General features: G+C 66.7%; 47 protein-coding genes (2 of these 47 running past the window's edge). 25 read left to right on the forward strand and 22 right to left on the reverse strand.

Annotation, left to right across the window (positions count from 1 at the left end; genetic code table 11):
- Window positions 1–344, reverse strand: partial view of a Crp/Fnr family transcriptional regulator gene (locus LSQ66_RS24305; RefSeq protein WP_231767724.1) — the 5' portion only. The gene continues 268 nt to the left of window position 1, outside the view; the window shows 344 of its 612 coding nt (coding positions 1–344); it begins with the start codon at window positions 342–344; its stop codon lies off the left edge, out of view.
- 16 nt (window positions 345–360) lie between these two features.
- Window positions 361–777, reverse strand: coding sequence for an ester cyclase (locus LSQ66_RS24310; RefSeq protein WP_231767725.1), 417 nt, complete (start codon window positions 775–777; stop codon window positions 361–363).
- A gap of 184 nt (window positions 778–961) precedes the next feature.
- On the opposite strand from LSQ66_RS24310, the gene LSQ66_RS24315 reads away from it, so the two are divergent.
- The gene (locus LSQ66_RS24315; protein ID WP_231767726.1) at window positions 962–2458 is read left to right on the forward strand and encodes a tetratricopeptide repeat protein; all 1497 of its coding nucleotides are present in this window, start codon (window positions 962–964) and stop codon (window positions 2456–2458) included.
- On the opposite strand, the gene LSQ66_RS24870 is transcribed toward LSQ66_RS24315, so the two are convergent.
- A complete protein-coding gene (locus tag LSQ66_RS24870; protein ID WP_231767727.1) occupies window positions 2450–5755 on the reverse strand; it encodes an ATP-binding protein in 3306 nt (1101 codons plus the stop codon). The two genes, LSQ66_RS24315 and LSQ66_RS24870, sit on opposite strands and share 9 nt — an antisense overlap.
- Window positions 5756–5799: 44 nt before the next feature.
- Window positions 5800–6843, reverse strand: coding sequence for a hypothetical protein (locus LSQ66_RS24325; RefSeq protein ID WP_231767728.1), 1044 nt, complete (start codon window positions 6841–6843; stop codon window positions 5800–5802).
- Between the two features lie 122 nt (window positions 6844–6965).
- Between LSQ66_RS24325 and pnuC the strand changes: the two genes are divergently transcribed.
- Entirely contained in the window at window positions 6966–7535 is a 570-nt protein-coding gene (gene pnuC / locus LSQ66_RS24330; RefSeq protein ID WP_231767729.1) for a nicotinamide riboside transporter PnuC, read from the forward strand.
- On the opposite strand, the gene LSQ66_RS24335 is transcribed toward pnuC, so the two are convergent.
- The 5 genes from LSQ66_RS24335 to LSQ66_RS24355 form a co-directional block, all read right to left on the reverse strand.
- Window positions 7522–8232, reverse strand: coding sequence for an SIMPL domain-containing protein (locus LSQ66_RS24335; protein ID WP_231767730.1), 711 nt, complete (start codon window positions 8230–8232; stop codon window positions 7522–7524). The two genes, pnuC and LSQ66_RS24335, sit on opposite strands and share 14 nt — an antisense overlap.
- A gap of 13 nt (window positions 8233–8245) precedes the next feature.
- Complete coding sequence (locus tag LSQ66_RS24340; RefSeq protein ID WP_231767731.1) at window positions 8246–10354, reverse strand: TonB-dependent receptor plug domain-containing protein; 2109 nt, start codon at window positions 10352–10354, stop codon at window positions 8246–8248.
- A gap of 54 nt (window positions 10355–10408) precedes the next feature.
- Complete coding sequence (locus LSQ66_RS24345) at window positions 10409–11653, reverse strand: M56 family metallopeptidase (protein ID WP_231767732.1); 1245 nt, start codon at window positions 11651–11653, stop codon at window positions 10409–10411.
- Window positions 11650–12027, reverse strand: a complete 378-nt coding sequence (locus LSQ66_RS24350) for a BlaI/MecI/CopY family transcriptional regulator (RefSeq protein WP_231767733.1) — start codon at window positions 12025–12027, stop codon at window positions 11650–11652. The genes LSQ66_RS24345 and LSQ66_RS24350 overlap by 4 nt, the downstream gene beginning before the upstream one ends.
- A gap of 109 nt (window positions 12028–12136) precedes the next feature.
- Window positions 12137–12538, reverse strand: a complete 402-nt coding sequence (locus LSQ66_RS24355) for a response regulator (RefSeq protein WP_231767734.1) — start codon at window positions 12536–12538, stop codon at window positions 12137–12139.
- Window positions 12539–12796: 258 nt separating this feature from the next.
- Between LSQ66_RS24355 and LSQ66_RS24360 the strand changes: the two genes are divergently transcribed.
- Window positions 12797–13294, forward strand: coding sequence for a winged helix-turn-helix transcriptional regulator (locus LSQ66_RS24360; protein WP_231767735.1), 498 nt, complete (start codon window positions 12797–12799; stop codon window positions 13292–13294).
- 1 nt (window position 13295) lies between these two features.
- On the opposite strand, the gene LSQ66_RS24365 is transcribed toward LSQ66_RS24360, so the two are convergent.
- Genes LSQ66_RS24365 through LSQ66_RS24375 form a run of 3 tightly spaced genes read right to left on the reverse strand, consistent with a single transcriptional unit; the run spans window position 13296 to window position 14934 of the window.
- On the reverse strand, window positions 13296–14075 hold the full coding sequence (locus tag LSQ66_RS24365; RefSeq protein ID WP_231767736.1) for an anti-sigma factor family protein: 780 nt from the start codon (window positions 14073–14075) through the stop codon (window positions 13296–13298).
- Complete coding sequence (locus tag LSQ66_RS24370; RefSeq protein WP_231767737.1) at window positions 14072–14569, reverse strand: RNA polymerase sigma factor; 498 nt, start codon at window positions 14567–14569, stop codon at window positions 14072–14074. Before LSQ66_RS24370 ends, LSQ66_RS24365 begins: the two co-directional genes overlap by 4 nt.
- Window positions 14570–14574: 5 nt before the next feature.
- Window positions 14575–14934, reverse strand: coding sequence for a COG4315 family predicted lipoprotein (locus LSQ66_RS24375; protein ID WP_407659549.1), 360 nt, complete (start codon window positions 14932–14934; stop codon window positions 14575–14577).
- 157 nt (window positions 14935–15091) lie between these two features.
- Between LSQ66_RS24375 and LSQ66_RS24380 the strand changes: the two genes are divergently transcribed.
- Complete coding sequence (locus LSQ66_RS24380) at window positions 15092–15934, forward strand: DUF4142 domain-containing protein (RefSeq protein ID WP_231767738.1); 843 nt, start codon at window positions 15092–15094, stop codon at window positions 15932–15934.
- 153 nt (window positions 15935–16087) lie between these two features.
- Complete coding sequence (locus LSQ66_RS24385; protein ID WP_231767739.1) at window positions 16088–18913, forward strand: sensor domain-containing diguanylate cyclase; 2826 nt, start codon at window positions 16088–16090, stop codon at window positions 18911–18913.
- On the opposite strand, the gene LSQ66_RS24390 is transcribed toward LSQ66_RS24385, so the two are convergent.
- Complete coding sequence (locus LSQ66_RS24390; RefSeq protein ID WP_231767740.1) at window positions 18910–19377, reverse strand: OsmC family protein; 468 nt, start codon at window positions 19375–19377, stop codon at window positions 18910–18912. The two genes, LSQ66_RS24385 and LSQ66_RS24390, sit on opposite strands and share 4 nt — an antisense overlap.
- Before the next feature lie 56 nt (window positions 19378–19433).
- Between LSQ66_RS24390 and LSQ66_RS24395 the strand changes: the two genes are divergently transcribed.
- The 4 genes from LSQ66_RS24395 to LSQ66_RS24410 all read left to right on the forward strand — a co-directional run bounded on the left by LSQ66_RS24395 (window position 19434) and on the right by LSQ66_RS24410 (window position 24106).
- Window positions 19434–20012 (forward strand): DNA-3-methyladenine glycosylase I, encoded by a 579-nt coding sequence (locus tag LSQ66_RS24395; RefSeq protein ID WP_231767741.1) that lies wholly within the window; start codon window positions 19434–19436, stop codon window positions 20010–20012.
- Window positions 19987–21660: an FAD-dependent 5-carboxymethylaminomethyl-2-thiouridine(34) oxidoreductase MnmC gene (mnmC, locus tag LSQ66_RS24400; RefSeq protein ID WP_231767742.1), complete on the forward strand. Its 1674-nt coding sequence runs from the start codon at window positions 19987–19989 to the stop codon at window positions 21658–21660. Before LSQ66_RS24395 ends, mnmC begins: the two co-directional genes overlap by 26 nt.
- A gap of 71 nt (window positions 21661–21731) precedes the next feature.
- The gene (locus LSQ66_RS24405; protein WP_231767743.1) at window positions 21732–22433 is read left to right on the forward strand and encodes a sensor histidine kinase; all 702 of its coding nucleotides are present in this window, start codon (window positions 21732–21734) and stop codon (window positions 22431–22433) included.
- On the forward strand, window positions 22430–24106 hold the full coding sequence (locus LSQ66_RS24410; protein ID WP_231767744.1) for a tetratricopeptide repeat-containing response regulator: 1677 nt from the start codon (window positions 22430–22432) through the stop codon (window positions 24104–24106). The genes LSQ66_RS24405 and LSQ66_RS24410 overlap by 4 nt, the downstream gene beginning before the upstream one ends.
- A gap of 3 nt (window positions 24107–24109) precedes the next feature.
- On the opposite strand, the gene LSQ66_RS24415 is transcribed toward LSQ66_RS24410, so the two are convergent.
- Entirely contained in the window at window positions 24110–24706 is a 597-nt protein-coding gene (locus tag LSQ66_RS24415) for a PhaM family polyhydroxyalkanoate granule multifunctional regulatory protein (RefSeq protein WP_231767745.1), read from the reverse strand.
- Between the two features lie 63 nt (window positions 24707–24769).
- Between LSQ66_RS24415 and LSQ66_RS24420 the strand changes: the two genes are divergently transcribed.
- The 6 genes from LSQ66_RS24420 (at window position 24770) to LSQ66_RS24445 (ending at window position 32666) form a co-directional block, all read left to right on the forward strand.
- On the forward strand, window positions 24770–25918 hold the full coding sequence (locus LSQ66_RS24420) for a DUF3108 domain-containing protein (protein WP_231767746.1): 1149 nt from the start codon (window positions 24770–24772) through the stop codon (window positions 25916–25918).
- Between the two features lie 11 nt (window positions 25919–25929).
- Entirely contained in the window at window positions 25930–26655 is a 726-nt protein-coding gene (locus tag LSQ66_RS24425; RefSeq protein ID WP_231767747.1) for a DUF3108 domain-containing protein, read from the forward strand.
- 116 nt (window positions 26656–26771) lie between these two features.
- Window positions 26772–28127 carry a hypothetical protein gene (locus LSQ66_RS24430; protein WP_231770195.1) on the forward strand — a complete coding sequence of 452 codons (1356 nt, stop codon included), beginning with the start codon at window positions 26772–26774 and terminating at the stop codon, window positions 28125–28127.
- Window positions 28120–28851 carry a hypothetical protein gene (locus tag LSQ66_RS24435; protein WP_231767748.1) on the forward strand — a complete coding sequence of 244 codons (732 nt, stop codon included), beginning with the start codon at window positions 28120–28122 and terminating at the stop codon, window positions 28849–28851. The genes LSQ66_RS24430 and LSQ66_RS24435 overlap by 8 nt, the downstream gene beginning before the upstream one ends.
- Window positions 28852–28854: 3 nt before the next feature.
- Window positions 28855–31674 carry an ATP-binding protein gene (locus LSQ66_RS24440; RefSeq protein WP_231767749.1) on the forward strand — a complete coding sequence of 940 codons (2820 nt, stop codon included), beginning with the start codon at window positions 28855–28857 and terminating at the stop codon, window positions 31672–31674.
- Window positions 31675–31727: 53 nt separating this feature from the next.
- Window positions 31728–32666, forward strand: coding sequence for a TIGR01777 family oxidoreductase (locus LSQ66_RS24445; protein ID WP_231767750.1), 939 nt, complete (start codon window positions 31728–31730; stop codon window positions 32664–32666).
- On the opposite strand, the gene LSQ66_RS24450 is transcribed toward LSQ66_RS24445, so the two are convergent.
- A complete protein-coding gene (locus LSQ66_RS24450; protein ID WP_231767751.1) occupies window positions 32667–33191 on the reverse strand; it encodes a hypothetical protein in 525 nt (174 codons plus the stop codon). It abuts the gene before it with no gap.
- Between the two features lie 90 nt (window positions 33192–33281).
- Here LSQ66_RS24450 and LSQ66_RS24455 point away from each other — a divergent pair, with 90 nt between their 5' ends.
- Window positions 33282–33458, forward strand: a complete 177-nt coding sequence (locus LSQ66_RS24455; protein ID WP_231767752.1) for a hypothetical protein — start codon at window positions 33282–33284, stop codon at window positions 33456–33458.
- Here the strand turns inward: LSQ66_RS24455 and LSQ66_RS24460 are convergent.
- Both LSQ66_RS24460 and LSQ66_RS24465 read right to left on the reverse strand, forming a co-directional pair.
- Complete coding sequence (locus tag LSQ66_RS24460; protein WP_231767753.1) at window positions 33437–37834, reverse strand: translocation/assembly module TamB domain-containing protein; 4398 nt, start codon at window positions 37832–37834, stop codon at window positions 33437–33439. The genes LSQ66_RS24455 and LSQ66_RS24460 overlap by 22 nt on opposite strands.
- Window positions 37834–39606 carry an autotransporter assembly complex protein TamA gene (locus tag LSQ66_RS24465; RefSeq protein ID WP_231767754.1) on the reverse strand — a complete coding sequence of 591 codons (1773 nt, stop codon included), beginning with the start codon at window positions 39604–39606 and terminating at the stop codon, window positions 37834–37836. The genes LSQ66_RS24460 and LSQ66_RS24465 overlap by 1 nt, the downstream gene beginning before the upstream one ends.
- Before the next feature lie 140 nt (window positions 39607–39746).
- Here LSQ66_RS24465 and queC point away from each other — a divergent pair, with 140 nt between their 5' ends.
- Window positions 39747–40460, forward strand: a complete 714-nt coding sequence (gene queC, locus LSQ66_RS24470) for a 7-cyano-7-deazaguanine synthase QueC (protein ID WP_231767755.1) — start codon at window positions 39747–39749, stop codon at window positions 40458–40460.
- 61 nt (window positions 40461–40521) lie between these two features.
- On the forward strand, window positions 40522–43497 hold the full coding sequence (locus LSQ66_RS24475; protein WP_231767756.1) for a CHASE domain-containing protein: 2976 nt from the start codon (window positions 40522–40524) through the stop codon (window positions 43495–43497).
- Between the two features lie 8 nt (window positions 43498–43505).
- Here the strand turns inward: LSQ66_RS24475 and LSQ66_RS24480 are convergent, their stop codons facing one another.
- Entirely contained in the window at window positions 43506–43883 is a 378-nt protein-coding gene (locus LSQ66_RS24480) for a hypothetical protein (protein ID WP_231767757.1), read from the reverse strand.
- 513 nt (window positions 43884–44396) lie between these two features.
- Here LSQ66_RS24480 and LSQ66_RS24485 point away from each other — a divergent pair.
- The 5 genes from LSQ66_RS24485 to LSQ66_RS24505 all read left to right on the forward strand — a co-directional run bounded on the left by LSQ66_RS24485 (window position 44397) and on the right by LSQ66_RS24505 (window position 50295).
- Window positions 44397–45164, forward strand: coding sequence for an isocitrate lyase/PEP mutase family protein (locus tag LSQ66_RS24485; RefSeq protein ID WP_231767758.1), 768 nt, complete (start codon window positions 44397–44399; stop codon window positions 45162–45164).
- A gap of 81 nt (window positions 45165–45245) precedes the next feature.
- A complete protein-coding gene (locus tag LSQ66_RS24490) occupies window positions 45246–46055 on the forward strand; it encodes a helix-turn-helix transcriptional regulator (RefSeq protein ID WP_231767759.1) in 810 nt (269 codons plus the stop codon).
- 68 nt (window positions 46056–46123) lie between these two features.
- Entirely contained in the window at window positions 46124–47371 is a 1248-nt protein-coding gene (locus tag LSQ66_RS24495; RefSeq protein ID WP_231767760.1) for a DUF4331 family protein, read from the forward strand.
- 1 nt (window position 47372) lies between these two features.
- Entirely contained in the window at window positions 47373–48173 is an 801-nt protein-coding gene (locus LSQ66_RS24500; RefSeq protein WP_231767761.1) for a DUF4198 domain-containing protein, read from the forward strand.
- 172 nt (window positions 48174–48345) lie between these two features.
- On the forward strand, window positions 48346–50295 hold the full coding sequence (locus LSQ66_RS24505; RefSeq protein WP_231767762.1) for a GAF domain-containing sensor histidine kinase: 1950 nt from the start codon (window positions 48346–48348) through the stop codon (window positions 50293–50295).
- 97 nt (window positions 50296–50392) lie between these two features.
- Here the strand turns inward: LSQ66_RS24505 and LSQ66_RS24510 are convergent, their stop codons facing one another.
- Both LSQ66_RS24510 and LSQ66_RS24515 read right to left on the reverse strand, forming a co-directional pair.
- Window positions 50393–51892 carry an HD domain-containing phosphohydrolase gene (locus tag LSQ66_RS24510; RefSeq protein WP_231767763.1) on the reverse strand — a complete coding sequence of 500 codons (1500 nt, stop codon included), beginning with the start codon at window positions 51890–51892 and terminating at the stop codon, window positions 50393–50395.
- A gap of 110 nt (window positions 51893–52002) precedes the next feature.
- Window positions 52003–52758, reverse strand: a complete 756-nt coding sequence (locus LSQ66_RS24515; RefSeq protein WP_231767764.1) for a DNA-formamidopyrimidine glycosylase family protein — start codon at window positions 52756–52758, stop codon at window positions 52003–52005.
- Window positions 52759–52915: 157 nt separating this feature from the next.
- Between LSQ66_RS24515 and LSQ66_RS24520 the strand changes: the two genes are divergently transcribed.
- Together LSQ66_RS24520 and LSQ66_RS24525 are read left to right on the forward strand one after the other, a co-directional pair.
- The gene (locus LSQ66_RS24520) at window positions 52916–55150 is read left to right on the forward strand and encodes a PhoX family protein (protein WP_231767765.1); all 2235 of its coding nucleotides are present in this window, start codon (window positions 52916–52918) and stop codon (window positions 55148–55150) included.
- Between the two features lie 128 nt (window positions 55151–55278).
- A complete protein-coding gene (locus LSQ66_RS24525) occupies window positions 55279–55779 on the forward strand; it encodes a DUF3016 domain-containing protein (RefSeq protein ID WP_231767766.1) in 501 nt (166 codons plus the stop codon).
- Window positions 55780–55794: 15 nt separating this feature from the next.
- Here the strand turns inward: LSQ66_RS24525 and LSQ66_RS24530 are convergent, their stop codons facing one another.
- Window positions 55795–56238: a thioesterase family protein gene (locus LSQ66_RS24530; protein WP_231767767.1), complete on the reverse strand. Its 444-nt coding sequence runs from the start codon at window positions 56236–56238 to the stop codon at window positions 55795–55797.
- Window positions 56239–56274: 36 nt separating this feature from the next.
- On the reverse strand, window positions 56275–56883 hold the 3' end of the coding sequence (locus LSQ66_RS24535) for a PQQ-dependent sugar dehydrogenase (protein ID WP_231767768.1). Its footprint extends 621 nt past the window's final position; 609 of the gene's 1230 nt are visible here — the last part of the coding sequence; the start codon falls outside the window, past its right edge; the stop codon is at window positions 56275–56277.

Genomic DNA, 56883 nt, shown 5'->3' on the forward strand with positions numbered 1-56883 from the left:
TCGACCGCCTTCCAGCTGATGCTCTCGACCACGGAAATCTCGATCGCAACGCTGCTGAAGCTGGCGCGTCCCGTATCGAAGCCGATAGGGCAGCCAAAGAGATCGCCTTCTGCCGTGAAGCTCTTGATCCATTCGGTGCCATCCGGCGTGGTGTAGAACTGCTTGAGCAGGCCGGCACGCACGGCGAATATATGCGGGCAGTCGCCGCCTTCGCGGAAGGCAGCCTCGCGTTCGGCGAGCGGAACCACCTTGACCTGGGCGGCAAGTGCGGCCACACCGGGCAGGCGAAGTCCGGTGGCCGCTTCCAGCCGCCGCAGGGCCCTTACGAGTGCCAGTTCTTCCATGCGAACCATTATAGGCTCATGCGATGGCGCCCAGCTGGCGCATGAGATTGAGATCGTCGGTGATGCGCCAGTGCTGGGCGATGCGGCCCTCGCGTATCCATTCGATCTGCATCTGCCGCACATCGATTTTCCGTCCGGTGGCCTGCATGCCGAAGAAGCTGCCCGTATGCGTGCCGGTCAGGCGCACGAAGACGGCGACACGGTCCGGCTCCGCCACCATGTCCAGAATCTCGTAATACAGGTCGGGCAGGCCTTCCCGCATGGCCAGAACGATGGGTTTCAGGTCTTCCGGTCCTGGACGGGGATCGGGAATGCCGGGGCTGTGGTTCAGGTAGTCCGGCGTGAGCAGCTCGTCGAGCACGCCGACGTCGCCACGGTTCCAGACTTCGTCGAAATAGCGCTCGATCAGGCGGCGGTTGGTTTCCAGTGTCATGGCGTTCCCCTTGTAAAAAATGGGAACTGTAGCCCTGCCGCGAAAGGGCTGTCATTAACCTGGGTTAATCTGGTGCCGGTATATTTCCCGACCGCCGGCGCCGGTAGTGAAGGCTTGCGCCGTCAATGAACGTATTCTGGCGTGCCAATATGACAGGCGTTTGACTTGTGCTCTAATACGCGCCATGACATTTCCCACTTCCGCCGCCATGCAGCAGGCCGTGGCGCTGCACCAGCGCGGCGAGCTCGCAAAAGCCAGCCAGCTCTATGACGCCGTGCTCCGGCAGGAACCGGATCACCCCGATGCGCTGCATCTCAGCGGCGTCCTGGCGCGCCAGCGCGGGGATGCCGGATCGGCCGTCGAACTGATTGGCCGGGCACTGGCGGCGGGCGGCGAGAAAGCCATCATGCTGTGCAATCTCGGCGCCGCGCTGCAGGACCTGCGCCGCCATGAAGAGGCGCTGGCCAGCTTCGATCGTGCCTTGTCCCTGCAGCCGCAATACGCAATGGCGATGTGCAACCGGGGTAACGCGCTGCGCAACCTGGAGCGGTTCGAAGAGGCGCTGGAGAGCTACGGCAGCGCGCTGCGCATGCAGCCTGCATATCCCGAGGCGCTGCTGAACCGCGCCCTCGTCCTGCAGCAGCTGGCGCGCCACGATGAGGCGCTCGACAGTTTCGGCGCCGCCCTGAGCCAGCGCCCCGGCTGGGCCGAAGCCCTGCATGGCGCCGCCGTGTCGCTGCTCGCGCGCGGCGACGTGGAACAGGCGCTGGAAGGGTTCGACCGCGCATTGCAGCGGCGCCCGGAGTATGCCGAGGCATGGTGCAGCCGCGGAGGACTGCTGCTGCGCGCGCAGGAGGCGGAAGCGGCGGAAGACAGCTACCGCCACGCGCTGGCGCTGCGGCCGCAATACGCCCGCGCCCAGCTGGGCCTTGCCAACAGCCTGCGCGCGCTTGGCCGCAAGGATGAAGCCATCGCGGCGTACCGCAGTGCCGGGGAGATGGGCGCCGACGCGGCCACCGTCGGCTACATGCTGGCGTCGCTGGGCGCTCAGGATGCGCCTTCCGCATCGCCCTCCGCCTATGTGACCGCATTGTTCGACCAGTACGCGGCAAAGTTCGACCGGCATTTGCAGGAAGTGCTCTCCTACCGCACGCCTGCCTTGCTGGCGGATGCCTTGCGGCCCCACGTTGCGGAATCGCTGGACGTGCTGGACCTGGGCTGCGGCACGGGCCTGTGTGCGCCGCTGCTGCGTCCCTTGGCGAGGCGGCTCGAAGGCGTGGACCTTTCGCCGCGCATGCTGGAGAAGGCGCGGGAGCTGGAACTCTACGATGCGCTCTACTGCGCCGACATGGTGGAAACGCTGCGCACCCGTCCGGCGCGGTATGACCTGCTGGCTGCCGCCGATGTGATGGTCTATGTCGGCGAGCTGGAAACTGTGCTGGCGGCAGCCTGGAGCGCGCTGCGGCCCGGCGGCATCATGGCGTTCTCCGTCGAGACGGGCAGTGTTGCGGAGGGCTATGCCCTGCAGGCCTCCGGCAGGTATGCGCATTCGGCAGCCTGCGTTCGAGCGGCTGCAGCCAAAGCAGGGTTCGATGTGCTGGCGCTGGACTCCTGTGTGCTGCGCCGGGACGCTGGCAGCGACGTCCAGGGCTTGCTGGCGGTGCTCCGCCGCTCAGCCTAGCGCGCGCAGCAGAAGCGGCGTGGCTTCCGTGAAGCCGTACTGGCGCGAACGCTGTGCGAGAACCGACAGCTGTTCGCGCAGGCCCTCGTCCGGCGCGGCGCGCCAGCGGGCGAATTGGCGCAGCAGCGCCACGTGATGTTCCACCCACGCGCAGGATTCCCCGCCAACGCAGGAAGCCAGTTGCTCGGCATAGAACTCCGCCGATACGGTGTCGCCGTCCAGCAGCGAGACTTCGGCGGCATTGAGGTAGAAACGGAAGCTGTTGTGCGCCAGGCAGTCCCGCGTGAGGTAGGAGGCTCCTTTCAGCAGTGCGCGCTTGCGCGTTGCCGCGTCCGACGCGAAGAGGGCGGCGGTTCCCATTACCCAGGGGCCGATGAAGTTCTGCAGCTGGTGGCGCTCCACGTCTTCCGCGACGGACCGGATCAGGCGTTCCGCTTGCGCGCGGTCGCCGCGCAGCCAGGCGATACGCGCCTCGCTCTCGCGCAGGAAGGTCTCGAAGCGCGTGCTTCCGATAGTCCGCGCCAGATCAAGGCCCCGCTGCACCTGCTCGGTGGCGGCATCGAGGTCGCCGCCCGCCACCAGCGCCCAGCCTGCGGTCATGCGGGAGAAGGTTTCGGCGCGGCGGTTGCCCACCTTGCTGGCGATGCTGGCCGAAGCCAGGGCGTCCGCCACCGCGCCGGCAGGGTCGCCGAGGTAGATGCGCGTCGATCCCAGCGCCGCGCGGTTGGACGCTTCAATGTGCAGGTAGCTGTGCCGCTCGCACATGGCCAGGCATTCGCTGAACAGCTCGTTCGCCTTGCGCATATGTCCCTGGGCGTAATAGGAATCGCCCACGCCGCTCAGCGCTCGCGCCTGCGTTTCCGCCATATCGCTCGCTTCCGCATAGCGCGCGGCGTCTTCATGCAAGCGGCGGCACTCGCCGTAGTTCCCTCGCGGGAAAAAAATGTTCCCTTTCAGGTAGAGCAGCCTGCCCAGCGCGGCCTCGGCGCCGATGGACATGGCGAGCGGCACGGTCTCGTCCAGCAGCCGCTCTTCCTCTTCCAGCTCCTCCAGGATATTCAGTGTGGTGGCGAGACCGATCACGGCTTCGATCCGGTCCTGCGGCTGGCCCGCCAGCATCATGGCGTGCTGGTAGTACTGGCGCGCGTCGTTCATCTTACCCATGCCCGCCGCCGCGTGGGCGCGCAGAAGGGCGAGAGGGAAGCTGCTGAAGGTGGTGGAGTCGGCGCGGTTGCATTCGGCCGTGAGATCGAGCGCCGCTTCGTATTCGTGCTCGTCCAGCTTTTCGCGGATAGCGCCCAGCATCATTTCCAGTGCACCTGAATCCTTCGCGCGGTACAGGTGAAGCGCGCACTGGGCCGTATCCCGTCCGCGGAACACCTCCGCCGCCTTGCGGTGCATGCGCAGCAGCTGCTCGGGCGCCGTGCTGTCGTACACGCAGTGCATGACCAGGTCGTGAACGAAGGCCACGCCGCCCTTGCCCGCCGAACGCAGGAGGCTGTTCCGTCCATCGGACGGAGGTTCATATTCCGGCTGCTCCAGCGCTTCGCGCAGCAGGTCCAGCTCGAAGCGGTTGCCGAGCACCGCAGCCATGCGCAGCGCCTCCGCGTGCTGGGGAGGCAGGCTGTCGAGGCGGGCCTGGATTACGTGGCGCAGGCTGTCGGGCAGCAGGTGCTCGGGGCTGGCCAGGAGCTGGGTCAGGAACAGCGGATTGCCCTGGGCGCGCTCCACGCACTGCTGGCGGAAATCCGCATCCACGTCGCCGAACTGCCCGGCCAGTGCGGCCGCCTCGCGTGGACTCATGGGGCCAAGGTCCAGCACCGTAAGCGGCATGCCTTCGAGGCGCGGGCGCAGCGCCTGTTCCAGGGGATCGTCGTCGACGCGCGAGGTCAGCACCCACAGCACGGGCGCCTCGCGCGTCCCTGCGAGCAGGTTCGCCAGCGCGTCCAGGAAGTGGGCCTCGGCCCAGTGCACGTCCTCCACCGTGATCATGAGCGGCGCCGTGATCGCGAGGCGCAGGATCAGGCTTTGCAGCGCGTTGGCCAGCCCGCGTTCGCGCGCTTCGTGGCTCATTGCAGCGAACACGGGCGCCTGGGCCGCCGTCAGCGTCGCGCCGCACAGGGCGCGGTAGAACAGGGCGGTGTCCGGCGGCAGCCGCAGGCGGGTGACGGCGGCATCGATCTGGCGGCCTGCCTGGGCGGCCTTGAGCGCGTCGACACCCAGCAGGCTGCGCGCAAGCTGCTCCAAAGGCGCGCGCCAGCTGTCGGCGCCCGCGTCAAGCACATCGCAGCCATGCCACTGCATGCCATCCTGCCGGGCGATGTCGGCAAACTCCTGCGCCAGGCGGCTCTTGCCCACGCCCGCCATGGCGCGAAGGTAGACCGCGCTGCCGCTCTGCGCTTCCAGCGTCGCCTCCACCACCGCCTTGAACTGGCGCGTTTCAGTGTAGCGCCCGATCAGCGCTGGCAGTTCGCCTGCTTCTCCCGCCGCAATGCGGCTGAAGGCGGCGAAGCCCGGGAATCGGCTGGCATTCTCGAACAGGAACCGGTCTTTCAGGTGCGGCAGCAGGCCGTGCGCCACATATAGCGGAACGCGGATCGGATGCACGGCGGCTTGCGCAATGTCCGGGTGACGCAGGTCAGGCAACGCGTCCTGCGAGGGCAGGACCTGGCCGCGCTGCCAGCGCACCAGCCGGATCGCCATGCCGCGCAGATGCTGCGCATGCAGGAGGCGGTGCAGTTCGAGCGCGCAGCGCATGCAGCGTTCGGCGTCCGAGCGGTAAGCCTGCGGCAGGCCGAACACCGCGCGCAGCGTGCTGCCTTCCGGTGTTTCCATCCTTCCGCCAAACTGCAGTATCAGGTTGCCCGCCTCGCGCAGCAACTGGCCGCCGTCCGGGAACGGCGCGGCCATTTCCACGTGCAGCATCATCACGTAGCGCAGCGCGTCCGAGTCCGCTGGATGCGCGGCGGCGAACTGGCTCGCCAGGGCGGGCGGCAGCGCAGTGTCGGGCGCTGGCGCCTGGGCGGGGCTGGCCTTGCCGAGCAGTTCCTCGAGCGGCATGCCGTAGACCTGCGCGAGGTGGCGCGCGGTGCGGTACAGCACGACCTTGCCGGTTTCGGCACGCTTGATGGAGGCGACGGAGACGCACAGCTGCTGGCTGAAGCACAACTCGGCAAGCGATTCCTGGCTCAGGCCACGGCGCTTGCGCAATTGCTTGAGCAGGCCGGCGTCGAGCAGGACCCTGCCATCGGAGGTCGCTGAGCCGGGAGCTGCGGTGGAGGGAAGGTCGGTACTCATTACCGCCGCACTATAGCATCGCGCGGCGGTGGCCGGTTTTCAGCTCAGCGCAAGGGCTGCAGCGCCCTTTCGATGCGCCGGGAAGCCTCCCCCTTCTGCGCAACGAAGCTCGCCGTCAGGCTGTGGGCGTTGGTTCCCATGAAGGCTCCCTTGAGCGGCCCGGCGGCTGTTGCGCCCGATTCGAAACGCAGCATGCCAAGCATTACGTAGGGAACGGCGATCGTCGTGTACGTGACGCCGATGGCCGCGCGCACGGTGCTGCCGGGCGCCACTTCCACGGGCGTGTCGAAGCCCCAGTTGCGGGTGCTGGTATGGGCGCCGTTCGGCATGAAACGGTCGCCTTCCGCGCTCAGCACCACCGCGTCGCCGTCCACCTGCGGCGCCGCCGCCATGAAGTGGGCGTCCGCGCTGTAGCGGGCGGACGTGGAATTGGTCCACGCCCGGGTTTCGGTCACGGCGACAGCGCCCACCAGGCGGTGCATCTCGGCGTCTGCCGCATGGTTGCCGATCGTTTCGCTGTACAGGCTCGCAGGGCTGGTGCGCAGCACGCAGCTGCCGCCAAGGTCGTAATCGATGTGCAGTACTTCCACGATGCTTTCGACGCGGTCCGTGGCGCCGCTGGCCCAGATCAGGCCGCAGCTGTCCGCCGGACCCCGGCCTTTGCGGATGGAGAAATTGCCGTCGTCCTGCATGGCGGCGTAGAAGTCGCTGCCCTTGGCCGTGATCTGGCTCCCCCAGTGCCAGCCCTCGTTGTGTTCGAGGTCCGCGCCGCGGTAGATGCAGAAGTTACCGTCCGCCTGTACCAAAGCGAAATAGTCGCCGGGCGCTCCTGCCTTGCCGCTGCTCCAGAGCAGTGCCGCAGGATCGCTGCTGTCGACGCCGCGGAAGATGGCGAAGGTGCCATCCTCGCGCAGGGTGGCGGTAAAGAGTCCGTTATCCGATACGAGGTAGTCGCCCACCGCGAAAATCTGGTGCATGGCGAGCATGGCCTCGTGGCGGCGGCCGGGCGGACGGCGGTACAGGGAAGCTGGAACGAGGCCTGGCTTGGTGCAGGCGGTGGTGCTGGTGAAATCGGGCATTGGACACATGGCAGGATTCTTGTAGGTTTGATGTGGCCAGTATGCGATTTGCTTCCGGGACGCAACAGCGCAGATCGGTATCAGTTGCAGCGTAAAATGGTTGTCTCGCCAACTTTCCAATGGGAAATACCTTGCCATCGCCCCTGGAGCTCGCCGCCAACGCGGTCATGACGGTGTCCATCGTCCTCGCCGGACGCAATAATGTGCATTCCTGGTGGCTGGGCGTGGTGGGCTGCACGATGTTCGCCTTTCTTTTCTACGGTGTGCAGCTGTATGCGGACGTGGCCCTCCAGCTCTTCTTCGTCGCCACCTGCCTGCTTGGCTGGCTGCAGTGGCTGCGCGGGGCAGGCGGCGAAGCGCTGCCCGTCAGCTCCGCCCACATGAAAACGCTGCTGCGCATGGCGCTGGCCGGGATGGCGGCGACGCTTGCCTACGGCCTGCTGCTCAAGCAGTTCACGGACGCCTACGCGCCCTTCATCGATTCGGCCGTGCTGGCCTTTTCCATCGTCGCCCAGCTGCTGCTGATGTGGCGGCGCGTGGAAACCTGGCCGGTGTGGCTGCTGGTGAACACCGTGTCGGTGCCGCTGTACGCCAGCCGTGGCCTGTACCTGACGGCCGCACTGTACGCGGCCTACTGGGTCAACGCGCTCGTTTCCTGGTGGTGGTGGCGGCGCCAGATGCAGCAGCCTACTGCAGCTTGAAGACGGCGGTCACCGACTGCAGGAAGGGGATCGACACCGGCACCGCGTAGCTGGATGCTGGCGTGCGCGGAGGCCGGGGCAGGGCGCTTGTGCCGGGCTTCTCCACGAAGGGCGCGGAGACCTTGTCGAGAGGGCCGCGTGCAATGGCCATGGCCGGTCCCAGCTTGCGGCCGAAGGACTCGGCCAGCTGGAGGGCGTTCTGGCGCGCTTCGGCGGCCGCGTCTTTCATCAGCTGGCGGTTGATCTCGCCTGCGTCGGTGCGGTCGAAGGAGGTGCTGATGCTGTCGATGTGGTCCAGCGCGAGCAGGGCGGCAAGTAGCTGCGGCCACGCCGCCAGGTCGCGCACCTGAATGCGGAAGTGGCGGCCCAGCGACCAGGCGGTGGTAGCCCCGTCCGCAGCGGGCCGGTTCAGGTTCACGCTCTTGCGGCTCAGTTCATAGTTTTCGATATCCGCCTCCGGAATGCCCTGTTCGGCGAGCAGGGCCAGCACCGATTTATCCACCGTTTCCAGCGCGGCCGCCGCGGCCGCGCCGTCGCTGTGCTGGGCGCCCGTGTCGAACTGCAGCTCGCCGATGTCGGGCCGAAGCCAGAGCTGCGCCCGGCCCGCGGTACTGACGAAGGGGTAGGGCGGCAGGGGCGACGCATTGGCGGCGCCGCACAGGCTCGCCAACAGCAGCAAGAGGGCAAACTTCTTCATTGGATTCTCCTTGTCAGAATTTGTGTTCGAGGCTCAGGCGCAGGCGCGCATGGCCAGGGTCGGTAACCGTGCGGGTAACGGCGTCGTATCGGGAGGCGCGGATGCTGCCGCTTCCCAGCAGATTGCCGAGGAAGATACGCAGCTGGGTCTGGGTATCGAACTTCCACAGCGCATAGACATCCAGCTGGCGTCCGGCATTCAGGTAGCGGCTTTCGGACAGCGAGCGCCGCGACCAGCCGCCGCCACGGAAGACGAAGCTGGCGCCTGTGGTCAGCCGGCCGGCGGCGCGGTCCACGGCGAAGGTGGCGGACAGCGGGACCTGCTGCGCCAGCCGGTTGTCCGGCCCGGGAATTGCGTCCACCCGGGACCAGTTGCGGCTGACGCTTGCCTTGATATCCATTGCAGGCGCCTGCGGGAGCAGTACGGTAAGGGGAAACCTGGCCTCCAGCTCCAGCGAGCGCGTTTGCGCTCCGCCTGCATTGGCCGGGGATGCGAGCCATCGCCCATCCGCATCCTGGCTGACGCGGGTCATGGTGGCATTGGCGATGCGCCGCAGCGAAACGGCCGCCGACAGCATGGCCCCCCTGGCCCAGTAGTATTCGTAGGATGCGTCGGCACCCGTTGCCAGCTCGGGCTTGAGCGCCGGGTTGCCTTGCGTGTCAGGGTCGTTGGGCGAGTTGTTCACCGAGGTCCGCCTGTCCGGAACAAGGTCGCCCACGTCCGGTGCCCTGAATGTGCGCGTCAAGGCGAATCGCAACTGGTCGCCTGCCTCGGGCCGCAGCTTGTAGAGTGTTTGCAGGATCGGGCTCCAGATTTGCGAACTGGAAGCCGCGGGAGCGAAACTGGTTCCGGTGCTTGCGGTACGCAGCGATTCCCAGCGCGCGCCCGCGTACACCGACCATTTGGGCGTAACGGTCCATTCGTCCTGCCCGAACAGCGCAAGGCGCCGGGTGCGCGCCGTGGAATGCTCGCCGCTGTCCTGCGGGGCGGGACCGGAGCGCTCCACTTCGCGGCGCGACTCATTGCGCCTGAGAGTGCTGGCCTCGAAGCCGCTTGCAAGGAGATGGCCTTCGCCGAGGGGAGCGAAGTATTTGCCGCTGGTGCTGGCGCCTGGGCTGGTGTCCTGCGTATCCAGCGTGTTGTCGAGAGCCGCTGTGCCGCCATGCCCGAACCGGTGCAGGCTGCGCGTGGTCTCGCCGCGCTGGACGGCGGTCTTCAACTCCACCTTGCCGCCGTGTTCCAGCCGGTGCAGCCAGCTCAGGTCGGCCTTCCACTGCGCGCTCCTGCTGTCGCCATGGCGCGCCAACAGGGGAAAGCGTGCCGCGTCTCCGGCCTGGGTGGCGGTGGCCTCGTCGGCATCGTAGGGAACACGGTTGGCGTCGGCGTATCCCTGCAGGGCGAGCTGGTCGCCGTTGGGCAGTTGCCATTGCAGCCGTGGCACGACGTTCACAAGGGCGAAACGAAGGCGCTCATGCGACGCCGTATCGCGCGACAGGCCGGGCCCCCTTTCGGCGGCAGTGATATCGCGTTCGATCCAGGTCTGGCGGCTGCGAACGCTGACGGTCCATGACATCTTGTCCACCCGGTCTGCAAGCTGCAGCAGCGTGCGCGCCGTGCGGTCGGCCGCGTCCTTCTCCGCGTTGAGCTGAACCTCGCGCTGCGGCTTGCTCACGGTCTTCTTCAGCACCACGTTGATGATGCCTGCGACGGACTCGGTGGTGTATTCGGCGCTGGCGCTGCGCAGCACCTCGATGCGCTCGACTTGCGCGGGCGCGAGCGAATCGAGTGAAAGTCCCATCGGTGCGCGCTCTCCGTTCACCAGGATGCGCGTGTAGCCCGCGCCCAGGCCGCGCATGCGTATATCGATGCCACGCCCGTTGGTGACGACGGTGACTCCCGGCACACGCTTCAGCGCATCGGCCACCGTGGGGTCGCCGTACTTCGCGAGGTCCGCCTGGCTCAGCACGATCTTGCTGGCGGTATCGTCGCGGCGCGGATCGTAGGCCTCCGCATTGGCGGTGACCTGTACCGAGGTGATGGGAGTGGATTCCTGCGATTTTGCGGGCGCCGCGCCGAGCGCCGTAACGGCGAGCGCGGCCACCCTTCCAGCTTTGGAAAGCATCTACCAGCCTTGTGCGAAGAGTTTCGTTCGGGCCGGCAGAGGCCCAGCGTCAGATCAGTGCAGCGTCCAGATGTACTGCATCTGCATCCAGGCAGCGACGGGCTTGCCGTTGCGGGTCGCCGGTTTGAACATGCACTTGCTGATGCCCACGCGCGCCGCTTCGTCCAACAGCGGGTCGCCGCTCGAACTCTTCAGCTGGTAGTCGGTAACCCGGCCCTCCGCGCTGATCAGGAAGCGCAGATGGACGGTTCCCGTGTGTTCGGCTGCGAGCGAGGACCTCGGCCATTCGGGCTTCTTGCAGCTGCTGAAGTCCGCCACCGCTTTGGTGTCCACGGGATCGTCCGGCCCCTGGGCGCTGGCGAAGCTTGCGCAGCCTGCGCAGGCCACGGCGAGTGTCAGCAGCGCGGCTGCGGATTTCCAGCTGCTTTGGGATTGGGCGGGGCGCAGCAGTCGGGTAATGCGGTGCATCAGGTCTCCTCCGTTGGCCGCAAGGGCCGTTTGGTGATGGGAAAACTGGAGCTTCTCCAGTTCGGAAAGGGCCAGGGCAAGCTGGCGGGGCCCGCCCGCCACGGCGCTGGCGATATCGTCCGCGATCAGTTCGCGTTCGGCGCGGACGCGGCGCGACAGCCACCACACGGCCGGGTGATAGAACAGCAGCGTTTCGATGGCGTTCTGCAGCAGGTTGACGAGATAGTCGAAACGGCGCACATGGGCCAGTTCGTGCGCGAGCAGCGCCTGCAGCAGCTCCGTGGGCAGGCCGGACATCAGCGCAGCCGGCACCAGCACCACGGGCCGCCACCAGCCGGCCGTGATGGGACTCGCCAGCGTATCGACAATGCGCAGGCACACCACGCGGCGGATACCCATGGCCTGCGCCAGGCGGTCCATGCGCAGCTGCCATGCCGCGTCGATCCTGCCGAGGCGCGCGGCGCGCTGAATCCACAGCAGCCCCAGTGTCGTGCGAAGGCAGAGCGCCACGATGCAGGCCGCCCATGCGAGCACAATGAGCGTCATGTGTTCCTGCAGCTTCGGCAGCAGACCGCGGCTCGGCGCAATGGTTTCGATGGCGCCGGATACCGGTGTCGCCAGGCCGATGGCGGCGGCATCGAGGCGGCCCACCAGTTCGGCGGCAGGCCAGAGAATGCACAGCAGCAGCGCGGCGCAGGCCACCAGGTAGCGCACCTGTGGCCGCGCTCCGCGCAGCGCCGCCAGCGCCAGCGCGGCAGCCAGGCCAATCAGCGCGCCCTGCCAGACGAAGTGCAGCAGGGTCCAACCCAGTGCGTTGACGAAGACGCTCATTCCTTCTCCTCCTTCAGCATGCGTTCGATCTCTTCACGTTCCTTGCGCGAGATGCCGGTGCGCAGGGCCGCCAGCACAAGGGCCTTGGCCGAACCGGCGAAGGCGCGCTGCAGCAGGTCCTGCAGCAGGTTGGTCTGCAGCGCGTCCTTCGGCTGGGCGGGCGCGTAGACGTGGGAGCGCTGGCTTTCGTCGCGGATCAGCAGGCCCTTGCCGTGCATGATCTGCATGAGGCGCAGCACGGCGCCATAGGCCAGGTCGGGCTTTTCGGCCAGCATGGCTTCATGCACCTGTTTGGCGGTGGCGGAGCCCAGCGGCCACAAGGCCTGCAGTAGTTCCAGCTCTGCCGGTGTCGGTTTGGGAAGTGGTTTGTTCATGATTCATCCTCGTCGATGGACGTAGAATAGTACGTCTAGACAAAGATGTATACTTCTATCCGCTACGAAGAAATTACGCTGTGGCGTAAACTAGACAGCTTTGTATAGTTCAGATGCGTCCGATGGGATTGAGCTGGGCGTGGATGCGCGCTGCCAGCTCGCCGGGCACAAAGGGCTTGCTGACACAGTCGGCCGCGCCGAGGGCCGAACCTTTGAGGCGCACCTCGGCCGCATCCGCGCCGCTGAGGAAGATGACGGGAATGTCGCGCGTGAGCGGATTGGCTTTCAGCAGGCGGCAGCAGGTGTAGCCGTCCATGTCCGGCATGCGCACGTCGAGCAGGATCAGGTCCGGCTGCTGTTCCGTTGCCAGCCGGTAGGCCTGATGGCCGTTGAACGCCACTGCCACGCGGTAGGGAAGTTCGCTCAGCAGGTCGACCAGCATGCGTTGCTCGAACGCGGAATCGTCCACGATCAGAATATTGCGCACGCTTACGTCACTGGTCAGGTACATGCTTTCGGTCCGCTGAAATGTGCCGCCATTATGCCCGTGTTTACTGCTTTTGAAACCTGTGATTTTTGGAGAGTCTTTTGGCCTGCTTTTTGCGGTACAACTATGTACGTTTCATAGTGAGAACAAGCAGCGCGGCATGTGATTTTTCACGTGTCCGGTGAGCCGGAAAACTCACGCAATGTCACCGCGCCGGCGGCGATCCGGCGCACCCTGAAAGCGGCATGCAAGACATGCAAAAAAATATTATTGGGAGGTTTTATGAAGCACACAGATTTCGGGCTGATGCCGTGTCCGATCGCCCGCAGCCTCGGTAAAGTTGGAGAGTGGTGGAGCATCCTGATCCTGCGCGACGCCTTCTATGGCCTGACGCGCTTCGACGAGTTCGAGAAGAGCCTGAAGATCGCGCCCAATATGCTCACGCGCCGCCTGGCGGGGCTGGTGCAGAGCGGCTTGATGGAAAAGCGCCAGTACAGCACGCGTCCGCCGCGCTACGAATACATCCTCACCAAGGAAGGCCGTGCCTTCAAGCCGGTGCTGCTGGCCTTCATCGCCTGGGGCAACGAGCATCTCGCACCGGAAGGCGCCAGCCTGCTGGTGGTGAGCCGTGAAACGGGCAAGCCTGCGGACCAGGTGCTGGTGGACGCCAACAGCGGCCTGGCCATCAACGACGAGGACTATATGTTCGCGCCCGGTCCGGCGGCCAACGAGATGATGCGCATGCGCCTGAACGAAGTGGGCAAGCGCATGGCGTCCTGATTCAGGGTTCCAGCTGGCGGTAGACTGCATCCGCAATGTCGGCCAGGCGCGCCTTGGGCACGCTGGCGGACAGCGCATAGCCGAAACTGCCATCGATCCAGTAGAAGACGCTCACCGCGCCTTCCTGCGCGAAGCGGAAGCCCGTGTCCTGCTTGCCGCGCTGGCCGGGGCTCACATACAGGGTGAGGCGCTGGCCCGCGGCATCGGCATACATGAACTGCGCCACCGGGCCGCTGTCGCCGGGCAGCAGGCGTCCGCCCACCAGCTCATAGCCCTGCTGCGCCAGCAGCGGGGGACGCAGCGCCGCACCCAGCCGCTTGGAGAGCCAGGCCACAAGGTGCTGCTGCTGGTCGGCGCCCACTTCCACGGGATGCCGCACTTCCGGACTGTAGACCGCATGCGCCAGCGCCGCCTGGCGCGGCAGGGCGGTGCGCGCCTGGGCGGCCAGCACCGCATCGTCCTGCTGCAGGCGGTCGTGCAGCATCCAGCCCCCGGCGCCGCCCAGCAGGCCCGCGCCCACGGCGATCGCCAGTCCCGCCACCAGGCGCTGCGAAGGCAGGCGCCAGCGGCGCTGCGGCACGCCGGCCAGGCTTGGCGGCAGGGTTTCGTCGAGCACGGGGTTGAAGAGGGCGCGCAGGCCCGCATTCTGTTCGCGGTAGGCGCGCAGGCGCTTCGCTTCCTGGGGATGATCGTTCAGGTACTGGTCGACGGCGGCCCGGCGCGCAGCGGGCAGGCGGCCATCGACCCAGGCCTGCAGTTCGGCTTCGCTGACGGTATTCATTTCACCACCTTGAGGGGAACGGGCACGGGGTGCCCGAGCATGAGGAGGCGCAGGCGCTCGCGGGCGCGCGACAGGCGCGACATCACCGTGCCTGGCGGAATGCCGAGCGTGGCCGCCACCTCCTCGTAAGTCATTTCTTCCAGCGCCACCAGCAGGAGCACCTCGCGCTGCTCGGGCGGCAGCAGGGGGAGGGCGGCATCCAGCTCGCGCAGTTCCAGCGTGCCGGTGGAGGGCGTGGACTGCACGAGATCCTCGCTCAGGGCCACCAGCTCGGGCGCGGGGCGGCGCAGGCGGTCCACGTGCAGGTTGTGCATGATGGAGAACAGCCAGGGCCGCATGTCGCTGCCCTGGCGCCAGGACGACAGGCGTTTCCAGGCCCGTTCGACCGTGTCCTGCACCAGGTCGTCCGCCTCGCTGCGGTCGCCCAGCAGCGCCCGCGCGTAGCGGCGCAGGCGCGGCAGGCAGTCGAGCAGCTGGGCGCTGTCGTCCCGCATCCGGCTCAGTCCTTCACCACGTGCCAGACGTCCTTGAAGTTGTCGCCGCTGCGTTCGCCCGCCTTGGCATCCTTGGCGTAGTAATACAGGGGCTTGCCCTTGTAGGCCAGCTGGCGCATGCCGTCCTCGCGCGTGATGACGCTGTAGGGGGCGCTCACCTCGGCGGGTGCGGGCACGGCGGGCCACAGCTTCAGGCAGCCGTCCATGCAGGCGCTCTTGCCGCTGTTGGCGCTGTCCTTGTCGAAGGTATAGACCGTCATGCCCTTGTCGTCGACAAGGACGCCGTCGCTCTTCTTGAGCGGATCGGCCGCGTGGGCGGCGCCTGCGATGGCCAGGACGGCGGCCAGCATAAGGATTTTCTTCATCTTGATCTCCTGCGTAATGGTTGAGGGTGCTGCACCGGGGTATACGTAGTGTGCGGCCTCGCTATTCCAACCAACGTAGAATTATTTTCGCTCCAAGCATAGAACAAAAATCCTGGAAGCGGCCTTTTCTGTTACACAACACACAGGGAGATTCGCAATGAACAAAGCAAGGATGTGGAAGAGCTATATGGCGGTGCCCGTTCTGGCAGCTCTGCTGGGCATGGGCTCGGCCTATGCGCAATCGCTCGCCGGCGCCGACCAGAAGGCGCTGAAGGATATGGCCATGGCCAATATGGCCGAGGTCGAAGCAGGCAAGATGGCCCTGCAAAAATCGCAGAACGCGGAAGTGAAGGCCTTTGCCCAGCAGATGGTGGACGACCATACCAAGGGCCTGGACGAGGTCAAGAAGGTGGCCGCGGCCAAGAACGTCACCCTGCCCAGCGAACTGGATGCCAAACACAAGGCCATGGCGAAGAAGCTGGATGCCATGTCCGGCGACAAATTCGACCGCGCCTATCTCGACCAGGCGGGCGTGAAGAGCCACAAGGAAGCGCATGCCCTGGTCACGAAGACGCAGTCCAAGGCCAAGGACGCCGAAGTGAAGGAACTGGCTGCCAAGCTCCAGCCCACCATCGACCAGCACATGGGCCACGTGCAGCAGCTGAGCGCCAGCATCAAGGGCGGCACCGCCATGGGTTCCAGCGGCAGCGCCGGCAGCACTGGCAGCGGCAAGGCGCACAAGGATAAGGACATGAAGCGCGGCGACACCACGTCGATGCCGGGCAGGAACGACGATTCCGGCACGGCTGGCAGCGGCACCGAGAACATGGGCACCACCAGCAGCGGCAACACCGATGCCAGCGGCACCAGCAAGGTCGGCGCCACCACGAGCAGCGGCACCCAGATGCCGGACAAGAGCACCCGCCCCGCACCGAAAGACAGCGGCAACACCGATTCCCCCAACAATCCGGCCAACCCGGCCAACAAGGTCACCCGCTAACATCCCCCGCTCCCGCCCTCCGCGGGAGCATTACCTTCCCCTGTCGTGTTCTTGTCTCAAAGACATTTCCTTTTATCACATTTTCCATACGAAACCAGTTTTTGTCAGGAAGTATGGAATAATGAGCAGTAGGAATTTACCTTGGGGAAGCCCTTGCTGGACATTTTCGCGCTCGACAACGAGGTGGCGCAATGGGAGGCGGAATTGCCGGAATCGCACGGCGTACCGCGTCTGCATCTGCTCGCCCGGCTCGCCTGGCACCTGCGCCAGCGGGACGTCGCACGCGCCCAGCAATACGCGGCCGAGGCCGTGCCCCTGCTTTTCCTCCTGCCCGAAGCCGAGCAAAACAATCTTTCCGCCCGCTACACCCTGGTCGAAGCCGAATCGCGCTGGCTGTTCGGCGAGCTCGATGCGGCCCAGGCCCTGGCCGAACAGGCGCAGCGCGAGTTCGCGCGCCTGGAAGCGCCCCTTGGCGAGGCCGATGCGCACTGGCTGCTGGCCTGGATCGCCACCGACCGCGGCGACTCCGGCCGCAGCGACCGCGAACTGGAGCTGGCCGCCGCCGCGGCCCGCACCGCGGGCGATCCCATGCGGGTGGAGGTGTTCGAAGCGGCCGCCGCCCTGTGCAGCGTGTTCCGCAACCTGCACTCCGCCATGGTGCGCTGGGGCGGGCGTTTCAGCGAACAGCTGGACGGGCAGCATCCCGTTGCGGCGGGCTGGATCAGCGACTATCTCGGCACGAGCGCCTTCCAGGCCGCCGATTTCGGCCGCGCCATCAGCCACCTCATGGTGGCCTTCGAAGCGGCCATGGCCACCGGCCAGCTGCGCCGGGCCATTATCATCGCCACCAATATCGGCAACGGCTTCACCAGCCTGAATGCCCACGACGCGGCGCTGGAGTGGATGCAGCGCGGCCTCGATATCGCGCGCCCCACCGGCTGGCCCATGAGCGTGGGGCTGTGCCAGATGCAGACGGCGGAAACCCTGCGCCAGCTGGGCCAGCGCGACGCTGCGCGCAGCCTGCTGCGCGAGGCGCTGGAAACCCTGAGGCCCGTATCCGGCTCGCGCGCCTATGCCGTGGCGCTGGAATACCAGGGCGACCTGGCGCTGGACCTGGGCGACTACGGCGCCGCCCTGCACAGCTTCCGCGACCTGGAGCGGCGCGGCGATGCGCTCGACCAGAGCGATTTCCGCAGCGGCGCGCGGCGCGGCCAGGCGCATGCCCTGTCGATGCTGGACCGTCCGCAGGAAGCGCAGGAAGCGGCCCGCGCGGCGCTGGCCATGGCCAGCGAACAGGGCGACCCCTATAACCAGATCGCCGCGCTGCGCGTGCTGGCCGAAATCCATGCGGCCCACGTGCTGCCCGACCCCGAGCCGATGGATGCGCCGAACGCCGTGCTGCACTACCTGCAGCTGGCCATGTCCACCGCCGCCACGATCGAAGGCTACATCATCCCGGGCGTGGTGCTGGACGCGGCCGCGCGCGAGTACGCCGCGGCAGGCGACTACGAACGCGCCTACGAAATCTCGCTGCAGGCCAGCGCCGCGCGCGACAAGACGCACAGCCAGGAAGCCACCAACCGCGCCATCGCCATGCAGGTGCAGTACCAGACCGAGCGCGCGCAGACGGAAGGCGAGCATCACCGCGCGCTGGCGGAAGCCGAAGCCAAGCGCGCCGAGGTGCTGCAGCAGACCACCGCCACGCTCAGCCACCTGAGCGCCATCGGCCAGGAGATCACGGCCCACCTGGATGCGGCGGCCGTCTTCCGCGCCCTGGACCGCCACGTGCACGGCCTGCTGGACGCGACCCATTTCTCCGTCTTCCTGCTGGAGCCGAACGGCCTTTACCTGCACTGCGCCTTCGGCGTGGAAGCGGGCATGACCCTGCCAGCGACGCGCCACGCCCTGGACGATCCGCATGCCAATTCCGCGCGCTGCGTGCGCGAGCGGCGCGAGATCCTGATCGAGATCGATGGCGGCGCCGCGACACCGAACCTGATTCCCGGCACCCTGCCGACCCTCAGCCTGCTGTTTGCGCCGCTCACCATCGGCGAGCGCGTGCTGGGCGTGATGACGGTGCAGTCCCTGCTGGCCCACGCCTACGGCGAACGCGAACGCATGATCTTCCGCACCCTGTGCGCCTACGGCGCCATCGCGCTGGACAACGCGGCCGCCTACCGCCAGGTGGCCGCTACCTTGAAGACCCTGAGCGCGACCCAGGCGCAGCTGCTGGAAAAGAACCTGGAGCTGGAGCGCGCCTACAAGGCGCTGGAGGACGTGAGCCTCACCGACCAGCTGACCGGCCTGCGCAACCGCCGCTTCTTCCTGCAGCATGTGGAGGCGGACGTGGCGCTCAGCCTGCGCCGCTATGACGAAAGGGCAACGTCGGCATCGCCCGACCGCGACCTCGTCTTCTTCATGGTGGACATGGACTACTTCAAGGAAGTGAACGACACCCACGGCCACGCGGCGGGCGACGCGATCCTGGTGCAGATGCAGGAGCGCCTGCGCGAAGTGTTCCGTGAAACGGACTATCTGGTGCGCTGGGGCGGCGAAGAATTCCTCGTGCTGGCGCGCGCCATCCAGCGCGAAGAGGCATGGGCGGTGGCCGAGCGCGTGCGCAATGCCGTGGCCTCGCGTCCCTTCGAACTGCCGGACGGGCACTGCATCGACCGCAGCTGCTCCATCGGCTTCGCCTGCTTCCCCTTCCTGCCGGAAGCCCCGCGCCTGCTCAACTGGTCGCAGGTGGTGGGCCTGGCCGACCAGGCCCTGTATGTGGCCAAGCATTCGGGCCGCAACGGCTGGGCCGGCCTGTACGCCACCCAGGCTACCCCGCAGGGCGACCTGTACGACCATCTGGTGACGGACCTGAAGCAGGCTGTCGAGCGCGGGGAAGTGAAGGTGGTCACCAGCATCACCCAGCCGCTCGCGCTGAACGGCTCGCCGCGCCGCGCCGGACTGGCGCGCGGCGCCGCTTAATACTGCACCGGCGCTTCCACCGTAATCTCGGCCTTCAGCGAGTTCGCGATGTAGCACTTCTCGTGCGACTCGTGGTGGATCGCCGCAATCTCTTCCTCCCCCGGCCAGGCCGTTCCCGCGAACACGATGTTGGGACGCAGCGTAATGCTGGTCATGGACATGCGGCCGCTGGCGTCCTTCTCCAGCAGGCCCACGGCATGGTCGCTGTAGCTTTCCACGGTATGGCCGCGCTTCGCCGCGATGGAGAGGAAGAACAGCATGTGGCAGCTGGAGGCCGCGGCCACCAGCGCCTCTTCGGGATCGACATTCTCCGCGTTCGACATCGGCAGCGGCACCGAAAGCGGGGAAGAAGAGGCCTGCACGCGCGCGCCGCCGTCGAAAATCCACTCGTGGGCGCGGCTGTATTTCTGGTCGAGGAAAGGCTGGCCCTTGCGCTGCCATTCCAGCTTGGCTTCGAATTGCATGAATGCTCCTGCTGCGTTGGTGAGAAGTCCAATGTTATCTTATATACTGTCCGCCTATGCCGAAGACACGCTGCTCCTGGGCCAACCCCGCCAACCCCCGCTACATTGCCTACCACGACAAGGAATGGGGCGTCCCCTGCCACGACGAACTGCGCCTGTTCGAAATGCTGAACCTGGAAGGCGCGCAGGCGGGCCTGAGCTGGGAAACGGTACTCAACAAGCGCGAGAGCTACCGCGAAGCCTTCGATGGGTGGGATGCACGCAGGATCGCGGCCTACGGTCCGGAGAAGGTGGCCGAGCTGCTGGCCAACCCCGGCATCGTGCGCAACCGGCTCAAGGTGGCGGCGGCCATCGGCAACGCCCAGGCCTGGCTGCGCCTGGTGGAAGAGGGCTCCTCGCTCGATGCGCTCCTCTGGTCCTACGTGGACGGCAAGCCAATCGACGGCCGCGTGGGCGCTCCGGGCGACCGGCCTGCAAAGACCGCGCTCTCCGACCGCATCTCGAAAGACCTGGCGAAGCGCGGCTTCAAGTTCGTGGGCTCCACCATCGTTTACGCCTATATGCAGGGCATCGGCATGGTCAACGACCATGACCTTGGCTGTTTCCGCCATGCAGAGTGCAAGCGCCTCGCTTAGAAAGGTGGTGCTCGACCTGGCGTTCGGCCAGGGCGAACACTTCGCGCGCGCCCGCAAGGAAAGAAGGGCCGATGAAACCTTGCACTACATTGCGCCCGCGCCATCCATGCCCCCACCCTGCGCCCCCGGCTGGCCCAGCGCCGTGCCGGGCATGCACCGCCTGCATCTCGATGGCGGCGCCGTCACGCTGGACCTGCTGATCGGCGACCAAGCCAGTGCGCTGGGAGAAATCGCCGCGCGCGCCGATCATTTCATTGTGGATGGGCCGGTGCCGCAACCGCGCCTTCTGGGGCGGCTTGCGGCGCCCGGCGCCACCCTTCAGGCGCGCTCGCCGGACGACGCAACGCTGCGCGCCCTGCGCAGCGCGGGCTTTGCCTGGCCGGAGCAGCAGGACGAGTGGCTGCATGCCGTCTACGCCAGCCGGCGCCCGCAGGCGCCTGCCGCTCCGCCGCCATCGCGCCGCGCCATCGTCGTCGGTGCAGGCCTGGCGGGCGCCGCGGCCTGCGAGCGCCTGTGCGCGCGCGGCTGGGAAGTCACCCTGGTCGAACGCCACGGGCAGGCCGCACAGGAGGCCTCCGGCAACCGCGCGGGCATCTTCATGCCCCTGCTGTCGAAGGACGACAATATTCCCACCCGCCTCACGCGCGCCGCCTACCTGTACGCCATGCGCCGCTGGCAGGCCCTGGGCGGCTTCGGTGGCGCAATGCAGGGCGCCCAGTGCGGCGTGCTGCAGCTGGCGCGGGACGCGGAACACGCGCAGCTGCAGGAGGAACTGGTGAAGCAGTGGAACTATCCGCCGGAGTTCGTGCGGTGGCTGGACCCGCAGGCCGCCAGCGCCGTTCTCGGTTCGGCCACGCCGTCCGGCGCATGGCTGTTCCCGCAAGGCGGATGGGCCAATCCCGCATCCATCTGCCGCGCCATGCTGGAAGCCTGCGGTGGGCGCCTGCAAAGGCGCTTCCATTCCGAAGCCGTGCGCATCGAAAGGCGCGGCGGCGAATGGGCTGTGCTGGATGCCGGAGGCCGCGTGCTCGCCCAGGCGCCGGACCTGGTTCTCGCCAACGGAGCCGGTGCGCTGGCGCTGCCGCCCACCGCTCCGCTTCCCCTGTATACCATGCGCGGACAGGTCACGCACCTGCCGGACCAGCGCTTCCCGGCCCTGCCCATGGTGGTGTGCCGCGAGGCGTACATGACGCCGCCTGTAGATGGCATCGTCAGCGTTGGCGCCACTTACGACAGCGACGGCGAGCGCGCACTGCGCGCGTCGAGCCAGGAAGAGAACCTGGCGCGCGCCGAAGAGATCCTCTCGCCAGGCCGCCTCGCGCCGCACCGGCTGGACGAAGCGCCGCTGGCGGGCCGGGTGGGCTTCCGCTGCATGGCGCCCGACCGCCTTCCATTGGCCGGAACGCTGCCCGACTACGGCGCGCACGGCAGGCCCGAACGCCTGCGCGATGTGCCGCGCCACCCGGGCCTGCATTGTCTTCTTGGCTACGCTTCCCGCGGCCTGATCTGGGCGCCCTTGATGGCCGAGCTGCTGGCCAGCCAGCTGGAAGGGGAGCCGCTGCCGCTCGAAGCGGGCCTTGCGGCCGCGCTCGACCCGGCCCGGTTTTTGTTAAAAGACCGGCGCCGGAGTGTGGCGGCCACGCCATAGGCGGCCCTGCGTGCGGCGGCTCCAGGCGCTATAATTGAGCTAACGAAACGTGCACAGGAGCAATACCCAAAATGGAAGACCAAGAACGCTCGCCCGAGCTCTTTCTGTTCCTGGCTTCGACCGTGCACGACATGAAGAACTCGATCAGCGTCCTCAGTGGCACGCTGGAGAATCTGCTGGTGCAGGAGCAGCCGAGCCCGGACCAGGCGCAGGCCTGGCCGCAGATGGCGCACATGCTGTACCAGACGCGCCGCCTGAACGACAACCTGATGCAGCTGCTTGCCCTCTACAAGGACCTGGGCAAGCCTACCTATCCCTTCGACCCGCGCCCCGTGCAGATCCGCGAACTGGTGCAGCAGGTGGCGGACCAGGAGCGCGTGCTGCTGCAGTCGAAGCAGATTGCGCTGGATACCGATTTCGATCCGCAGCTGATCGGCACCTTCGACGAAGACCTTGTGATCGGCGTGCTCGCCCATGCGGTCAACAACGCCGTGCGCTACACGCACGACCGCATCCGGCTGTCCGTCGAACAGAAGGACGACATGCTGGAGTTCCGCGTCGAGGACAACGGCGCGGGCTTTCCGCCCTCCATGCTGGAAGCCGGCGCCGCCGTCGGCAAGGGCGTCAACTTCCTTACCAACAGCAGCGGCCTGGGACTCTTCTTCTCCAGCGAAGTGGCCCGCATGCATCGCCACCGCCAGCGCACGGGCAGCATTGCCCTGGAAAATGGAGGCAAGCTGGGTGGCGGCTGCTTCGTTCTGCGCCTGCCATGAAAACCTCCGCTGCAAAGATCGGCGACATCACCGATGTCAACTGGGCCGAGAAACGCTACCTGATCGTCGACGACTTCGTCGGCATCCGCCAGCTGCTGCGCGAGTCGCTGCGCAATATCGGCGCCAAGCACATCGACCAGGCCTCGAGCGGCGGCGAAGCCATGACCCTGCTGGCGCGCACGCATTACGACGTGGTGCTGTGCGACTTCAACCTGGGCGAGGGCAAGAACGGCCAGCAGGTGCTGGAGGAGTGCAGGGCGCGCAACCTCATGATCCCGAGCAGCGTGTGGCTCACGGTGTCAGCCGAGAAGAGCGTGGAATCCGTGATGGGCGCGGCCGAACACCAGCCGGACGCCTACATCATCAAGCCCATTACCGAAGGCGTGCTGCTCACGCGCCTGAACCGCGTGTGGCACCGCAAGCAGATCTTCCGCGAGATCGACCGCGCCTACATCGAAAAGGACTACCTGCGCGCGGCCAAGCTGTGCGACGAGCAGATTGCCGAGAACAAGATTCACGAGCTGGACCTGCTGCGCATGAAGGCCAACCTGCTGATGAAGGCAGGCGAGCCCGATCAGGCGCGTGCCGTGTACGAGCGCGTGCTGGAAGAGCGCGAATACAATTGGGCCCGCACGGGCCTGGGCAAGATCCGCATGGCCAACGGCGACCTCGAGGCCGCGCGCCAGATGTTCCACAACGTGATGACGGAGAACCGCTACTACATCGACGCCTACGACCAGCTGGCGGCAGCCCTGCTCACAATGGGCGAATACGAGGAAGCCTGCGCGGTGCTCGAAAGCGCGGCCAAGCTCTCGCCCAATTCCGTGCAGCGGCAGCGCACCCTGGGCAATACGGCGCTCAGGGTGGGCAATATCGCGCTGGCCGAAAAGGCCTTCCGCAAGTCCATCCAGGTCGGCGAGTATTCCGTGTTCAAGACGGTGGATCCCTATTTCGGCCTGGCGCGCGTCTGCGGCCAGAAGGGCGACATCAAGGAGGCGCTGGCGCTGCTGGCCGTGGTGCGGCGCGACTTCCCGCACGACGTGGTGGAGCTGCGGTCCAAGATCATCGAGGGCCTGGTCTACCACGAAAGCGGCGACTACCGGCGTGCGCGCAAGGCGGGCGACGAGCTGGAAGAGATGCTCAAGGCCGACCCCGCGCGGCCGGATACGGCCACCTGCATGGAAATGGCGACCCTGCTGTTCGCCGTGGGTGTGAAGGAAGCACCGGTCGAGCTGCTGTGCCACGTCATCCGCAACAACCACGACAACCAGCTGCTGCTGGACGACGTGCAGAAGGTCTTCGAGCAGGCGCGCATGAGCGAAGAGGCCGAAGCGCTCATCGCCTCCTCGCGCCGCGAGGCGACGGAGGTCATGAACAAGGGCGTGCTGTTGTGGAAGACCGGCAAGCTAGCCGAGGCTGTGGAATGGATGCGCGAAGCGCGCCAGCGCCTGCCGGACAATATGCGTATCCTCTTCAACTCGGCGCAAATGCTGATCTCGCACATGCAGAAGCACGGCTACGACGAGGCCCTGATGATGGAAGCGAACAGTGTGCTGATGCACGTGGACCGCATCGCGCCGGGCCAGCAGCGCTTCGCCCAGCTGATCGAACAGCTGCAGCAGCTCCTGCCGGGGCGGGGCATCACCCCGGCTGCCGAAGACGGCGTGTTCTGAGGCTTACTGCTTCGGCGCCTTCGGCGTGCGCTTCGGCTTCGCTGGCGCCTCATCGGCCTTGGCGGGTTCGGGCTTCTTCACCGTATCCGCCGCCATCGCATTGTTCACGGCTTGCGTGAACTGCTCCTGCAGCATATTCCACCACGCGGCCGGATTGGCCATCTGGCCCGCCGCCGCGGCGGCAGGATCGGGCGCTTCGGTCTTGGCGGGGCCGTCCGCGCCATTCCCCGTTTCGCCCTGATGGAAGAAGGCCGAGGCGTAGGGATTGTTCTCGAACAGGGATTTGTCCGTCTTGCCCGGCTGCTGCATGGAGGCGGCGAAACTCTGCCCCATGGACTTGAGCGTGGCGATGGTATTGCGCTGCACTTCCAGCGCCTGGATGCTACTGCGCAGCATGGTGCCGTTCAGGTTGAGCCAGGCCTCGACCGCCTTCAGGTCGTTGATCTTCTTGTCCAGCTCGTCCACGGACAGCGTCGGCGTCGCAATGCCGGGCAGGCTCACGCCGGGCACGCCCATGCTGCCCCAAAGGTTCTTCACGAAGTCCAGCGTGTCCGTCATGACGGTCGCGCCAGGCATGGGGGGCATCTGTGGATTGCTCATGTCGGTCTCCGGTGGCGGGGCAAGCGCTTAGCGTAGCAGAAGGAGAGGCGTTACACTAGCGCCATGGCAATGGTCCCTTCCTCTTTCCGCGCCCGCCGCATCCTGGCCCTGGGCGCCATCACCGTAGCGCTGCATTACGCGACCATTGACTGGCTGGCCGGCCGCATCGGGGTTCAGCAAGCGGAGCAGCACCCCCTGCCGGTGGCGGCGCAGATCCGCATGACCCAGCCCGCACCGCCTGCGCCAGCCGCGCCGCCCGCGCCTGTGCCCGAGAAGCGCGCGGCCGCGCCCAAACCCAAGCCGGTGCGCAAGGCGGCTCCACCACCTGCGCCGGCGCCCGAGCCGGCGGAAGGCGACACGGGAAGCGCAGCCCTGGCGGCGGGAGCGCCGGAGGGCACGCCGGGTGCCGAAGCCGCCGCGGCCGAGTCCTCGGCGCCTGCCGAGCCGGCGCCGCAGGAGCAAGCTGGCGCTGCTCCCGCCGCGCCCCCGGTAAAATCCGCGCAGCCCAATGCGGCCGAACCGGGGCCGGACGGCGTGCGCCGCTTCAATGTCAACCTTCCGCCGTCTGCCGCGTTCGAACTGGAAGTGAAGCGCAAGGATGCCGATGGCACCAACTGGACCGGCGTGGCCGACATGCGCTGGGAAACGGACGGCAGCAGGTACAAGGTGGGCCTGGAAGTGGGCATCAGCATGCTGATCACGCGAATCAGCCTGCTCACGCTGAACAGCGAGGGCATTGTGGACGACAACGGCATCGCGCCGCTCACCATGATGGAGAAGCGCCGCAGCCGGTCCGCGACCAGGACGCACTTCAACCAGGACGAGAAGCGCATCACCTTCTCGGCCAGCACGGCCAGCGCGCAGCTGCTGCCGGGCGCGCAGGACAAGGCCACGGTGCCCTTCCAGCTGGCCGCCATCGGCCGCGCGGACGTGAACCAGTTCGCGGGCGATATCGACATCCAGGTGGGGGAGGACCGCAATGCCGCCATCTACCGCTTCCAGCTGGTGGGCGAAGAGGAGATCGAAACGAAGATGGGCAAGCTGGTGACGATGCGCCTGGCGCGCCCGCCGCGCCCCGGCAGTTATAACGCGCGCCTGGATATCTGGCTGGCGCCAGGCCTGGACTGGTATCCGGTCCAGATCAGGAATACGGAAGGCAGCGGCGCCGTGACCACGCAGACGGTGACGAAGATCGTGGCCGCGCCACAATAAGGAACAGCAGAATGACATTGACGAAAACCGCCGTACTCGCCGTACTGTGCCTGGGCACGGCCGCCATGGCCGCGGACCGGCACCCCTTCAGCCTTCCGCCGTCGGCGGACCTCAGTTATTCCGTGAAGGCCAGCACCCACGGCCTGCCTCTTAGCGGCACGGGCACCGTGAGCTGGCGCCAGGGCGACGGCAAATACTCGCTGCTCACCGAAGCGCGCTCCGGCCTGTTCGGCAAGGTGCTCGAACACCGCAGCGAGGGCAGCATCGACGAATACGGCCTGGCCCCGGCCACCTATTTCGAGAAGCGCATCCGCAAATCGGCCACCACCACCACCTTCCGGCGCGACGCGGGTGTGGTGGAATTCTCGGGCGGGGACAAGGAAGTCCCGCTCAAGGGCGGGGAGCAGGACCGCAGCAGTGCGCCCTGGCAGCTGGCCGCCATGGCCCGCAAGTCGCCGGAAAAGTTCAAGCCCGGCAGCGAGTGGTCCTTCATGGTGGCGGGCCGCCGCGACGCCGAGCCCTGGGTGTTCAAAGTTGTTGGTACGGAAACCCTCGAAACAGGCATGGGCGAGGTGAAAGCCCTGCATTTCAGCAAGGCGCCGCCCAAAAACAACAAGGGCCAGCAGGTGGACCTGTGGCTTGCCCCCTCCCTCGACTGGTATCCCGTGCGCATCCTCTTCATGGAGGAGGACGGGGATTCCTTCGACCAGCAACTGGAGAAAGTTGCAAAGAAGTAACACATTCGAGGCTGGGAATGGACCCGGAGCTGGTATACTGACGCCCCCGCCTGGCATCGTGAGATGATGTCAAACTTGCACCAGTCGGGCCAGCCTACCGGAGTCCAATGAACATCATGGCAAGCGCAGCAGCCGCTGCGGACCACAACCCGAGCGTGCAGGAGCAGCAGGACGCCCTGCAGGCGCACTTCCAGCCCCACATATCGGCAGACGAGATCGAGCAGGTATACCACCTGAAGCGCGCCCAGCCGTTGCTGCAGGTCTTTACCGCCCTGTTCCATGGCGGTTTCGAAGGCGTGCTGGTGCGTCTGCTCGTGCTGCGCGAACTGGCCAACGACCCGAGCGTGTCCGCCTTCTCCCGCGCGGACATCAACACCCGCCTGGCCTACCTGCTGCCCGAAAGCCTGGAAACGGTGCTGAACCGCCTGCGCTCGAACGGCCTGCTGGCCTGGGATGCGCAGCAGGGCGTCTACCGCGTGACGCCGATGGCGCGCAATGTGCTCTCCGCCATCGACGGCCTGCTGGCACTGGGCCAGGACGAGGACGAAGCCGACATGGGCTTCCTGCTGTCGCAGGTGGCGGGCGCCCAGGCCGTGGGCGGCATCACCGCCGAACAGCTGCAGCACCTGCTGGGCCGCCTGGTGGACCTGACCGAAGAATTCCGCGACGCGATTGCGTCCGGCTCCGAATTCCGCCTGCGCGAATCGCAGGCCAAGTGGCACCAGGCCTGCGACTGGGTGGAGAAGGGCAGCGAGATCCTGCGCGCCATCACCAGCGACGAGAATGCGGACAGCGCCACCCACCGCGCCGCCCAGGCCATCGGCCGCGCCCAGAGCGCGCTGCTGAACATGCAGGGCATGTTCTCGCGCGCCCTGAACCAGATCGAGCGCCAGCGCGTGCACCTCGGCCAGTCCGGCCTCTCCACCACCGACATCAAGCGCTGGCTGCTGGCGCATGAAGACCTGGCCTCCCTGGCGGAAGACGCCATCGACCAGCCGGTGAAGCCCCTCTTCATCACGCCCGCCGAAATGATCGACGTGGCGGAGACCGAGCTGCTGGCCGAACGCGCGGGCGCCATCGGCAACGGCCTGCCTGCGGGCCAGGACGCGCCCACCACCATCAACGACACGCCCGCCATGCAGAAGGAACTGGACGACTGGCTTGCCCGCCTCTCGGACTTCGCAAACCTGAACAACTTCCCCAGCATCGCCGAGGAGTCGCCGAAAGAGATTCCGGTGCACGACTCGCTGCTGCCCGCGAGCTTCGCCGTGGCGTCCTACCGCGCCTCGCTGCTGCCGCTGCTGGGCGATGCCGCCGAGGCAAGCCTGCAAGGCGCCACCGCCGAACTGGCGCGCCTGCCTCTCACCTTTACGCCGAGCGACACCATGGTCAAGCTGCCCGATCTCGAAGTGGCCGCCATGAGCATGGCCTCCCTCTCACTGAACCTGGAAAGCGGCAAGGCCGATGAATGACGATTCCCAAATCCTGATCGCGCGTCTGCTCACGCACCAGACGCTGCGCCGCGACGACAAGCTCGTGAAGCGCGCCCTGTCGGACGAGCAGTTCCGCGCCGAAGTGGACGCGCGCCTGCTGGCCACCGGCATGAAGCTGCTCGACAATGTCTATGCCGACCACGTGACCCTGGCCCTGCACCGCGCCATCGAACCGAAGATCTTCGGCGCGCGCGACGTATGGCAGAACAATAACTTCGGCCTGGCCCGCGACGGCGTGGCCCTGCTCGTGGTGCTGTGGGCGCTCATCATCCTGCCCAAGCGCGAGCGCCAGGAAACCCACCAGCAGGCCGAGGACGACCAGAACGACATGTTCGGCAAGGAGAAGCCCGTGCCGCGTGCCGAGGACACCTCCATCGGCATTCCCTACAAGGCGCTGCTGGCCGACTTCGGCGACAAGCTGGGCAAGAAGACCCGCCTGGACATGAACCTCGGCATCCTCTCGCGCCTGGGCTTCATCGAACGCCGCGGCGACATCCTGCTCGAAGGCCCGCTATTGGACCTGCTGATGGATACCGACCTGCTGAAGGAGCGCATCATCAACGGCGCCCTGGCCGACGTGTTCAAGCGCGCGCCCGCGCAGGTCGTGCACATTCCGCGCGCCGTGCTGGCCGAAGCCGCCGCCGCCAACGATGCCGCCGACACCGAAGGCGAGCCGTCCACCGAACCCCCGACCGAAGGCTGATCCATGTTCCATATCAAATCGCTCGAACTGGTCCACTGGGATTACTGGCAGCGCATCAAGAATATTCCTCTCGATGCGAAGATCATCACCATCGCCGGCCAGAACGGCAGCGGCAAGACCACGCTGCTGGACGCGCTGCGCACCCTGTTCGGCCTGGACTGCTCGATGGGCCGCACCTACAAGCACTATGCGCGCCACTCCGGCCAGCAGACGGCATGGCTGCGCGCCGTGGTGGACAACCGCGCCGTGGGCAAGCAGCTCTCCAACCGCCCCTTCCGCAGCAGCGGCTTCTTCGCCGACGATGAAGTGACCCTGTTCTGCCAGATCCAGAAGAACGGCGGCGACTGGAAGCGCCAGTACCTCATGCGGCCGGGGAATATCGAGATCGAGGAAGTGACCGAAGCCACCGACTGGCTGGGCGTGGAGAACTACCGCAAGCGCCTCGCCAATGCAGGCCTCTCGCCCGCGATGGCGAAAGTGCTGGCGCTGGAGCAGGGCGAAACGGACAAGCTGTGCGAATACGCCCCGCGCCAGTTGCTGGACCTCGTGTTCCAGGTCTTCGGCGACAAGGAGGTGCTGGACGCCTACGACGAAGCCAAGCGCCACCAGCGCGACACGGAAGAAGAGCTGAAGCGCTTCGAGGCGGAGCTGGAATCGTCCAGGACCAACCTGGAAGGCCTGCGCCTGCGCGTGGCCAACTACCACCAGTGGGAAACGCTGCACAAGGAACGCCGCAACCTGCAGGAGGAAGTGCTGCCTTCCCTCGAATACCATGAGGCGCGCGAGAAGGCCAACAACACCAGCCGCCAGCTGCGCGAAGCGCGCAAGCCCCTGGCCCAGGCCGACCAGCTGCTGGACGAAAAGCGCAAGGAAGTGGCGCGCCAGGCCAAGGCCCTGAAGGATGCGCAGGAACAGGAAACCCTGCTGGAGCAGGAATCCACGGCCCTGCAAAGCCGCCTGTCGCAACTGAACGCGAAACTGAAGCCGCTGGACAGCCTGATCGAACAGAAGGCCCGCCTGCAGAAGCTCGCCGCCGAATCCGGCGCGGACATCGCGGACGTGGCCAAGCAGCTGGAAGAGAAGGAAGCCGAGCTGGCGAAGCTGCGCGCGGCGCGCGACGCCGTGTCCACCCGCATCGCGGGCGACAAGGCCACCATCTCCGCGCTGCAAGGCAAGACCTCCATGCCGGAGCCGGACAACGTGCGCGCCATGCGCCGCGCCTTGAACGACGCGAACATTCCGCACGCCATGCTGTCGGATATCGTGGAAGTCACCGATCCGAAATGGCAGGGCGCCGTTGAAGGCGTGCTGGGAGGCTACGCCTCCGTGGTGCTGCTGGAACGCGCCAGCGATGCCTCCGCCGCCTACCGCCTGGCCGAGAAGGAGCGCTACCGCCACTTCATCGTGCCGGAACTGGTCACCGCACACCAGCCGAAGAACCAGAGCCTGCTGTCCATCGTCCGTTTCAGCGCCAAGGCGCCGGAATGGCTGATCGACCAGCTGGCGCGCATCACGCGTGTGGAATCGGTGGAAGAAGGCGCGAAGCTCGGCAACATCGAAGAGTGGATCACGCCGGACGCCTACCACAAGGAGCGCCGCGGCGGCCGTTCGCTGTTCGTGGAGGCCTCGCGCTACCGCTTCGGCTCCGCAGGCCGTACCCAGCGTATGGATGCGATCCAGAAGAACCTGCCCGCGCTGGAAGCGGAAGAAGACAAGCTCACTCTCCAGATCAGCAAGCTGGCCTCCGAGACCAGCGCGCTGAAGGCCCGCGTGGCCGGTGTGGACGCTGTGAAGGAACTCACCGCCCGCGCCGACGAATTCGACGAAGCGGCGCGCGCCGCCGTGCCGCTGCGCGCCGAGCGCACGGAAGTCGGCAGCCGCCTGGGCGAGCTGCAAGGCCTCATGAAGAACGCCACGGTGAACCGCACCCGTTCCGATACCACCTGGCAGAACGCCCGCATGGCGCTGTCGGAATCCGAAGCGGGCATGCGCCTGAACTACAAGAAGCAGCTGGAGCAGCGCAGCGACCATGCGCGCGCTCTGCTGGCGCTGCGCCGCCAGTGGCGCCACCTCCCGGGTGCATGGAAGCGTCCCGCACGGCGCTCCGCGCTGGTGGAGCAGCACCAGAATGCCCACCAGGTGGACCTGCGCATCGCCAGCCTTCAAACCAGCCTGGCGCGCGACGACTGGGAGCTGGATGCCACGGTCATCGACCAGTACCAGCGCCTGAACGACCAGCTCGCGAGCCGCAAGTCCGAGACCGAGGAGCGCCGCTACCAGAACAACCGCGCCATCGAGGCGACGGCCAACGCGCGCGGCGCCTATATCGAACGCCTGCGCTACACGATCAAGACCTACACGGCCAACATCAAGGAGCTGGGCCAGCTGGCGAACATCGAAGTGCATGCGGACCCGGTGAAGCTGGAGAACGATGACCTGCTGCTGGCGCAGGCTGGCCTGCACGTGCGCTTCAAGTTCGACGGCAAGGGCCCCATCGGCCTGAACGACGGCGAAGCATCGGGCGGGCAGCAGGTGATGAAATCCCTCGTTCTGCTGATTGGCCTGCTCAAGTCGGAAGATGGCTCCGGCGGCTTCGTGTTCATCGACGAACCTTTCGCCCACCTGGACATCCGCAATATCCAGCTGGTCGGCGAGTTCCTCAAGAACACCGAGGCGCAGTACCTCATGACGACGCCGCTCACCCACAACACCGACGTCTACGATCCTTCCGAACTTACGCTCATCACGAGCAAGAAAAAGAAGGATACCCAGTGGGCGCAGCCGATCTTCGTGCTGCAGCGCCGCCAGCCGCAGGCAGCATGACGCGCCCTTCGCGGGCCCCGTGAGCTATCATGGGGAACCGCGAAGGAGCCATCATGGACGATCTGCATTTCGGCAGTACCGGACAGACTTTCCTCATCACCGGCGCGACCGGCTTCATCGGAACGCAGCTGGTCAAGGCGCTGCTGCAGGACGGGCAGAGCGTGCGGGTTCTCAGCCGCGATCCGGCCAGGGCGGAGCGGCACCTGGGCAGCCAGGTCAGCTGCGTGCGCAGCATGGCCGATATTCCACCTTCAGAACACATCGACGTCGTCGTCAACCTGGCGGGCGCGCGCATTCTCGGGCCGCGCTGGTCCTCTGCGCGAAAATGCCTGCTGCGTGCGAGCCGCGTAGGAGTGACCCAGGCCGTAGTGGGCTGGATCGCGCAGGCCGAGCGCAAGCCGCGGCTGATGATTTCGGCGTCGGCCATCGGCTACTACGGTATCCAGCCCCAGGGCAGCAGCGCGGCGCTGGATGAACACAGCCCGCCGCAGCCCATCTTCATGTCCCAGCTGTGCCGGGACTGGGAGGAGGCGGCGCGGGCGGCGGCGCCGCAGGGTGTGCAGGTCGCATGTACCCGCTTCGGCATGGTACTGGGCCACGGCGGCGCCTTGCCGCTGATGCTGCTGCCCGTTCGCCTGGGCGCAGGCGGCCCGCTGGGAAGCGGAAGGCAGCGCCTGTCCTGGATTCATCTGGAGGATCTGCTGCGGGCCATGGCCTGGCTTTCCCGGCTCAGTATGGACGGCGACGTATCCGGCGCATGGAACTTCACGGCGCCCGAATGTCCCACGCAGGCTGAATTTGTGCAGGCGGCGGCGCGCGAGGCGCACAGGCCCAGCATTCTGCCTACGCCCGCATTTCCCGTTCGGCTGCTGTTGGGAGAGCAGGCGGACCTGCTGCTGGAAGGCCAGAACGTGGCGCCCGTACGGCTGCTGGCGGAAGGATTCAGCTTCCGCCATCCCACCGTGCAGGACGCCCTGCACAGCCTGATGTAATTACTCCAGCCCGGGCATGGGCGGCTGGGCGCGGCGCCAGCGCAGCATGCCGATGGAATAGTAGGCGAAATAACCCGCGAGCAGGCCGAAGCTCGCCATCGTGAGCGGGTGCAGCAGCACCATCTCGCGCGTGAGCGGCTTGGGGAAGTCGGACTGGCGGTTCATGTACAGCTCGATGCCGATGGAGAGGATGCGTGCCGCGAACAGCAGGCAGATCACCATCCCGAAGCGGGCGTTGGGCGTGAAGAAATAGCGTATGCCGTGAGTCTCGATGCGGGTCTTGGACAGTGCGTAGCGCCCCATCCAGCCGCCCGCCAGCACGCCCGCGCCGAGGCAGGAGAGGGCGAGCACATCGCGGAAGGTGGCGATGGCCGAGATAAGCACCAGCAGCGGAAAGCCCGCTGCACCGACCCAATGCTTCCACATCAGCGACTCCTGGCGCGCAAACAGCGGCCTCAGGCGCGAATAGATGCGCCACACGAGCAGGGGGATCAGGACAAGGAGGGCGAGGGTGGTCAGTTCCATGGTGCACCGGTCAATATCGATTCTCAATTGTAACAGCGCGTCGCCTGCGTGCCCGCGGTGGTAACGTTGAGGTTTTCGTCAGGAGGTCGTATGAACGAGCCTTTCATCCACGCCCACCGCGCGCCGGACTTGCCGGTGCCGGTGGATGAGCCGCGGCCCGATCCCCAGCCAGCCCACCCGCATCACCAGCAGCCCGTGCCGGAGGACGAACCCGTGCCGGACCACAAGCCGGAACTCGGCCAGCCTCAGTCGAAGGCCCAGGTGTAGAGCACGTCGAGCGCGTTGTTCGTTCCCGTCTGGAACTGGAGCGTGATGCGCGGCGTGAGCTTGTAGCGCAGCTTCACGAGGCTGGTTGCCGTGCCCGCGCCCTGCTCGAAACTGAGGTAGGCCCGCGAGGAGAGCTTCTTGCCCACGGTGACCACCGTACCTTCCAGCCCTTCCAGTCCCTTGGTCTGCGATACGCCCAGCTCGTCCAGCCCGACCTTGTTGGCCAGGCTGCCGCCGCCCTTGCCGCCGAAGAGGGCGCCCGCGGCGGTGCCCAGCAGTCCCATCTCGTTGCCCGCCATGTCGGAGAGGCCATGCCCCAGCACCAGCCAGGAGAGCTTTTCGCTGTCCGGCACGCTCGGCGTGGACACCAGCTTCGCCACCGGCGCCTGCGCCGTGCCGCGCACCTCGACGCCCGCCTCCACATTGGTGTCGCTGAGCTGCTCGCCTTCCGGCCGCTTGCGCATGGCGCGGATATTCAGGCCGGGGTTGTCGTAGGCGCCGGTGAAGTTGATCACGCCGCGTTCGATGGCCAGCTTCTGTCCATACGCGGCGTAGGTCCCGCTCACCACGCGGATGCTGCCGTTCACGCGCGGCGGCCGGCGGTCCGTGATGCGCACCTGCACCGCGCCTGCCAGCTGCGCGTCCAGGCCCTTTCCTTTCAGGTAGAAGTCGTCGCCGAGGTCGGCTTCCACATCCACGTTCAGCGGCATGGCGGCAGCGGCCGATTTCACGCTGGGCTTTGTCCTGCCGAGGATGACCACGTCGTCGCTGATGGTCGGCGTGTCGAGCGAGGGCAGTTCGATGGCGGCGCGGTCGGCGCGGAACTTGCCGTCCAGCTGGAAGTGCTTCGCGTCGCGCACCAGCGTGCTGCGGCCGCTCAGCACGAGAATGCGGTCCGGGCTGGAGAGCACTTCCAGCTTGTCCGCCACCAGCTTCAGCTCCATCGCCGCTTCCGCGTTCGCCAGCCGCATCCATCCATCGGCCTCCATCACGCCCTGCTGGCCTTCGAAGTGCAGCTGCTGCAGCTGCAGCCGGTCGCCATCGACCCGCGCTGCCAGGCGGCCGTTGCGCAGCTTCAAGGCCTGCTCCGGCCAGTTGACCGAAAGCCGTTCGCCTTTCACGTCGCCATTCAGCACCGGCTCGCCCACGGTGCCGTTGCCGCTGAAGGCGGCGCGCAGGGCGCCATCCAGTTCCAGTCCCCGAACGCCCGCCAGGGGCGAGAGCCAGGCTATGGACGGGATATCCACATTGCCGCTGATGGCGAGGGGACTGTTTTTCGGAATGCGGCCATTTTCAAGATGCGCCGCCGCTTCCAGTTTCGCCTGGCCGGAGCGGCTGCCGTTCAGCGCCGTCTGCACGCGCAGCACGTCGCCCGCCACGTTCACGCGCGCTTCGAGCTGGCTCAGGCCCAGCGGAATCGGGTGTTCGCCGCCCGTCACCGTGATGTCGCCCTTCTCGCGGAACACGCTGAGCGAACCGTCGATGGCCGGCGCCACACCCTCCACCGCAGGTACAGTGAGTTCGATGCCCCAGTTCGCGGCCAGCGTCAGGTCGCTCACCACATTGTCGCGCCAGGCGTCGGAGAACTGGGCGAGATAGCTGGCGTTAACGCCAGCGGCCGCACCCCGGCTACGCCAGCGCGGGCCGTTCTTCTCCAGCGTTTCGATGCGGAGGACACCCTCGGAGAGTGCCAGGGCGGCGTTGGTGAGCGAGAGCTGCACGGGCCGTGCGAGACCCAGCACGCCCTTGCCTGCGGCGCCCGTCAGCCGCAGCGGGGCCGGAGCCTGGAGCGCGAGGGCGAACCGCCCCTTGTTCTGAAGCGATTCGATGGCGCCGGTCCAGGTATCGCCAGTCATGCCGCCGCGCAGGCGCAGGGCGGCATCGAAGTCCTTGCCCACGGCGCTCAGCTGAACCGTGTGCGCGGCGCGGTTGCCCGTGGTCTGGAGCCGCGCGCGTTCGATACTGGTGGTGGGCGAGCTGTAGCCGGTCAGGTCCACATCGCTTACCACGGCGTCGGCCGCTCCCTGGCCTGCGCCCAGGTTGGCGCTGGCGCGGATGGCGCGGATCTGGTGGTCCGTCATCAGGCGCAGGTTGCTGCCATCCATGCTGAAGGCGATTGCGGGCTTGCCGGCCGTGCCGCTCAGGGTGCCGCTGCCGCGCAGCACGCCGCCGAAGCCCGGGCCCAGATTGGAGAGCTGCGGCGCATCCAGCTTCCAGTCGAGGCGGTCGTTCACGGCGCCAAAGCCGCCGTTTGCCTGCAGGGTGTTCTGCCCCAGCTGCAGGTTCACATCCGCGCTTTCCACATGCCTGCTGTTGGCGGCCACCCTGGCATACCCTGAGAGCGGCGCGCCGGAGAAGGTTGAGGGCAGAAGCTTTACATCCAGTTTGCCGCGCCAGTCTTCGGCGAGCCTGCCGCTCACGCTGAACTCGGCGCCTATACTGCCAGGCTGCGGCGCACCGAAAGCGGCGGGATTGAAGCGGCTGGCGCTGCCGCTGGCTGTGAGCTCCACGTTTTTCTGCGGTCCGGCCAGCCCGACTTCGCCTTTCATCGACAGCACGCTGTCCTCGCCGCGCGCCTTGGCGTCGCCAAGCGAGAGGCCGCGCGCCGTTGCGTCGAAACTGCTGCGTGGCGCCGCATAGCCGCCGGTTGCAACGCCGCCCGCACTGAGCGCTCCGCGCAGGCCGCTGCCCAGCGCGGCGAGGTTTTTGGCGTCAGCCCTCCAGCTCAGGCGGTCCCCGGGCAGGCCGAAGCTGCCGTTTGCTTGCGCCGTGTTGGCGCCGAAGGCGAGCTTCACGTCGATGCCGCTCAGGTGCTTCGCGTCGGCATTGAGTTTGCCGCTGCCTGTAAGCGCCTGGTCCATGAAGCGGCTCGGCCGGATGGTGAATTCGGCTGAGGCCTGCAGTTCAGGCGCCAGCCTGCCGCCCGCCCGCACGTCGGCGTTCAGGTCCGCCGCAGGATACTTGCCGAGCGCTGAAGGATCGAAGTGGCTGATGCTGGCGGCGGCCTTGAAGGCCTTGTCGTCTTTCAGGCTGGCTTGTCCGGTGAAGGCAACGACGCCTCTGCCCGCCGAGAGGCGCGCCTGGCTCACGTGCAGCATCGAGTCCTCCAGGGTGGCCAGGGCGTCGAGCCTCAGGCCCTTGTCCGCCAGGCGGGCGTTGAAACGCTGTGCCTTTCCCTGGCTGCTTGCGGCGATCTCGCCCGCGATGGCGGTGGGCTTCGCGCTGCCGTGGATTTCGTGGAGGTCGATGCGCGAGGTATGCAGCCGGAAGTCCGCAGTTTCGATGCCGCCGTCCGGTGCGGAGCGGTGAATGCTTCCGCTGCCCGCCAGGCTGCCTGCGGCGCCGAGATCGATCATCACATCTTCGATGGAAGCCACAGTGAGCGTGCCGCCCAGCCGCGCGTTGACGGCGCGCAGCGGAATGCGCTGCCGGTCGAGCGGTCCCGTGGCACCGGTGTTGACCACGGAGAGCGAGCCACTGACGCGCTGCCCCTGGCCGATTTCGGCGCGTGCCGCCAGTTCAAGGCTGGCGGAAGGCCATGTACTGTTGAAGCGCGAAGGATCGACGCCGTGCGCCCGCAGGTCCAGCGTGCGCAGGATGATCGGATCGAATGGCGCGAGCGTCAGTACGCCATCGCCGGTGGCATTGGAGGACTTGCCCTTGACGGCGATGGCCAGCAGCTCGAAGCTGCCGCTGGCGGAGGCGGTGAGTTCCGCGGCGGGGCGTCCCGGCGCGGCAGCCGCCTGTGACAGCGTGGCCGTGCCGTCCACACGGAAGGGCGGCTTCGCGCCCACCGTGGCGTTGGCGGTAATGCGGCCCAGAGGCGTCGATGCGCTGGCGTCCTTCACCTGCCATTGCCTGCTGTCGCCATACAGTTTCAGCGCCGTGTTGTCGATCTGCGTGCGCTGGCCCGTTTCATCGATCATGACGAGGCGCGTGAGCTTTGCATCGGCAATGCTGAGGCGGAAGGGTGGCGCGATCGACGCCGGCATCGTGGGCGGGGGCGACTTGCGCAGGGTCTGCATCACCGTGCTGGCCACATGCAGTTCGCTGACCGCCACGCCCTGGGAAAGGTATTGCAGCGGCGACCAGTCGATGTCGATGTTCTCGGCCGTGGTCACGCTGTCCGGGCTGCGGAAAACCAAACGGTCCAGATGCATGCGGCCGTACAGCGAGCCGTGCACGCCGGTGATGGTGATCTGGCCGCCGCTCGAACGCTCCACTTGCCGCACGATCTGCTGCAGCGTGGTCTCGCGTCCCAGCAGCCACACGGCGCCGCCGAGCAGCAGGGCGGTGATGCCGAAGCCGATGGCAACGCGGCGCGGCCAGCGCCGCACCGGAGGCGGCGGGGCAGGGGTGTCGTTTTCTTCAGCCATCAGAAGGTGAACCCCAGTGAGAAGTGGATGCGCATTTTGCGCACGGCGTGGCCGTAGGCGAAATCGACGTTGATCGGGCCCACGGGACTCTTGTAGCGTGCCCCCACGCCGTAACCGGATTTGGGATGGATGTTCGTCAGCGAATCGGCCGCATTGCCCGCGTCGTAGAACACGGCCGCACCCCATTCGGGCTTGAACCAGTACTGGTACTCGGCGCTGGCCGTAGCCAGGTAGCGGCCGCCCACCGTCGCCTCGCCTTGCCGCACGCCCAGCTCCTGGTAGGCGTAGCCGCGCACCGAGTTGTCGCCGCCCGCACGGAACAGATAAGTGGCGGGAACACCCGCCTTGTTGCGGGAACCCAGCACGCCCAGCTCCGCGCGCAGGATGACAGTGCTCTTCACGTTGAGCGGGCGATAGGTAATGCCGCGCGCCGTGGCGCGCACGAACAGCTCGTCGGTGAGGACAGGCAGCAGCGCGCCTCCGGCGGTGGCGTTCAGCACATAGCCCTTGGTGGGGAAGATCAGGTTGTCCAGCTTGCGCCAGGTGACGGCATAGGTCAGCGGCAGGCTTTGCGCATGGCTGGATGCGGCGCCCGCCACGGTCTTGCTCTCGTTGAGGTATTCGATCGAGATGGAGCGTTCCAGCAGCGGCGTACCCCAGGCGCGTTTGGCATTGACGGAGGCCGAGCGCGTAACCTCGCCTTCGATATCCCGGCGCTCCACCGCCGCGCCGAAGCTGTCGTTGTAGCCGTCCGCCGTGGTGGGGAAGTAGAAGTCGCCGCGCGCGGTCTGCTTCTTCTGCTCCAGCGTCAGCGCGCTTTTCAGGCGCAGGCCGAACACGTTCAGGTCGTCGTAGTTCAGGGTGGTGCGCGCGCCCGTGTTGGTGCTGAGGCCGACACCTGCGCTCACGTTCTTGCGCTTGTTCTCGATCACCCGCACCAGCAGGGGCAGGGGAGCGATGGCCGCAGGAGGTGGAGCGCCTTCGCGCTTCTCTTCGGCCGCGTCCATCTGCTCGCTGAGAATGGCGTTCAGGTCGGCGCTCACCTCCACGCTGGCGAAATAGCCCGTGTCCTGCAACCGCGACTGGTAAGCCTGCAGGGCCGCTTCGCTGTAGTAGTCGCCCGGCTTGATCTGGTTCAGGTTGCTCACCACCGAGGCCGGATAGCGCTTGAGGCCCTCGATGCGCAGTTCGCCGAAGCGCATCTCCGGCCCGCTTTCCAGCACCACGCGCAGCAGGGCGCGCCGGGTATCGGGGTCGACCGTGGCCAGGCTCTCGGTGAGCTGGGCGCGGGGATAGCGCGTCTGCACCACCGAGCGCAGGATGGCGCGCTTGGCCTGCTCCCATTCGTCCTGGCGGAACACGGCGCCTTCGGGCAGGGTCCAGCTGGCGCGCAAAGCGTCCTTGTCGAAAGGCGAGGCGGGCGTGGACGCGAAGCCGTTCAGCACGATCTCCACCGACCCCACGAGGGTAGGCTGGCCGGGATCGACATCGATCACGACGGTGGGCGTGCCCGCTTCCTCCAGGCGAGCGCTCACCACCGGCGAGTAGTAGCCGGCAGTGGCCAGCAGGGTCTTCGCCTGCTCGGGCGCCGTGCGCACCATGCGCTGCAGCTGCTCGCGGTTCATGCGCGGATTGCCCCTGAAGCGCTGCAGGTCGAGGTTCTTCTCCAGCAGCTCGTCCAGATCGCCGGGCGCGTTCACCTGGAGCCGGTATTGCAGGCCCTGGGCCAGCACGGCCAGCGGCAGCAGGAGCATCGCGGCGGCAAGCGCCATGCGTCGCATTACTTTTGTGACGACTTGTGCCAAAATTCGTGGTCCTGCCATAGTAAGTGGTCTTTTTGGCATGTTACCGGAAAGGCCGCGCCCATGGCGTACCACTAAGATTTACAGAATTGCCACATGAAAGTCCCGTCATGACCCGTACCGATGCCGCCCTCGTCCTGTTCAGCGGAGGCCAGGATTCCACCACCTGCCTGGCCTGGGCCCTGGAGCGCTATGCACGCGTGGAGACCATCGGCTTCGACTATGGCCAGCGCCACGCCATCGAACTGACCGTGCGTCCCGCCCTGCTGGGGAAGCTGCGTGCGCTCTCGCCGCAGTGGAGCGGGCGCCTGGGCGAGGACCACATGGTGGACCTGGGCCTGATTTCCCAGCTCTCGCAGACGGCCATGACGGAAGATATCGAAATCACCATGCAGGCCAACGGCCTGCCGAACACCTTCGTCCCCGGCCGCAACCTGCTCTTCATGACGGTGGCCGCCACGCTGGCCTACCGGCGCGGGCTGAACGTGCTGGTTGGGGGCATGTGCGAGACCGATTTCTCCGGCTATCCCGACTGCCGCGACGACACCATGAAGGCCCTGCAGGTGGCCCTCAACCTGGGCATGGACACGCGCAACACGCTGGAAACCCCCCTCATGTGGCTGGACAAGGCCCAGACCTGGGAGCTGGCCGAAAGCCTGGGCGGCCAGCCCCTGGTGGACCTGATCCGCTCCGATACCCACACCTGCTACAAGGGCGAGCGCGGCGCCCTGCACGACTGGGGCTACGGCTGCGGCGCCTGCCCGGCCTGCGAGCTGCGGGCGCGCGGCTACCGCCAGTACCGGGAACATCAAGCGGCGCAATAGCGATTGCCGCCGCCGCGGCGCTCACGTACCATGGGCTTATTGCTGGCATACGTGAACCGCGATGAAAATCCGCCCGATCCGCCTGCAGGACCTCCTGAGCCCGCCCTGGCTGTCGGGACTCGTATTCGCGCTTTGCCTGTGCGCCACCGCCACGGTGTGGCACAGCGCGCGCAGCGACGCACGGCGCGACGCGGCGGCCGACTTCGATTTCCGCGTTCGCGAGCTGGTCAACAACATCGCATTGCGCATGCAGGCCTACCAGCAGGTGCTGTACGGCGCCCAAGGCCTGTTCGCCAGCTCGGACTACGTGGACCGGCAGGAGTTCCACACCTACCTGGCGGGCCAGCAGCTTAACGAACACTTCCCCGGCATCCAGGGCGTTGGCTACATGCTGCTGGTGCCGCACGACCGCATGGCCGAACATGTCGCGTCGCTGCGGCGCGAAGGCTTCAAGGACTACCGGCCCTATCCTCCCGGCGAGGGCGCCTTTCACACCCCCATCGTCTACCTGGAGCCTTTCAGCGGCACCAACCTGAAGGCCTTCGGCTACGATCCCTGGCAGGACCCGGTGCGCCGCGCCGCGCTGGAGCAGGCGCGCGATTCCGCCCTGCCTGCCATGACGGGCAGGATACGCCTGGTGCAGGAGACAGAAGCGAAGGGCCAGGCGGGCTTCCTGATCGTGCTGCCGGTCTACCGCAACGGCATGCCGCTCGATACCCTCGCGCGGCGCCGCGCGGCCATCATGGGCTGGGTCTACTCGCCCTTCCGCATTGGCGACGTGATGGCGGGCATAGGCGGGGGCAAGGCGGCCGATCTCGATATCGAAATCTACGATGGCGACGGCCTCGATTCCACGCGCCGCATGTACGACAGCCAGCCAGCGCCGCTGCCGCCGCGCGCCCTGCGCACCGTGCAGAAGCTGCGCATCGCCGGTCATCAATGGACCTTGCAGATCGGCGCGGCCAAGACGCGGCCGCCGCTGTTCGCCGACAAGCCGCGCCTCCTCGCGCTGACGGGACTCGCATTCAGCCTGCTGCTGGCCTCCCTGGCCTGGGTATTGGCGGCGAGCCGGCGCAAGGCGCGCGAAGCCCTGTGCCAGAGCCGCGAGATGGCGGAAGCGCTGAAGGAAGGCCAGCAAAGCCTGCTGGTCATGGCGGAGAGCGCGCAGAACAGCCAGGCCGTGCTGCGCGGCATTCTCGATTCCACCATCGACGGCATCGTGGTCGACAACTTCCGTGGCAGCGTGCTCAATTCCAACCGCCGCTTCCGCCAGCTGTGGGATGTGCCGGAGCAGCTGGACTGGCAGGCGGACGGGCGCACCCTCATGAAACACATCGAGCAGCAGCTGGAAGTGGCCGAGCCCTTCGTGCAGGCGGGCAAACGGCCTTTCAGCGAAGGCGACGAGCACAAGCACCAGCTGCACCTGAAGGACGGCCGGACCATCGAACTGTACCTGCGCATGCTGCGCCTGGCGAACGAGCCCGCGCGGCTCTGGTCCTTCCGCGACGTGACCGAGTCCACCCTGGCGGTGCAGCGCGAACGCACGCGCAGCCGCGTGCTGGAGCTGCTGGCGAGCGGCGCGCCCCTGCCCGCCATCCTGGACAGCGTGGTGCTCGGTGTGGAAGAAGGCAATCCGGGCGCCCTGTGCAGCATCCTCCTGCTGGACGAGGAGAAGCGTCGCGTGCTCGTCGGCGCGGCGCCCAACCTGCCTGCCTTCTTCAACAAGGCCATCGATGGCGCCGCGCTGCAGCAGGGCGTGGGTTCCTGCGTCCAGGCCATGATGGAGAACCGGCGGGTGATCGTGGAGGATATCCGGCACGATTCCCTGTGGTCCACGCACCGCGAGCTGGCGCTGCGCGCGGGCCTCCTGAGCTGCTGGTCCGACCCTATCCGCTCCGCGAACGGCAAGGTGCTGGGCGCTTTCGCCATTTACTTCCGCGAGCCGCGCCACAGCAGCGTGGCCAATATCGCCCTGGCCGAACAGGCAGCCCACCTTGCAGGCATCGCCATCGAGCAGGCGCAGGCGGCGCAGGCCCTGCGCTCGGGCGAGGCGCGCTTCCGCAGCCTGTACGACAACGCTCCGGTGGCGCTGTGGCAGCAGGACTGGTCCGCCGTGCGCGCCGCCCTGCAGGACATTGCGGCCTCCGGGGTCGAAGACCTGGCGGGCTGGCTGCAGGCCAATCCCAGCCAGCTGAAACGGCTGGCGGGTCTGGTGCGCATCACCGACGTGAATGCGGCGGCGCTCACGCAGGTGGGCGGGGCGGCGGGCGGCAAGGATCTGGCGGCCCTCAGCCTGGCGCAGAACTTCGCGGACAGCGACATGTCCTGCTTCGGATCGGCCCTTGTTGCGCTGGCACGGGGGGCGCAGCTGTTCGCCTGCGAAAGCAGCTTCCTGCGCCTGGACGGCGTGCAGCGCGAGAACGAACTGACCCTGCTGGTGATGCCGGGCCACGCCCACACGCTGGACTTCGTGATCGTGTCCACCGTCGACATCACGGAACGCAAGCGCCTCAACGAGGAACTGCAGCTGCTGGCCACCACGGACTCGCTCACGGGCTTGCCGAACCGGCGCGAGTTCATGCGGCGGCTGGAAGAGCAGCAGGGCAGGCTGCTGCGCGGCCTGGACGGGCAGGCGGCCGTTCTGATGCTCGATATCGACCACTTCAAGAACGTCAACGACCAGCATGGCCATGCCGTGGGCGACGCCGTGATCCGCCACCTGGCTTCGCTGATGAAGGAAAGCCAGCGCAAGGTGGACATGCTGGGCCGCGTGGGCGGCGAGGAGTTTGCGGCCTTGCTGCCGGGCGCGGACCCGGAAGCGGCGCGCGTCTTCGCGGAGCGCCTGCGGCAGCGCATCGAAGCCACGCCGCTGCGGCAGGAGGGCTTGACCCTGTCGGTGACGGTCAGCGTGGGGATCGCGGCGATGGATCCGGGAGACGAGAAGGCGGAGGCGGTGCTGGCCCGGGCCGACGAGGCCCTGTACTGCGCGAAGCGGGGAGGGAGAAACCGGGTGGAGCAGGCCGGGGCCTGCTCCTGAGGGGACTATCAGGCGGTGGCGTGGTCCTTGGCGAGGTCCACGCGCTTGTTACGCTTGCGGATGGCCCAGAAGATCGCCAGGGGGATCAGCAGGGGCAGCAGGAAGGGCGCGATGGCCGCCGCCAGCACGATGCCCAGCAGCGCCAGGCCCACCACCATCAGGATGCCCAGGCCTGCGAACAGGAGGCCGACGAAGACCGCGGCGCAGGTCACGGCGATGGCGGCGATCACCAGGCCGCCGCCGGCGAACAGCATGGCCAGCAGCGCCTCCAGAGGCCCATCCACCTCTTCGCCATCCCAGTGGAAGACCATATCGTGCGTATCTATCGAATTGAAGGCAGCGATAGCCAGCAGGGCAATGACGGTAACGGCAAGCAGCTTTTTCATGATGTCCTCTTCGGGGTTGTTAACCTGTTCGGTATGGTTGAACTGTACGCCTGCCGCCTCCACGGAACCACCGGCATGCGACGAACCGCAGCTTTGCCGGGATGAATGGCGCGCGGGCCGGACCAGCCGGATTTCCGCGTCCAAATACTTGAATTCCGGACATTCCTTTCTATACTGAAAACCTGTCCCGCTCAACGGAGGGCATCATGGCAAGGCTTATTCGCAGGATGCGCCAGCATGCACGGCGCTGTGGCGGCGGGCTGAAAAGCCCCCCTTCGGCGCCCCCGGCCATCCCGCCGTTCATCATTCATCACTACCGCGAGGACGGGCCCGCACCCACCCTCGACCCACGCGGCGATACGCCTGCGCGGCCCATTGTGCCGCTGCCGCGGCCGCCCATGCTCTGCGCCGGCCGGGCGTGGGCCGCCAACCGGGTGCGCGGCGACTAAAGAATCCGATAGCGGCACGGTCTTCAGCATGGTGTACTGCGCTTTTCGATATCAGGAGAGCACCATGCAAGACCAGACCGCGAAAGCCCGTGATTTCCGCGCCCGGCACCGGGCAGGCCAGCCCCTTATCCTCTTCAACGCGTGGGACGCGGGAAGCGCCGTGGCCGTTGAACGGAGCGGGGCGGCCGCCATCGCCACGGGCAGCTGGTCGGTGGCAGCGGCCAACGGCTATCCCGACGGCGAGGCCCTGCCCCTGGAGCTGGCGCTGGCGAACCTGGAACGCATCGCCAGGGCGGTGGCCTTGCCGGTCACGCTGGACCTGGAACGGGGCTACGGCGCGGGGCCGGACGAAGTTCAGGCATCCGCCATGCAAGCCATCCGGGCAGGCGCCGTGGGCTGCAACCTGGAGGACGGCCTCGAAGGCGGAACGCTGCGCGGCATCGAAGCGCAGGCGGCACGCATCCGCGCAGTACGCGCCGCTGCGGACGCGCTGCTGCCGGACTTCTACATCAACGCGCGGACCGACCTTTTCCTGGGCAGCGACCCGGCCAGCCATGCTGGCTTCGCCGATGAAGCGCTTGCCCGTGCATCAGCTTACGCCGAAGCGGGAGCCGATTGCCTGTTCGTTCCTGGCCTTGGAAATGAGGCCCTGATCGCGAAGCTGGCGGAGGCCAGCCCGCTGCCGCTCAACATCATGGCCGATGGCGGCACGCCGCCGGTGGCGCGGCTGGCAGCCTTGGGTGTCGCCCGCGTCAGCTATGGTCCCCAGCCCTACCTGCTGGCGATGCGGGCGCTGGAGCAGGCGGCGAAGGAGGCTCAGAACTGGAGGTGAGAATATCCATGACCCCCGAGGTCATGGACAGATGCATGCGTCGTCCCCCAGAATCGCGGTATCGCATTCAGGGGAACCCACATGCCGGAAATCGCGGTTGAGCGCCTGCTCGGCACACCGTCCATCACCATCAGCCATGTGCGCTGCGCGGGCGGCTGCAAGCATGAGAGCGAGGCGGAATGCGCGAGCGCCACGCACATCGTCTTTCCCTATCGCGGCGTCTATGTGCGGCATGTGGGGCAGAGCCTGAGCGTGGCGGACGCCAACCAGGTCCTGTTCTTCAACAGCGGGCAGGAATACAGCGTGAGCCATCCCGTGGAGGGCGGGGACGACTGCCTTTCCCTCTTCGTGGCGGACGAAGTGCTGCATGAACTGGCGCCGGCCGCCATGCTGCAGCCTGGCGGCGCTGCGCGCTTCCTACAGCAGCACCAGCGCATCGGCCCGGATGTGCAGATCCAGCTCGCCGAACTGCTGCGTACCCTGCATGCGGGAGGCGACCCGCTGGAAGCGGAAACCCGGACGATGGCGCTGCTGCGCGGCGCCATCGGCGGCGTCCCGCACAAATCCACCAGCCATGCGAAGCGCAAGCTCGCCGAACGCATCAAGCTTCTGCTGGCCAGCGATCCCGCCCGCCGCTGGACGCTCGCCGGGATCGCGGAGCAGGTCGGCGGTTCGCCGGTCTATCTCACCCAGGCCTTCCAGCAGGCGGAAGGCATGCCTCTGTATCGCTACCAGCTGCAGCTGCGGCTGGCGCGCGCGCTCGCCCTGATGGACGATTACGACGACCTTTCCGCCCTGAGCTTCGACCTCGGCTTCTCCAGCCACAGCCACTTCAGCGCCAGCTTCCGCCAGCTGTACGGCCGCGCGCCGTCCGCCGTTCGCGCCAGCTAAAGATTCCGACAGCGCGCCCGCCGCATGTCGGGGATAGTGCTGCATCCGTTCACTTCACAGAGAAAACGATGATGCAGCTCCTGTCCGCCGCCTTGCGGCAACCGTCCCGAGTCCTGGCCATGTGCACGCTGCTTGCGGCATCCGCGCAGGCCTCGGACCATCTCGATACACCAAGCGTGATCGCCGATCCGCGCGCCGATATCGGCGACCTGTACGCCTGGATGGCGCCGGACGGCCGCCGCCTGAATCTGGCGATGACGATCGTCGGCCGCCGTTTTTCGGACCGCATCGAATACATCTTCCATATCGACAGCGGCGCGCAGGTAGGCCGCACGCGCCGCAGCATGGACATACGCTGCCGCTTCCCGTCGCCCGGCATCACGCAGTGCAGGGCAGGCGATGCGGACGAAGCGAAAGGCGACGCGAGCCGCGAAGCAGGACTGGAGAGCCGCAAGCACGGCTTCCGCGTATTCGCGGGCCTGCGCGACGACCCTTTTTTCAATAATGTGCGCGGCACGCGGGCCGCATATTCCGTCGTCTTCACGGGCCTGCAGCAGGGCGCCCAGCGCGATGCCGCCAGCTGCCCCATGCTGGACGGGGACCAGGTAGCCAACCTGCAGACGGAATGGCGGCACACCGACGGCCAGCCGGGCAGCAATTTCCTCAAGGGCTGGACGACGGCGGCACTGGTGGTGTCCATCGACCTGCCGCTGGTGGCGAAAGGAGGGCAGGTGCTGGGTGTATGGGCAGCCACCGTGCAGGGCAGGCGCCAGATCGACCGCGCTGGCAGGCCGCTCACGGGCAATGCTCTGCTGGGCACCATCGCCAGCGATGAAGTGAGCGACGCGCTGAAAGAGCAATACAATGCCGCCACACCGTCGAAGTCGGCCAGGTTCGTGCCCGAGATCGCACAAGGCTTGGCCCTGTACGACGGCTTCGACGGCGCCTGCGGCAACCAATGGCTTGCGGACCCCAAGGCCGCGCCGCAGGCGCGCTACCATCGCCTCGCGAAGCTGCTTGCGGACGACAGGCTGTGGGTGAACGCCTCGTCGCGGCAGTGCACCCAGCTCTTCGCGGTGGAGCTGGCGCAGCTGAGCGGGCAGGCGCAATGGCGCGGCGACTGCGGCGGCCGCGCCCCGTCCTACAGTGCCGTGAACGTCTACCGCTCGCTGCTCGCCAACGGCAGCACCAGCGGCATCGACGACGGCGTGGCGCGCGACGAAAAGGAGCACTCGGACACGGTGTTCCCCTTCCTCGCCGCGCCCGATACGGCGGCCGACCCGCGTGGCGCGATCTCCGGAACCGAGGCGTACTGAGATGGGCCGCACTTTCGCTAGCTGGCTGCTGGCCGCCGCCGCATTCGCCACTTGCACGGCAGGCCGCGCCCACGAATTCTGGATGCAGCCGCAGCGCTTTCAGATGGACCCTGGCGTGGCGGTGCCGCTGTCGCTGCTGGTGGGTCACGGCGCCGAGCGCCAGCGCTCGCTGCTGCCTGCGCGCCGCATCCTGCGCTTCTCCGCCGTGCCGGATGGCGGTGAGGCTATCGACCTGCGGCCGGCGCTCGGCTCGCGCGTCCTGGCTTTGCCGCAACCGGGCAGCTACGTGCTGGCGCTGGAAACGGACACGCGGGCGCAAAGCCACCTTTCCGCCGCGCGCTTCAACGCCCACCTGCGCGCCGAAGGACTGGCGCCAGCGCTGGCGGAGCGCGAACGGCGCAAGGCCATGACGGCCGAAGGCGCGGAGCGCTACGGCCGCTGCGCCAAGGTCCTGGTGCAGGCGGGGCAGGGCGGCGGAGCGGCGGCCTTCACGCAGCCCGTGGGGCTGGCGCTGGAGATCGTCCCGGAAGTGAATCCATACGTCAGCCCGCAGGCAGTGCTGCCGGTGCGGGTGCTATACCGCGGCAAGCCTCTGGCCGGGGCTACGATCCGGCTCACGAATCTTGACGATGATGCAAAAGCCGCCGAAGTGCGCCTGAGCGACGCCAGCGGCCGCGCCGCCTTCACCCCGCCCGGCCGGGGCCGCTGGATGCTGCATGTGGCCTGGACCCGGGTCCTTCCGCCGGGCGCCGAAACCGATTTTGAAACCCTTTTCTCCAGCCTCAGCTTCGGCTTCGAATAGAAATTTCCTAAAGGGGACAGACCCCTTTAGGAAAATTTCTTAAAGGGGTCTGTCCCCTTTAGGAAACCCTGCGGTCGGGGAGGCGCGCCGGGCTGTTGCATTTGTGCGATCTTGCTGGCCTCGGATGAGGCCGCCTGCTATATTGCCCGGATGCATTGATAAAGGGATTCAGATGGAAAGCCGTCTTCACCGCCTCGAGGCCGTCCAGAGCATGCTGCTCGAAATCGGACAGCAGTCTTCGAGCTGCACCGATATTCGCCAGTTTCTCCAGGCCGTCCACGCCGCGCTGGGCAGGATCATGTATGCGGCGAACTTCTACGTGGCCCTGAGCGATGCGGAAGGCGCGGCCAACACGGTGCGCTTCGTCTACTTCGTGGACGAGGAAGACGATCCGCCCGACCCCCTGGAGCTGGTGGGCCTGGCCTCGGCCGACCAGTCGCCCACCGCCTGGGTCATCCTGAACAAGCAGCAGCTGGTGATGACGGCGGCCGAGCATATCGCCCGCAACCAGAGCAACGGCGACGCGTTCGGCGTGGGCACCGTGGCCGAACACTGGATGGGCTGCCCCCTGCTGGACCAGAATCACCAGGTGCTGGGCGCCATCGTCATCCAGAGCTACGACAAGCAGCACACTTTCAACGAAGAAGACCAGGCTCTGTTCGCGCTCATCGCCAACCATGTGTCGAGCGCCCTGCAAGGGCTGCAAAGCATGGACCGCCTGGAGCGCGCGGTGCGCGAACGCACCCTGCGCCTGGAGCACGAGGTGGCCGAGCGCCGCCGCGCCGAAGGCCTGCAGCGCGCCCTGTACGAAATCGCCAGCCTGTCCGCCTCCGCTTCCGATACGAGCGCGCTGCCGGAGCGCCTGCACCAGATTATCAGCGGCCTGATCGTCGCGCCCAACTTCCTGATCGCCCTCTACCACCCGGACACGCAGGAAATCAGCATCCCCTATTTCGTGGACGAGAAGGACCACGAGGCGCCCGTGAAGCGCTTCCAGTACGGCATCGGCATGAGCTCCTATGTGCTCAAGCACAAGCAGCCGCAGCTGCTGGACACGGCCAGCTACCGCGCCCTCGTGGCGTCGGGCCAGATCGCCGAGCCCCTGGGCAACGAGAACATCGCCAGCTGGATGGGCGCGCCCATGCTGCTGGGCGACCAGGCCTACGGCGTCATCATCGTGCAGAGCTATGACGACAGCGTCTGGTACACCCAGGCCGACCTCGACATTCTCGCCTTCATGGCCAGCCACGTCGCCGTGGCGCTGGCCCGCCTGTACGCCGACCGCGCCATCCGCAAGGCGAAGGCCTCGCTGGAAGAACAGAACGCGGCCCTGAACACGGCGCTGACCCAACTGCAGGAAGCCCAGTCCGAGCTGGTGCGGCAGGAGAAGCTGGCCTCCCTGGGACGGCTGGTGGCGGGTGTGGCGCACGAGATCAACACCCCGCTGGGCATCTGCGTCACGGCCACCTCGCACCTGGTGCAGGAACTGAAGCTCACGCGCGAAGACCTGGCCGAGGGGCGGCTGGACGAGGATGGCCTGAACGGTTTCTTCGACGTCATCGACCAGTCATTGCGCATCATGACCACCAACACCCAGCGCGCGGCGGCGCTGGTGCGCAGCTTCAAGCAGGTGGCGGTGGACCAGTCCTCGGACAATATCCGCAGCTTCAACCTGTCCAAGTACATCGACGAGATCCTGCTCTCCCTGCAGCCGAAGCTGAAGGGCAAGCCGGTCAAGGTGGAAGTGGACTGCCCGGTGGACATCAACCTCGAAAGCTTCCCGGGGGCGGTGTCGCAGATCGTGACGAACATGGTGATGAATTCGCTGGTGCACGGCTTCGAGGAAGGCAAGCCGGGCAAGATCAGCATCACGGGACGGCTGGACGGCGACCACGTCGTCTTCAACTACAGCGACGACGGCGTGGGCATGGACAAGGAAACGCTGGGCCAGCTTTTCGACCCCTTCTTCACCACCAAGCGCGGCAGCGGCGGCAGCGGCCTGGGCGCGCACATCCTCTTCAACCTGGTGACGGGCGCCCTGGGCGGCACGGTGAAGGTCGAAAGCTCGCCGGGCAACGGCCTGCACTACCAGCTGCGCTTCCCGCGCGACCAGCGCAAATAATTGCTTAAAGGTGACTCGGCGTCCCCGTCTGTCCCCAAATAGGAAATATTTCCTATTTGGGGACAGACGGGGACGCCGAGTCACCTTTAAGAAAGGTTTAGTCGGGGTAACGCTCGGTGATGGCGAGGGCCTTGTCGATGTTCTGGACCAGCAGCTCGACGTATTTCGGGTCCAGGTGGTGGCCCGCCACTTCGCGCAGGTGCTCCGTGACCTTTTCCACCGGCCAGGCGTCCTTGTAGCAGCGCTTGTGCATCAGGGCGTCGAACACGTCCGCCACGGCCACGATCCGCGCGTACAGGTGGATGTCTTCGCCGCGCAGGCCTTGCGGGTAGCCCGTGCCGTCGTATTTTTCGTGGTGCTGGTGGGCGATCACGGCCGCGGCCTTCAGGATCGGGCGCTGCGAGCCGTCCAGGATGGACAGGCCCACCGCCGGGTGCTGCTTCATGATCTCCCATTCGGCCGGGTCGAGCTTGCCCGGCTTGAGCAGCACGGAGTCCGGCGTGGCGATCTTGCCGATGTCGTGCATCGGCGCGGCGTGCTTGAGCACCGCCGTTTCGTCTTCCGGCAGCCCCGCCGCCTGCGCCAGCAGGTGGCAGATTTCGGACATGCGCCGCACGTGGTTGCCCGCTTCGTTGGAACGCGATTCCACCACGTCGCCCAGACGCATGATGAGCTCGGCCTGGGTGTCGGTGATTTCCTGGTTCAGCAGGATATTGTCGAAGGCGATCGCCACGCCGCTGCAGAAGATTTCCAGCAGCTTGGCGTCGATGTCCGAGATCTCTTCCACGCCCTTGAGCACGAGCACGGAGGCCTTGCCGCTGCTGTTCGGGAAGTAGCCGACATAGGTGTCGCCTTCCAGCTTGGAGATGCGGTTGCGCTGGGACGGGTCGAGCTTGCCCAGCACGTCCGGCGTCAGCAGGGGTTCTTCGCCAATCTGGGCCAGCACTTCATAGTCCTGCTCGCCGGTCACGGCCGTGGCGCCGCGCAGGCGCACCAGGATGCTGTTTTCCAGGCGCAGCAGGGCCACCACCTGCTGCAGCAGGCCGTGGGCGAAGTCTTTCAAGTTGCGCTGCTGGAAGATATGGGCCGAGGCCGCAATCACCCGTTCCAGCCCTTCGCGCAGGTTCATCTGCTGGCGGTGGGCTTCCTCGACCTTCATGATGTCGCGGTAGGCCCGCAGTGCAGCAAATGTTGTCGTAAACAATTTGGTGCGGTCGAGCTCGGTCTTTTCCTTGTAGTCGTTGATGTCGTAGTCGACAATCACGCGCTCTTCCGGCGCCTGGCCCGGCTGGCCGGTGCGCAGCACGATGCGGGTGAACTGGTTGTCCAGGTCCTGGCGCATCCAGCGCGCCACCTCCAGGCCGCTGTCCTCCTTCTCCATCACCACGTCCAGGAAGACCAGGGCGATATCGCTTTCCTTCGCCAGCACCTGCTTGGCCTCCTCGCCGCTGTAGGCGTGCAGGAAGCTCAGGGAACGGCCGTCCAGGCGGAAGCGGCTCAGCGTCAGCTTGGTGACGTCATGGATATCGGGTTCGTCATCGACCAGCAGGATTTTCCATGGCGGTAGCTTGGGCGACGCTGAAGACAAAAAGGACATAGGGGTGGATTCCGCAAAAAGACACCGGTTCGCGCGTGGATAACGCGCACTGATCGATTGTATTCTTAGCTTACCCCATTAACAACAGGCAATAAAGAGTGCGCAACTCTTTACAACACTCCTGAAGCTTCGTAACGTTTTTGGCAACGCTCGCACCAGAAGCTCCGGCGCCGGGTCTGGCCCAGGTGACCTTTGGAAAAGGGGATGTTGCAGCGTGGGCAAATCCGCTTGGTGTGGGCCAGCCAGTGCTGCTTCAGCACATAGGCCTTTTTCCATTCCAGGAACTCGAAGCTGTACTGCCGGGCCTGCTTGACCAGTTCGCGCAGCTTGGCGGCGGGCAGGCTGCCCACGGTCGAGAGCGGGTGCACGCGGATGCGGAACAGCACCTCGTTCTTGATGATATTGCCGACGCCGGAAAAGATGGTCTGGTCGAGCAGGGCGTCGCAGGCCAGCATGTCCGGTTTGGCGCGCAGCTGTTTCAGGGCCAGGGCCGGTTTCCATTCGTCCGACATCACGTCCACGCGCCAGTCGTAGTGCTCGCTCAGATCGCCCTCGATTTCCTTCACGGCGCAGGTGTAGAAGTTGAGCTCGCCACCTTCCTCGAAGCCCAGGGCCAGGCGGGGCGGGCTGTTCTCCTTGCGCTCGTTGATGCGGTAGCTGCCGAACATCAGGAAGTGGATGCGCAGGGTTACCAGCGGCAGCTCGATCAGGAAATGCTTGCCCCAGGTGCGCAGCGCAATGATGGGCTGGCCGACCAGGTGCTCGAAGCGCACGGCCTTGCTGTTGCCGTGGGCGCTGGCGATGGTGCGTCCTTCGAATTCCCTGGCCAGTTCGCGCAGGATGACAAGCGATGGTCCTTCCGGCATGGCGCGGCTCCGCTGATGATGAGGCCTCCAGTGTGCAATGCGCCGTCCCGCCCCGCTGTGCGGGCACACACAGAACGGTCTTGCCAAGGTCACAAGCTTGTCATGATTGATCCCTAGAATGGCCCGCAGTTTCCTCCCCCACCTAAGCGAACGGACCATGAGCAAAATCGACCACGACGACATCGGCTACAACGACACGCCCAACGAACACTTCAGCACCGTACTGGACCAGCGCATCAGCCGCCGCAACCTGCTGCGCGGCGGCGCCGCCTCGGCGGCCAGCGTGCTGCTCGGTTCCCTGGGCCTGAGCGCCTGCGGCGGCAGCGACGACCCCGTGGCGCCGCCCGTCACCTCGCCCCAGCCGCCTGCGCCGCCGGCCGAAAAACTGCTGGGCTTTACGGCCGTATCCAAGAGCCTGGCGGACAGCGTGTCCGTTCCCGCCGGCTACACGGCCACGGTGCTCTACGCCCTGGGCGATCCGCTTACCGCCTCCACCACCGCCTTCAAGAACGACGGCACGGATGCCGACTTCGAGAACCGCGCAGGCGACCACCACGACGGCATGGAGTTCTTCGGCCTGGGCGCGGACGGCAAGGCCTCGGCCAGCGCCACCGAGCGCGGCCTGCTGGCGGTCAACCACGAGGCCACCACCAACCAGCAGCTTTCCTCCTTCTTCATCCACGCCAACGGCGGCACCAACACCCTGCCGCGCCCGGCCGCCGAAATCGACCGCGAAACGGCCCTGCACGGCATCTCCGTGGTGGAAGTGCGCAAGGCTTCGGGCAAGTGGGGGTACGTGAGGGATTCCGCCTTCAACCGCCGCGTCACCTGCCTGACCGAGTGCGAAATCTCTGGCCCGGCGCGCGGCAACGCCCTGCTGGTCACCAGGTATTCGAAGCACGGCACGAAGACGCGCGGCACCCTGAACAACTGCGGCACTGGCCGCACCCCCTGGGGCAGCTTCGTGACGGGCGAGGAGAACTGGTCCGGCTACTTCGTGCGCGGCGCAGCCGACGACGCGGCGCGCGGGAACGACAAGAGCGTGGCCTCGCTCAAGCGCTACGGCCGCAACCAGGGGGCGGCATCGCGCCACGGCTGGGAAAGCGGCGGCAGCGAGGACAAGTACGCGCGCTGGAACAACAGCAAGCTGGGCGCCTCCACGGACGGCAGCGACGACTACCGCAACGAGATGAACGGCATGGGCTACATCGTGGAAGCCGATCCCTACACCAGGACCCGCGCACTGAAGAAGCGTACCGCCCTGGGCCGCTTCGCCCACGAGAGCGCCGCCTTCGGCAAGCCGGTCGCGGGCCAGCCCCTGGCCGTCTACATGGGCGACTACTCGCGCAACGAGTACATCTACAAGTTCGTGTCCACCGCCGTCTGGAGCGCGGCCGACGCGGCCCCGGCCGACCTGCTGGCCACGGGCGACAAGTATCTCGATTCAGGCAAGCTCTACGTGGCCAAGTTTGCCGCCGACGGCAGCGGCAGCTGGATCGAGCTGAGCATGTCGAACGCCGCCATCGCCGGCTACGCGGGCTACAAGTTCGCCGACCAGGCGGACATTCTCGTCAACGCCCGCCTGGCGGCCGATGCCGTGGGCGCCACCAAAATGGACCGTCCCGAGTGGTGCACGGTGAACCCGGCGAACGGCGAGGTTTACTTCTCGCTGACCAATAACAGCAACCGCAGCGTGAACCCGAGCGGCTCCTCCGCCCTCGCGCCGGACGCGGCGAACCCCCGCGCCTATACCGACATGAAGGGTTCGAGCGCCCAGAGCGGTAACCCGAACGGCCATATCCTGCGCCTGAAGGAAGGCAGCGGCGGCAGCGCGGGCGGCACGTTCACCTGGGACGTCTACCTGTTCGCCGCCGAGTCCGGCGCCCCGGCGGGCACCGTGAACCTGTCCAGCCTGACCGCCGACCAGGACTTCTCCAGCCCGGACGGCCTGGCCTTCAGCCCCGCCACCGGCATCCTCTGGATCCAGACGGACGACGGCGCCTACACCGACGTCACCAACTGCATGATGCTGGCAGGCCTGCCGGGACAGGTGGGCGATGGCAAGAAAACCACCCTGGGCTACACGACGGCGGCGGGCGCCGCCCTGAATGTGGACACCTATGTGGGCAAGGCGCCCACGGCGGACACCCTGAAGCGCTTCCTGGTCGGCCCCGTGGACTGCGAGCTGACCGGCATTACGGAAACGCCGGACGGCAAGGCCCTGTTCGTGAACATCCAGCACCCGGGCGAGGGCACCAGCCAGGCCAATATTGCCGACCCCAGCAAGTACAGCAGCCAGTGGCCCAGCAACGCAGGCTACGGCGCTGGCAAGCGGCCCCGTTCGGCCACCATCGTGATCACCAGGAACGACGGCGGACGCATCGGCAGCTAAGCGCCGCGCGCGACGGAAAACGGGCCGGAAGTATCCGGCCCGTTTTATTGGTAAGCAAAGTTTTCCGCCGCTCCTTTCCCCGGCAATCGGCGTAATATGGTAGGCCTGAACATGGAAAGGAAATGATCATGCTACGTCCAAAACGCAATCTTCTGGCTGCCGTGCTCCTGGTGGCCGCCGCCGGTGCTGCGTCCGCCGGCGTGACAGTCACGTATGAACACCCCGATAACTACCGCGATATGCCCTTCTCGCCCGTGGACCGGGAGGAGGTTCTGCGCCAGCTGACCGAGCATTTCAACAAGCTGGCCCAGGAACTGCCTGCCGGGCAGGACCTGCGCATCACCGTCGAGGATCTGGACCTGGCGGGCCGCATCGAGCCCGCGCGCTGGAACTTCAACAACGATATCCGCCTGATGCGCGGCGGCGCCGACTGGCCGACGATGAAGCTGCGCTACACCCTGGAGCAGAACGGCCAGGTGCTGCGCAGCGGCGAAACGACCATCAGCAACATGATGTACCTGGACCGCCTGAACCGCTATTCTTCCGGCGACCCGCTGCGCTATGAGAAGCAGATGGTGGACGACTGGTACAAGAACACCATCAGCTCCCCCAAGCTGAGCAGCAAATAAGCCCTGCCGCCGCGCCTAGTGGGCCTCGTTCACCCGGGGAAACTTGGCGCGGAATTCTTCCGGCATCGGCACCACCTGGCTGCGCTGGTAGTTGTAGAAGACGAAGCCGTATTTCGCCATCGCCACCAGGGTGCGGTCCTTGGGCCGGGTGACGCGGAAGATGATGTCGCCGCCGTACTTGTTGAAGTCCATGACCCCCACCTCGAACACCAGCACGTCGCGCGCGTGCGCCTCGGCGCGGTACATGGTGGCCAGGTCGGTCACGATGATGCCCGTGCCCTCGGCATCCACCTCCTGGATCCCGCTCTCGTAGAGGAAGCGCGCCCGCGCCTCCGAGAGCATGGACACCATCGAGTCGTTGCCCAGATGGTTGGCGGCATTGATGTCGGTGACGCGCACCGTGAGCTGGGTGGAGAAGCAGAACAGCTCGTCGGGAAATTCAAGTTTCAGTCTGGCCATGGCGGGACGGCGTTACGAAAACTCCCATTGTAGCGCCTACTGGCGCACGATCTTGTAAACCCGGCCGCTGTCCGACAGCATGTAGAGCTCGCCCTGCGCATCCTGGCCGAAGGAGAGGATGGAGCCCACATTGCCCACGCCCCAGTCCTTCGATTCCGCCACCGCCCCGCCGCTGAAGTGGAAGCTCTTGAGATAGCCCTTGCAGTAGTCCGAATACAGGTAGCGGCCCGCCAGCTCCGGCATGGCGCTGCCCCGGTAGACATAGCCGCCCGTGATCGAACAGCCGTTCGCATTGCCCGCCCCGTGCAGGTATTCGAAGCGGGGCAGGGTGAAGCCCGCCTGGCTGCAGCTGGCGGCGTTGTAGCAGGCCGTGCCTTCCATGATGTCCCAGCCGTAGTTCAGGCCCGCCTGCGCGGCAGCCACGATATTGACCTCCTCGCGCTCGTCCTGGCCCACGTCCGCGATATACAGCTGGCCCGTGGCGCTGTCGAAGGCGAAGCGCCAGGGATTGCGCAGGCCGCTGGCCCAGATCTCGCCGCGCCGGCCCGGCTGGCCCACATAGGGATTGTCCGCCGGGATATGGTCGCTGCCGTTCACGTTCAGGCGCAGCAGTTTGCCCAGCAGGGAATCCAGGTTCTGGGCATT

Origin of the sequence: Massilia endophytica (genome assembly GCF_021165955.1) — a bacterium.
Classification (GTDB): Bacteria; Pseudomonadota; Gammaproteobacteria; order Burkholderiales; family Burkholderiaceae_D; genus Rugamonas; species Rugamonas endophytica.

Bases quoted from the DNA above. Each gene is read 5' to 3' on its own strand.
- LSQ66_RS24415 (WP_231767745.1), bottom strand. From the start codon at position 24,706: ATGAGCAATCCACAGATGCCCCCCATGCCTGGCGCGACCGTCATGACG.
- LSQ66_RS24365 (WP_231767736.1), bottom strand. From the start codon at position 14,075: ATGAATACCGTCAGCGAAGCCGAACTGCAGGCCTGGGTCGATGGCCGC.
- LSQ66_RS24380 (WP_231767738.1), top strand. From the start codon at position 15,092: ATGAACAAAGCAAGGATGTGGAAGAGCTATATGGCGGTGCCCGTTCTG.
- LSQ66_RS24485 (WP_231767758.1), top strand. From the start codon at position 44,397: ATGCAAGACCAGACCGCGAAAGCCCGTGATTTCCGCGCCCGGCACCGG.
- LSQ66_RS24475 (WP_231767756.1), top strand. From the start codon at position 40,522: ATGAAAATCCGCCCGATCCGCCTGCAGGACCTCCTGAGCCCGCCCTGG.
- LSQ66_RS24520 (WP_231767765.1), top strand. From the start codon at position 52,916: ATGAGCAAAATCGACCACGACGACATCGGCTACAACGACACGCCCAAC.
- LSQ66_RS24435 (WP_231767748.1), top strand. From the start codon at position 28,120: ATGAATGACGATTCCCAAATCCTGATCGCGCGTCTGCTCACGCACCAG.
- LSQ66_RS24395 (WP_231767741.1), top strand. From the start codon at position 19,434: ATGCCGAAGACACGCTGCTCCTGGGCCAACCCCGCCAACCCCCGCTAC.
- LSQ66_RS24495 (WP_231767760.1), top strand. From the start codon at position 46,124: ATGATGCAGCTCCTGTCCGCCGCCTTGCGGCAACCGTCCCGAGTCCTG.
- LSQ66_RS24335 (WP_231767730.1), bottom strand. From the start codon at position 8,232: ATGAAGAAGTTTGCCCTCTTGCTGCTGTTGGCGAGCCTGTGCGGCGCC.
- LSQ66_RS24315 (WP_231767726.1), top strand. From the start codon at position 962: ATGACATTTCCCACTTCCGCCGCCATGCAGCAGGCCGTGGCGCTGCAC.
- LSQ66_RS24430 (WP_231770195.1), top strand. From the start codon at position 26,772: ATGGCAAGCGCAGCAGCCGCTGCGGACCACAACCCGAGCGTGCAGGAG.
- LSQ66_RS24410 (WP_231767744.1), top strand. From the start codon at position 22,430: ATGAAAACCTCCGCTGCAAAGATCGGCGACATCACCGATGTCAACTGG.
- LSQ66_RS24390 (WP_231767740.1), bottom strand. From the start codon at position 19,377: ATGCAATTCGAAGCCAAGCTGGAATGGCAGCGCAAGGGCCAGCCTTTC.
- LSQ66_RS24450 (WP_231767751.1), bottom strand. From the start codon at position 33,191: ATGGAACTGACCACCCTCGCCCTCCTTGTCCTGATCCCCCTGCTCGTG.
- LSQ66_RS24480 (WP_231767757.1), bottom strand. From the start codon at position 43,883: ATGAAAAAGCTGCTTGCCGTTACCGTCATTGCCCTGCTGGCTATCGCT.
- LSQ66_RS24500 (WP_231767761.1), top strand. From the start codon at position 47,373: ATGGGCCGCACTTTCGCTAGCTGGCTGCTGGCCGCCGCCGCATTCGCC.
- LSQ66_RS24490 (WP_231767759.1), top strand. From the start codon at position 45,246: ATGCCGGAAATCGCGGTTGAGCGCCTGCTCGGCACACCGTCCATCACC.
- LSQ66_RS24445 (WP_231767750.1), top strand. From the start codon at position 31,728: ATGGACGATCTGCATTTCGGCAGTACCGGACAGACTTTCCTCATCACC.
- LSQ66_RS24505 (WP_231767762.1), top strand. From the start codon at position 48,346: ATGGAAAGCCGTCTTCACCGCCTCGAGGCCGTCCAGAGCATGCTGCTC.
- LSQ66_RS24350 (WP_231767733.1), bottom strand. From the start codon at position 12,027: ATGAACAAACCACTTCCCAAACCGACACCGGCAGAGCTGGAACTACTG.
- LSQ66_RS24325 (WP_231767728.1), bottom strand. From the start codon at position 6,843: ATGTGTCCAATGCCCGATTTCACCAGCACCACCGCCTGCACCAAGCCA.
- LSQ66_RS24355 (WP_231767734.1), bottom strand. From the start codon at position 12,538: ATGTACCTGACCAGTGACGTAAGCGTGCGCAATATTCTGATCGTGGAC.
- mnmC (WP_231767742.1), top strand. From the start codon at position 19,987: ATGCAGAGTGCAAGCGCCTCGCTTAGAAAGGTGGTGCTCGACCTGGCG.
- LSQ66_RS24460 (WP_231767753.1), bottom strand. From the start codon at position 37,834: ATGGCTGAAGAAAACGACACCCCTGCCCCGCCGCCTCCGGTGCGGCGC.
- LSQ66_RS24530 (WP_231767767.1), bottom strand. From the start codon at position 56,238: ATGGCCAGACTGAAACTTGAATTTCCCGACGAGCTGTTCTGCTTCTCC.
- LSQ66_RS24465 (WP_231767754.1), bottom strand. From the start codon at position 39,606: ATGGCGCTTGCCGCCGCGATGCTCCTGCTGCCGCTGGCCGTGCTGGCC.
- LSQ66_RS24515 (WP_231767764.1), bottom strand. From the start codon at position 52,758: ATGCCGGAAGGACCATCGCTTGTCATCCTGCGCGAACTGGCCAGGGAA.
- LSQ66_RS24440 (WP_231767749.1), top strand. From the start codon at position 28,855: ATGTTCCATATCAAATCGCTCGAACTGGTCCACTGGGATTACTGGCAG.
- LSQ66_RS24340 (WP_231767731.1), bottom strand. From the start codon at position 10,354: ATGCTTTCCAAAGCTGGAAGGGTGGCCGCGCTCGCCGTTACGGCGCTC.
- LSQ66_RS24345 (WP_231767732.1), bottom strand. From the start codon at position 11,653: ATGAGCGTCTTCGTCAACGCACTGGGTTGGACCCTGCTGCACTTCGTC.
- LSQ66_RS24455 (WP_231767752.1), top strand. From the start codon at position 33,282: ATGAACGAGCCTTTCATCCACGCCCACCGCGCGCCGGACTTGCCGGTG.
- LSQ66_RS24310 (WP_231767725.1), bottom strand. From the start codon at position 777: ATGACACTGGAAACCAACCGCCGCCTGATCGAGCGCTATTTCGACGAA.
- LSQ66_RS24360 (WP_231767735.1), top strand. From the start codon at position 12,797: ATGAAGCACACAGATTTCGGGCTGATGCCGTGTCCGATCGCCCGCAGC.
- LSQ66_RS24405 (WP_231767743.1), top strand. From the start codon at position 21,732: ATGGAAGACCAAGAACGCTCGCCCGAGCTCTTTCTGTTCCTGGCTTCG.
- LSQ66_RS24425 (WP_231767747.1), top strand. From the start codon at position 25,930: ATGACATTGACGAAAACCGCCGTACTCGCCGTACTGTGCCTGGGCACG.
- LSQ66_RS24375 (WP_407659549.1), bottom strand. From the start codon at position 14,934: ATGAAGAAAATCCTTATGCTGGCCGCCGTCCTGGCCATCGCAGGCGCC.
- LSQ66_RS24370 (WP_231767737.1), bottom strand. From the start codon at position 14,569: ATGCGGGACGACAGCGCCCAGCTGCTCGACTGCCTGCCGCGCCTGCGC.
- queC (WP_231767755.1), top strand. From the start codon at position 39,747: ATGACCCGTACCGATGCCGCCCTCGTCCTGTTCAGCGGAGGCCAGGAT.
- LSQ66_RS24870 (WP_231767727.1), bottom strand. From the start codon at position 5,755: ATGAGTACCGACCTTCCCTCCACCGCAGCTCCCGGCTCAGCGACCTCC.
- LSQ66_RS24420 (WP_231767746.1), top strand. From the start codon at position 24,770: ATGGCAATGGTCCCTTCCTCTTTCCGCGCCCGCCGCATCCTGGCCCTG.
- LSQ66_RS24525 (WP_231767766.1), top strand. From the start codon at position 55,279: ATGCTACGTCCAAAACGCAATCTTCTGGCTGCCGTGCTCCTGGTGGCC.
- LSQ66_RS24510 (WP_231767763.1), bottom strand. From the start codon at position 51,892: ATGTCCTTTTTGTCTTCAGCGTCGCCCAAGCTACCGCCATGGAAAATC.